The 46,547-nt window shown below is 61.2% G+C and carries 42 protein-coding genes and 1 pseudogene; 25 read left to right on the forward strand and 18 right to left on the reverse strand.

Annotated features, from left to right (window positions below; all coding sequences use genetic code 11):
• Positions 1 to 49: 49 nt before the first annotated feature.
• Entirely contained in the window at positions 50 to 946 is an 897-nt protein-coding gene (locus PMI32_RS15490) for a LysR family transcriptional regulator (RefSeq protein ID WP_008029078.1), read from the reverse strand.
• Between the two features lie 124 nt (positions 947 to 1,070).
• Between PMI32_RS15490 and PMI32_RS15485 the strand changes: the two genes are divergently transcribed.
• The 9 genes from PMI32_RS15485 to PMI32_RS15445 all read left to right on the forward strand — a co-directional run bounded on the left by PMI32_RS15485 (position 1,071) and on the right by PMI32_RS15445 (position 9,544).
• Positions 1,071 to 2,219: a muconate cycloisomerase family protein gene (locus PMI32_RS15485; RefSeq protein WP_008029080.1), complete on the forward strand. Its 1,149-nt coding sequence runs from the start codon at positions 1,071 to 1,073 to the stop codon at positions 2,217 to 2,219.
• Positions 2,220 to 2,229: 10 nt separating this feature from the next.
• Positions 2,230 to 2,520, forward strand: a complete 291-nt coding sequence (catC, locus tag PMI32_RS15480; protein WP_008029082.1) for a muconolactone Delta-isomerase — start codon at positions 2,230 to 2,232, stop codon at positions 2,518 to 2,520.
• Positions 2,521 to 2,574: 54 nt separating this feature from the next.
• The gene (gene catA / locus PMI32_RS15475) at positions 2,575 to 3,504 is read left to right on the forward strand and encodes a catechol 1,2-dioxygenase (protein ID WP_008029084.1); all 930 of its coding nucleotides are present in this window, start codon (positions 2,575 to 2,577) and stop codon (positions 3,502 to 3,504) included.
• Between the two features lie 269 nt (positions 3,505 to 3,773).
• Positions 3,774 to 4,733: an AraC family transcriptional regulator gene (locus PMI32_RS15470; protein WP_008029088.1), complete on the forward strand. Its 960-nt coding sequence runs from the start codon at positions 3,774 to 3,776 to the stop codon at positions 4,731 to 4,733.
• 273 nt (positions 4,734 to 5,006) lie between these two features.
• Complete coding sequence (gene benA, locus PMI32_RS15465; RefSeq protein ID WP_008029090.1) at positions 5,007 to 6,368, forward strand: benzoate 1,2-dioxygenase large subunit; 1,362 nt, start codon at positions 5,007 to 5,009, stop codon at positions 6,366 to 6,368.
• A complete protein-coding gene (benB, locus tag PMI32_RS15460) occupies positions 6,368 to 6,856 on the forward strand; it encodes a benzoate 1,2-dioxygenase small subunit (protein ID WP_008029093.1) in 489 nt (162 codons plus the stop codon). Before benA ends, benB begins: the two co-directional genes overlap by 1 nt.
• 10 nt (positions 6,857 to 6,866) lie before the next feature.
• On the forward strand, positions 6,867 to 7,880 hold the full coding sequence (benC, locus tag PMI32_RS15455) for a benzoate 1,2-dioxygenase electron transfer component BenC (protein ID WP_008029094.1): 1,014 nt from the start codon (positions 6,867 to 6,869) through the stop codon (positions 7,878 to 7,880).
• 152 nt (positions 7,881 to 8,032) lie between these two features.
• Positions 8,033 to 8,806, forward strand: a complete 774-nt coding sequence (locus PMI32_RS15450) for a 1,6-dihydroxycyclohexa-2,4-diene-1-carboxylate dehydrogenase (RefSeq protein WP_008029096.1) — start codon at positions 8,033 to 8,035, stop codon at positions 8,804 to 8,806.
• A gap of 39 nt (positions 8,807 to 8,845) precedes the next feature.
• Complete coding sequence (locus PMI32_RS15445) at positions 8,846 to 9,544, forward strand: alpha/beta hydrolase (protein WP_008029098.1); 699 nt, start codon at positions 8,846 to 8,848, stop codon at positions 9,542 to 9,544.
• A 6-nt stretch (positions 9,545 to 9,550) separates the two neighbouring features.
• Here PMI32_RS15445 and PMI32_RS15440 read toward each other — a convergent pair whose 3' ends face one another.
• Entirely contained in the window at positions 9,551 to 9,913 is a 363-nt protein-coding gene (locus tag PMI32_RS15440; protein WP_008029100.1) for an NUDIX hydrolase, read from the reverse strand.
• A gap of 222 nt (positions 9,914 to 10,135) precedes the next feature.
• Here PMI32_RS15440 and PMI32_RS15435 point away from each other — a divergent pair, with 222 nt between their 5' ends.
• Positions 10,136 to 10,339, forward strand: coding sequence for a hypothetical protein (locus PMI32_RS15435; protein ID WP_008029102.1), 204 nt, complete (start codon positions 10,136 to 10,138; stop codon positions 10,337 to 10,339).
• 43 nt (positions 10,340 to 10,382) lie between these two features.
• Here PMI32_RS15435 and osmE read toward each other — a convergent pair whose 3' ends face one another.
• Entirely contained in the window at positions 10,383 to 10,742 is a 360-nt protein-coding gene (gene osmE / locus PMI32_RS15430) for an osmotically-inducible lipoprotein OsmE (protein ID WP_008029104.1), read from the reverse strand.
• 14 nt (positions 10,743 to 10,756) lie between these two features.
• Positions 10,757 to 10,996, reverse strand: a complete 240-nt coding sequence (locus tag PMI32_RS15425; RefSeq protein WP_008029106.1) for a hypothetical protein — start codon at positions 10,994 to 10,996, stop codon at positions 10,757 to 10,759.
• Positions 10,997 to 11,166: 170 nt separating this feature from the next.
• Between PMI32_RS15425 and PMI32_RS15420 the strand changes: the two genes are divergently transcribed.
• Positions 11,167 to 11,385, forward strand: a complete 219-nt coding sequence (locus PMI32_RS15420; RefSeq protein WP_008029107.1) for a hypothetical protein — start codon at positions 11,167 to 11,169, stop codon at positions 11,383 to 11,385.
• Positions 11,386 to 11,455: 70 nt separating this feature from the next.
• On the forward strand, positions 11,456 to 11,791 hold the full coding sequence (locus tag PMI32_RS15415) for a hypothetical protein (protein WP_008029109.1): 336 nt from the start codon (positions 11,456 to 11,458) through the stop codon (positions 11,789 to 11,791).
• Positions 11,792 to 11,917: 126 nt separating this feature from the next.
• Here the strand turns inward: PMI32_RS15415 and PMI32_RS15410 are convergent, their stop codons facing one another.
• On the reverse strand, positions 11,918 to 12,475 hold the full coding sequence (locus PMI32_RS15410; RefSeq protein WP_008029111.1) for an RrF2 family transcriptional regulator: 558 nt from the start codon (positions 12,473 to 12,475) through the stop codon (positions 11,918 to 11,920).
• A 266-nt stretch (positions 12,476 to 12,741) separates the two neighbouring features.
• Between PMI32_RS15410 and PMI32_RS15405 the strand changes: the two genes are divergently transcribed.
• The 5 genes from PMI32_RS15405 (at position 12,742) to PMI32_RS29755 (ending at position 18,370) form a co-directional block, all read left to right on the forward strand.
• Positions 12,742 to 13,944 (forward strand): NAD(P)/FAD-dependent oxidoreductase, encoded by a 1,203-nt coding sequence (locus PMI32_RS15405; RefSeq protein WP_008029112.1) that lies wholly within the window; start codon positions 12,742 to 12,744, stop codon positions 13,942 to 13,944.
• A 182-nt stretch (positions 13,945 to 14,126) separates the two neighbouring features.
• Positions 14,127 to 15,416, forward strand: coding sequence for an NAD(P)/FAD-dependent oxidoreductase (locus PMI32_RS15400; RefSeq protein WP_008029114.1), 1,290 nt, complete (start codon positions 14,127 to 14,129; stop codon positions 15,414 to 15,416).
• Between the two features lie 26 nt (positions 15,417 to 15,442).
• Positions 15,443 to 15,997 carry a helix-turn-helix domain-containing protein gene (locus PMI32_RS15395; RefSeq protein ID WP_008029115.1) on the forward strand — a complete coding sequence of 185 codons (555 nt, stop codon included), beginning with the start codon at positions 15,443 to 15,445 and terminating at the stop codon, positions 15,995 to 15,997.
• A gap of 23 nt (positions 15,998 to 16,020) precedes the next feature.
• A complete protein-coding gene (locus PMI32_RS15390) occupies positions 16,021 to 17,367 on the forward strand; it encodes a glutamine synthetase family protein (RefSeq protein ID WP_032828749.1) in 1,347 nt (448 codons plus the stop codon).
• Positions 17,368 to 17,860: 493 nt separating this feature from the next.
• On the forward strand, positions 17,861 to 18,370 hold the full coding sequence (locus PMI32_RS29755; RefSeq protein ID WP_081500240.1) for a hypothetical protein: 510 nt from the start codon (positions 17,861 to 17,863) through the stop codon (positions 18,368 to 18,370).
• A 346-nt stretch (positions 18,371 to 18,716) separates the two neighbouring features.
• On the opposite strand, the gene PMI32_RS15380 is transcribed toward PMI32_RS29755, so the two are convergent.
• The 13 genes from PMI32_RS15380 to PMI32_RS15325 form a co-directional block, all read right to left on the reverse strand.
• Positions 18,717 to 19,307 carry a helix-turn-helix domain-containing protein gene (locus PMI32_RS15380; protein ID WP_162130711.1) on the reverse strand — a complete coding sequence of 197 codons (591 nt, stop codon included), beginning with the start codon at positions 19,305 to 19,307 and terminating at the stop codon, positions 18,717 to 18,719.
• Between the two features lie 53 nt (positions 19,308 to 19,360).
• Positions 19,361 to 19,522: a hypothetical protein gene (locus PMI32_RS30430; RefSeq protein WP_177318177.1), complete on the reverse strand. Its 162-nt coding sequence runs from the start codon at positions 19,520 to 19,522 to the stop codon at positions 19,361 to 19,363.
• A 342-nt stretch (positions 19,523 to 19,864) separates the two neighbouring features.
• Complete coding sequence (locus PMI32_RS15375; RefSeq protein WP_008029125.1) at positions 19,865 to 20,659, reverse strand: ABC transporter ATP-binding protein; 795 nt, start codon at positions 20,657 to 20,659, stop codon at positions 19,865 to 19,867.
• Positions 20,660 to 20,672: 13 nt separating this feature from the next.
• Positions 20,673 to 21,434 carry an ABC transporter permease gene (locus PMI32_RS15370; protein ID WP_008029127.1) on the reverse strand — a complete coding sequence of 254 codons (762 nt, stop codon included), beginning with the start codon at positions 21,432 to 21,434 and terminating at the stop codon, positions 20,673 to 20,675.
• 9 nt (positions 21,435 to 21,443) lie between these two features.
• Entirely contained in the window at positions 21,444 to 22,205 is a 762-nt protein-coding gene (locus PMI32_RS15365) for an ABC transporter permease (RefSeq protein WP_008029130.1), read from the reverse strand.
• A gap of 227 nt (positions 22,206 to 22,432) precedes the next feature.
• Positions 22,433 to 24,895, reverse strand: a complete 2,463-nt coding sequence (locus PMI32_RS15360; RefSeq protein WP_008029132.1) for a TonB-dependent receptor plug domain-containing protein — start codon at positions 24,893 to 24,895, stop codon at positions 22,433 to 22,435.
• 383 nt (positions 24,896 to 25,278) lie between these two features.
• Positions 25,279 to 27,549, reverse strand: a complete 2,271-nt coding sequence (locus PMI32_RS15355) for a TonB-dependent receptor (protein ID WP_008029134.1) — start codon at positions 27,547 to 27,549, stop codon at positions 25,279 to 25,281.
• Between the two features lie 490 nt (positions 27,550 to 28,039).
• Positions 28,040 to 29,098, reverse strand: coding sequence for an ABC transporter substrate-binding protein (locus PMI32_RS15350; RefSeq protein WP_008029136.1), 1,059 nt, complete (start codon positions 29,096 to 29,098; stop codon positions 28,040 to 28,042).
• Positions 29,099 to 29,134: 36 nt separating this feature from the next.
• On the reverse strand, positions 29,135 to 30,187 hold the full coding sequence (locus tag PMI32_RS15345; RefSeq protein WP_008029138.1) for an ABC transporter substrate-binding protein: 1,053 nt from the start codon (positions 30,185 to 30,187) through the stop codon (positions 29,135 to 29,137).
• Positions 30,188 to 30,207: 20 nt separating this feature from the next.
• Positions 30,208 to 31,368 carry an LLM class flavin-dependent oxidoreductase gene (locus PMI32_RS15340; protein WP_008029139.1) on the reverse strand — a complete coding sequence of 387 codons (1,161 nt, stop codon included), beginning with the start codon at positions 31,366 to 31,368 and terminating at the stop codon, positions 30,208 to 30,210.
• 306 nt (positions 31,369 to 31,674) lie between these two features.
• Positions 31,675 to 33,543: an ABC transporter ATP-binding protein gene (locus tag PMI32_RS15335; RefSeq protein ID WP_008029141.1), complete on the reverse strand. Its 1,869-nt coding sequence runs from the start codon at positions 33,541 to 33,543 to the stop codon at positions 31,675 to 31,677.
• Complete coding sequence (locus PMI32_RS15330; RefSeq protein ID WP_008029143.1) at positions 33,536 to 35,317, reverse strand: ABC transporter ATP-binding protein; 1,782 nt, start codon at positions 35,315 to 35,317, stop codon at positions 33,536 to 33,538. The genes PMI32_RS15335 and PMI32_RS15330 overlap by 8 nt, the downstream gene beginning before the upstream one ends.
• Positions 35,318 to 35,680: 363 nt before the next feature.
• Positions 35,681 to 36,949: an acyl-CoA dehydrogenase family protein gene (locus tag PMI32_RS15325; protein ID WP_008029144.1), complete on the reverse strand. Its 1,269-nt coding sequence runs from the start codon at positions 36,947 to 36,949 to the stop codon at positions 35,681 to 35,683.
• Between the two features lie 432 nt (positions 36,950 to 37,381).
• On the opposite strand from PMI32_RS15325, the gene PMI32_RS15320 reads away from it, so the two are divergent.
• From PMI32_RS15320 to PMI32_RS15290, 8 genes and pseudogenes are all read left to right on the forward strand, one after another.
• On the forward strand, positions 37,382 to 38,437 hold the full coding sequence (locus PMI32_RS15320) for an ABC transporter substrate-binding protein (RefSeq protein WP_008029146.1): 1,056 nt from the start codon (positions 37,382 to 37,384) through the stop codon (positions 38,435 to 38,437).
• Between the two features lie 15 nt (positions 38,438 to 38,452).
• On the forward strand, positions 38,453 to 39,184 hold the full coding sequence (locus tag PMI32_RS15315; protein WP_008029148.1) for a class II aldolase/adducin family protein: 732 nt from the start codon (positions 38,453 to 38,455) through the stop codon (positions 39,182 to 39,184).
• A gap of 159 nt (positions 39,185 to 39,343) precedes the next feature.
• A pseudogene (locus PMI32_RS0128840) lies at positions 39,344 to 40,543 on the forward strand (LLM class flavin-dependent oxidoreductase).
• 10 nt (positions 40,544 to 40,553) lie between these two features.
• Positions 40,554 to 42,122 (forward strand): ABC transporter substrate-binding protein, encoded by a 1,569-nt coding sequence (locus PMI32_RS15310; RefSeq protein ID WP_008029153.1) that lies wholly within the window; start codon positions 40,554 to 40,556, stop codon positions 42,120 to 42,122.
• A complete protein-coding gene (locus PMI32_RS15305) occupies positions 42,115 to 43,176 on the forward strand; it encodes an ABC transporter permease (protein ID WP_008029155.1) in 1,062 nt (353 codons plus the stop codon). The genes PMI32_RS15310 and PMI32_RS15305 overlap by 8 nt, the downstream gene beginning before the upstream one ends.
• 10 nt (positions 43,177 to 43,186) lie before the next feature.
• Positions 43,187 to 44,032 (forward strand): ABC transporter permease, encoded by an 846-nt coding sequence (locus PMI32_RS15300; protein ID WP_008029157.1) that lies wholly within the window; start codon positions 43,187 to 43,189, stop codon positions 44,030 to 44,032.
• Positions 44,029 to 45,843 carry a dipeptide ABC transporter ATP-binding protein gene (locus tag PMI32_RS15295; protein ID WP_008029159.1) on the forward strand — a complete coding sequence of 605 codons (1,815 nt, stop codon included), beginning with the start codon at positions 44,029 to 44,031 and terminating at the stop codon, positions 45,841 to 45,843. Before PMI32_RS15300 ends, PMI32_RS15295 begins: the two co-directional genes overlap by 4 nt.
• 203 nt (positions 45,844 to 46,046) lie before the next feature.
• Complete coding sequence (locus tag PMI32_RS15290; protein ID WP_008029160.1) at positions 46,047 to 46,505, forward strand: REP-associated tyrosine transposase; 459 nt, start codon at positions 46,047 to 46,049, stop codon at positions 46,503 to 46,505.
• Positions 46,506 to 46,547 lie beyond the last annotated feature (42 nt).

Raw genomic sequence — 46,547 nt, forward strand, 5'->3', positions numbered from 1 at the left:
TTGCCGGCGATGGCGATTTCACGGACGCCATCGCCAGCAAGCCGGGCTCCTACAAAGCGTTCAGCTGTTGCGGCGATAATTCATCAATCATCCGCAAGCAATGATTCAACCCTGGCGACACGTCGCCCACGCGTCGGCTGAGGATGATCGGCGAGGTCGCGTTGTCTTCCAGCAGCGGCGTGAAGCCGATGTCGTCGCGGTGCAGTAATTGCACCGACGCAGGCACCAGGGTTACGCCGATTCCTGCGCCCACCAAGCCGATGGCGGTTTGCAGTTCGTTGGTCCACTGCGCCACGTGAATGCTGACGCCATAGGACTCGAACAACCCGATCACATGGTCGGCGTAGCTGGGGCGCGGGTTGCCGGGGTACAGCACGAAAGGTTCCTTTGCCAGTTCGCGCAGGCTGATCGGCCCGGCCAGTAGCGGGTGACCGGCGGGCAGGGCGGCGACCAGCCGATCTTCGGTCAACACCGTCTGGATGATGGCCGGGTCGTCGATGCGGATGCGGCCGAAACCGATATCGATCCGACCGGCCTTGAGCGCCTGCACCTGTTGCAGCGTGGTCATTTCCGAGAGCCCCAGTTCCAGCTCCAGAGGCTCGCCGCTGCGCAAACGGCGGATCAGTTCCGGCAGCACGCCATAGAGTGTCGACGGCGCAAAACCAATCCCCAGCCAGGTTTTTTCCCCCAGGCCGATGCGTCGCGTGTTGTCGCAGACCTTGCCCAGTTGCTCCAGCAGGGCAGTGCTGTGTTCATGGAAAAACCGCCCGGCGTCGGTCAGCTTCAGCGGCCGTCCGCGATCCAGCAAAAGCACCCCAAGTTCATCCTCCAGTTGCTGAATCTGTCGGCTCAGCGGCGGCTGGGCAATGTGCAGCAGTTCGGCGGCGCGGGTGAAGTTGAGGGTTTGAGCCAACACCTGAAAATACCGCAGGTGACGCAGTTCCATGAGGCCTCCGTAAAGCAGTTTGCATACCTTAAAGGTATCAAGTCAGACCAATTCTATATTGGCTTCCCGAAAAAAGCCGTACCAGAATCGGTTCCAGAACTTTAAGAACCTGACGGGTATCGACATGCTTGCAACTGCCATTGAATCGATCGAGACGATCATCGTCGATCTGCCGACCATCCGCCCGCACAAGCTGGCGATGCACACCATGCAGAACCAGACGCTGGTGATCATTCGCGTGCGCTGCGCCGATGGCATTGAAGGCATTGGCGAATCCACCACCATCGGTGGCCTGGCGTATGGCAATGAAAGCCCGGACAGCATCAAGACCAACATCGACCGGCACTTCGCGCCGCTGCTGCTGGGTCAGGACAGCGCCAACGTCAACGCTGCGATGTTGCGCCTGGAGCGCAGCATCCGTGGCAACACCTTCGCCAAGTCAGGTATCGAAACCGCGTTGCTTGATGCCCAGGGCAAGCGCCTTGGCCTGCCGGTCAGCGAACTGCTGGGCGGCCGCGTTCGGGATGCGCTGCCAGTGGCCTGGACCCTGGCCAGCGGCGATACCGACAAGGACATCGCCGAAGCGGAAAAAATGCTCGACCTGCGCCGCCATCGCATCTTCAAACTGAAAATCGGTGCCGGCGAAGTCAATCGCGATCTGGCCCACGTCATCGCGATCAAGAAAGCCCTTGGCGATCGCGCCAGCGTGCGGGTCGATGTCAATCAGGCCTGGGATGAAGCCGTCGCGTTGCGCGCCTGCCGGATTCTCGGCAGCAACGGCATCGACCTGATCGAGCAGCCGATCTCGCGCAATAACCGCTCGGGCATGGCGCGCCTGAACGCCATCAGCCCGGCGCCAATCATGGCCGATGAATCCATCGAGTGCGTGGAAGATGCGTTCAACCTGGCCCGTGAAGGCGCGGCTTCGGTGTTCGCCCTGAAGATTGCCAAGAACGGTGGCCCACGCGCCGTGCTGCGAACCGCCGCGATTGCCGAAGCGGCGGGCATCGGCCTGTACGGCGGCACCATGCTTGAGGGTGGTCTGGGCACCATGGCGTCGGCCCATGCCTTCGTCACGCTGAACAAGCTGGCGTGGGACACCGAGCTGTTCGGCCCGCTGCTGTTGACCGAAGACATTCTCAGCGAGCCGCTGGTCTATCGCGATTTCGAGCTGCACGTGCCGAAAACCCCGGGATTGGGCCTGAACCTCGATGAAGAGCGCCTGGCGTTTTTCCGTCGAGACAAGACATCCACTGCCATTCATCAAGCCTGAGGAGAGCATTATGCTGTTCCACGTAAAGATGACCGTGAATTTGCCGGTCGACATGAACCCCGAACGCGCCGCGCAGCTCAAGGCTGACGAAAAAGCCCTGGCCCAGCGGCTGCAGGATCAAGGCAAGTGGCGTCACTTGTGGCGCATTGCCGGGCTCTATGCCAATTACAGCGTGTTCGATGTCGACAGCGTTCAAGAGCTGCACGACTTGCTCATGCAATTGCCGCTGTACCCGTACATGGCGATCGAAGTCACCGCGATGTGCCGGCATCCTTCTTCCATCCGCGAGGATGACCGCTGAACCTGGCCTGTTCAGTTCGCCACGCTAATAATTACAAGATGAGGAACCGATAAAATGAACGTAAAAATTTCCCACACTGCCAAAGCCCAGAAGTTTCTCGAAGAGGCCAGCGGCCTGCACAACGATGCCGGCAATCCACGCACCAAAGCCCTGATCTACCGCATCCTGCGTGACTCGGTGAACATCATCGAAGACCTCGCCGTGACCCCGGAAGAGTTCTGGAAAGCCGTCAACTACCTCAACGTGCTGGGTGCGCGCCAGGAGGCTGGACTAGTGGTGGCCGGGTTGGGCCTGGAACACTACCTCGACCTGCTGATGGACGCCGAAGACGAACAGGCCGGCAAGGCTGGCGGCACGCCGCGCACGATCGAAGGCCCGCTGTACGTGGCCGGTGCGCCATTGTCCCAAGGTGAAGCGCGTCTGGATGATGGCGTCGATCCGGGTGTGACGCTGTTCATGCAGGGCCGTGTGTTCAACACCGCCGGCGAACCGTTGGCCGGTGCGATTGTGGATGTCTGGCACGCCAATACCGGCGGCACTTATTCGTACTTCGATACCACGCAATCCGAATTCAACCTGCGTCGCCGCATCGTCACCGACGCCGAAGGTCGCTACCGCTTCCGCAGCATCGTGCCGTCGGGTTACGGCTGCCCGCCGGACGGTCCGACCCAGCAACTGCTCGATCAACTGGGTCGTCACGGCCAGCGTCCGGCGCACGTGCATTTCTTCATCTCGGCGCCGGATCATCGTCACCTGACCACACAGATCAACCTCGACGGCGATCAATACCTGCACGACGATTTCGCCTACGCCACCCGTGACGAGCTGATCGCGAAAATCACCTTCAGCGATGATCAACAACGCGCAGCGGCGCATGGCGTCAGCGGTCGTTTTGCCGAGATCGAATTCGATTTCACCTTGCAGTCGTCCGCCCAGCCGCAAGAGCAGCAGCGTCACGAGCGGGTTCGCGCGCTGGAGGACTGATCTCTATAACGGTGGGACCATTGTGGGAGCGAGCCTGCTCGCGAAAGCGGAGTGTCAGTCAACATTGATGTTGAAGCTGATGGCCCCTTCGCGAGCAAGCCCGCTCCCACAGTTGGTTGCTTTTCACCTGAAGAATCGCGATCGAATGTGGGAGCGGGCTTGCTCGCGAAGGGGCCCGGACATTCCACATGTCGATCAACTGACACACTGCTGCAAGCACTGCCTTAGAATGACCCGACGCACCCCATAAAAACAACGAGAGTGACCCGATGATGCAAGCGCAACTGTTGAGTCAGCGCAGCTCCGTATTCGACCATGCCGACCCGTACGCGGTGTCGGGCTACGTCAATCAGCATGTCGGTAATCATTGCATCCTGATGCCGCGCGCCGGGCAACCCCTGGCCAGTCTCAATCATCGCAAGTTTGCCAGCCTCGACCTGTGCCGCATCAGCTATGGCGGCAGCGTGCGGGTCACCTCGGGCGCACTGGAAAGCATCTACCACCTGCAAGTGTTGCTGCGTGGCAACTGCCTGTGGCGCGGGCACGGTCAGGAACATTACTTCGCGCCTGGCGAGTTGCTGCTGATCAATCCCGACGATCCGGTGGACCTGACGTACTCTGACGATTGCGAAAAATTCATCCTCAAAGTTCCCACGACGTTGCTTGAGTCCGTGTGCGACGAGCAGCGCTGGCGTTATCCGGGGCAGGGCGTGCGGTTTCTGGAGAACCGTTACCAACTCAATGAACTGGAAGGGTTTGTCGGACTGCTGGCGATGATTTGCCAGGAGGCCGAGGCCACCGAGCAGATTCCCAAGGTGCAGGAGCATTACGCACAGATCATCGTCAGCAAGATGCTCAGCCTGATGCAGACCAACGTCAGCCGCATCAACCTCGGCTCACAGACGGCCACGTTCGAGGTGATTGCCGACTACATCGCACGCCACCTCAAGCAGGACATCGACAGTGAAGAACTGGCGCGCCAGGCACGGATGAGCCTGCGTTCACTGTATGGCTTGTTCGAACGCAACGCCGGCACCACGCCGAAAAACTACATCCGGCAGAAACGTCTGGAGCGTATCAATGCTTGCCTGAGCGATCCGACCTGTAATGTGCGTAACGTTACGGAAGTGGCGATGGATTATGGGTTTCTGCATTTGGGGCGGTTTTCGGATAACTATCGCAAGCAGTTCGGCGAGTTACCGTCGGACACCCTCAAACGCCGCGACTGATCGCAGGTACACCACGAACTGTAGGAGCCGGCTTGCTGGCGATTCAAGCGACGCGGTCTATCTGACACGCCGCATCGCCTGAATCGCCAGCAAGCCGGCTCCTACAGAATGGTGGTGTGTCTGGCACACCGCGTTGCGTCGATCGCCGGCAAGCCGGCTCCTACATCGGTCTTTGCACTAAACGGATAAAGGTCTGCACCCAGCGGATAGTCCACCCTATTGCCCCGTCCTAGCATGAGCCTTGCCTGAACAATAACAATGGAGGCGGCGGCCATGACCCTGCGACCCGAATATCTTCAATCCTTGCTCGAGGACGATCCAGAACAAGGCATCTACCGCTGCAAGCGCGAGATGTTCACTGACCCGCGGCTGTTCGACCTTGAGATGGAACACATCTTCGAAGGCAACTGGCTGTACCTGGCGCACGAAAGCCAGATCCCCAACAAAAACGATTTCTACACCACCACCATGGGGCGCCAGTCGATCTTCATCGCGCGCAACAAGGACGGTGAGCTGAACGCCTTTATCAACGCCTGCAGTCACCGTGGCGCGATGCTTTGCCGACACAAGTCCGGCAACAAAAGCTCGTACACCTGCCCGTTCCACGGCTGGACCTTCAACAACTCCGGCAAACTGCTGAAGGTCAAAGACCCGGCAGCGGCGGGCTACCCGGCGAGCTTCAACTGCGAAGGCTCCCACGACCTGACCAAAGTCGCCCGCTTCGAATCCTATCGCGGCTTCCTGTTCGGCAGCCTCAAGGCTGACGTGGTGCCGCTGGTTGAGCATTTGGGCGAGTCGGCGAAGATCATCGACATGATCGTCGACCAGTCCGCCGACGGCCTGGAAGTGCTGCGCGGTTCGTCCAGCTACATCTACGAAGGCAACTGGAAACTCACCGCCGAAAACGGCGCCGACGGTTACCACGTCAGCTCGGTGCACTGGAACTACGCCGCCACCCAGAACCAGCGCAAACAGCGCGAGGCCGGCGACACCAACCCGACCATGAGCGCCGGCAGCTGGGCCAAGCAGGGCGGTGGTTTCTACTCGTTCGAAAAAGGCCACATGCTGCTCTGGACCCGTTGGGCCAACCCTGAGGATCGTCCGCTGTACGAACGTCGCGATGAGCTGGCCAAGGACTTCGGCAAGGCCCGCGCCGACTGGATGATCGAAAACTCGCGCAACCTGTGCCTGTACCCGAACGTGTACCTGATGGACCAGTTCAGCTCGCAGATCCGCATCGCCCGGCCGATTTCGGTCAACCGCACGGAAATCACCATTTACTGCATCGCCCCCAAAGGCGAAAGCGATCACGCCCGTTCGAGCCGGATTCGTCAGTACGAGGATTTCTTCAACGTCAGCGGCATGGCCACCCCGGACGATCTGGAAGAGTTTCGCTCCTGCCAGACCGGTTACCAGGGCAGCGTGACCGCCTGGAACGACATGTCCCGTGGCGCCGAGCACTGGGTCGAAGGCGCCGATGAGGCAGCGAAGGAAATTGACCTGCATCCGTTGCTCAGCGGTGTGCGCACCGAGGACGAAGGCCTGTTCGTGTTGCAGCACAAGTATTGGCAGCAAACCATGCTCAAGGCCCTGGCTGCCGAGCAATCGAAGCTGATTGCCGTGGAGACCGTGTAATGACCATCACCTATGAAACCGTGCGCGACTTCCTCTATCGCGAAGCGCGTTACCTCGATGACCGGCAATGGGACGAATGGCTGGAGTTGTACGCCACGGATGCGACGTTCTGGATGCCGTCCTGGGACGACAACGACGAACTGACTGAAGACCCGCAGCGGGAAATCTCGCTGATCTGGTACGGCAACCGCACGGGTCTGGAAGACCGCATCTTCCGCATCAAGACCGAGCGTTCCAGCGCCACGGTGCCGGACACCCGCACCTCGCACAACATCAGCAACATCGAGCTTCTGGAACAGGCGGACGGCCTGTGCAAGGTGCGCTTCAACTGGCACACCTTGAGCTTTCGCTACAAGACCGTCGACAGCTATTTCGGCAGCAGTTTCTACACCCTCGATATGCGCGGCGAAAACCCGCTGATCAAGGCCAAGAAAGTGATCCTGAAGAACGACTACGTTCGCCAGGTCATCGATGTTTACCACCTGTGAGGCGGCCGTCATGACTCATTCCATCGCATTTAATTTTGAAGACGGCGTCACCCGTTTCATCGACGCCAACGCCGGTGAAACCGTGGCCGACGCCGCGTACCGCCAAGGCATCAACATTCCGCTGGATTGCCGCGACGGCGCTTGCGGTACGTGCAAGTGTTTCGCCGAGGCCGGCAGTTACGACCTGGGCGAGGAATACATCGAAGACGCGCTCACGGCGGAGGAAGCCGAACAGGGTTTTGTCCTGACCTGCCAGATGCGCGCCCAGAGCGATTGCGTGGTTCGGGTGCCGGCCTCCTCGGAAGTCTGCCGCACCCAGCAGGCCAGTTTTGAAGCGACCATCAGCGCCGTGCGCCAGTTGTCCGACAGCACCATCGCACTGTCGATCAAGGGCGATGCGCTGAGCAAACTGGCGTTCCTGCCGGGGCAGTACGTGAACCTCGGGGTTCCCGGCAGCGAGCAGACCCGCGCCTATTCGTTCAGCTCGTTGCAGCGCGACGGCGAGGTCAGTTTCCTGATTCGCAATGTACCTGGCGGTTTGATGAGCAGCTTCCTCACCGGCATGGCCAAGGCCGGCGACAACATGAGCCTGGCCGGGCCGCTGGGCAGTTTTTATCTGCGCGACATCCGTCGGCCGTTGTTGCTGCTGGCCGGTGGTACGGGGCTTGCGCCATTCACCGCGATGCTGGAAAAAATCGCCGAGCAGGGCAGTGAACATCCGCTGCATCTGATCTACGGCGTGACCAACGATTTCGACCTGGTGGAAATGGATCGGCTGGAAGCCTTCGCCGCGCGAATCCCGAATTTCAGCTTTAGCGCCTGCGTGGCCAGCCCCGACAGCCAGCACCCGCTCAAGGGCTACGTGACCCAGCACATCGAGCCCAAACACTTGAACGAGGGCGACGTCGATGTCTACCTGTGCGGCCCGCCGCCGATGGTCGAGGCGGTCAGCCAGTACATTCGCGAGCAAGGCATTGCGCCGGTGAATTTCTACTACGAAAAATTCGCTGCCAGCGCGGCATAAAGCTGTGTGACCACGTCCCCCTGTAGGAGCTGGCTTGCCAGCGATGGACGTTAACGATAACGCGTTTTTACAGGACTAATGCGGTGCCTGTGCGTCCATCGCTGGCAAGCCAGCTCCTACAGGTCTAGAGCGATTTTAGATTCGAGGCAGGTATGAACAGATTTCACGAAAAAGTCGCGTTGATCACCGGTGCCGCCCAAGGTATCGGCCGGCGTGTTGCCGAGCGCATGGCGGCGGAAGGGGCGCGGTTGATTCTGGTTGACCGCTCCGAGCTGGTGTTTGAAGTGCAGCAGCAATTGGGGAAGGACAGCCAGGTGCTCGCGCTGACCGCCGATCTAGAGCAATACGGCGAATGCAACCGTGTGATGCAAACCGCCGTCGAACGCTTCGGTCGTCTCGACATCCTCATCAACAATGTCGGCGGGACGATCTGGGCCAAGCCGTTCGAACACTACGAAGCCGAGCAGATCGAGGCCGAAGTCCGCCGTTCGCTGTTCCCGACGTTATGGTGCTGTCATGCGGCGCTGCCGTTCATGCTGGAGCAGGGCAGCGGCGCCATCGTCAACGTCTCGTCCATCGCCACGCGCAGCATCAACCGTGTGCCGTACGGTGCGGCGAAGGGCGGGGTGAATGCGCTGACCGCGTGCCTGGCGTTCGAAACCGCCGGTCGTGGCGTGCGGGTCAATGCCACGGCACCCGGAGGCACCGAAGCGCCGCCGCGGGTGATTCCGCGTAACAGCGCCGAACAGAGCGCCGAAGAAAAAGTGTGGTACCAGCAGATCGTCGACCAGACGCTCGACAGCAGTTTGATGAAGCGCTATGGCACGCTGGATGAGCAGGCAGGCGCTATTCTGTTTCTGGCCAGCGACGAAGCGTCCTATATCACCGGCATGATCATGCCGGTGGGTGGTGGCGACCAGGGCTGACAGCGTTCGCCAACAACCCCATCAAACGGAGTCAACGTGATGAGTGAAAAAACCACGATCGTGCTGGTCCATGGTTTTTGGGGCGGTGCCGCCCACTGGAACAAGGTTATCGCCGAACTGCTGAAAAAGGGCTACACCCGCATCCGCGCGGTCGAGATGCCGCTCACGTCGCTGGCCGATGATGCCGAACGCACGCGCAAAATGGTCGCGCAAGTGGCGGGGCCGGTGCTGTTGGTGGGGCATTCCTATGGCGGTGCGGTCATCACTGAGGCCGGCGATCAAGCGAATGTCGTGGGTCTGGTGTACATCGCCGCGTTCGCGCCGGACGCGGGTGAAAGTCCCGGCGCCATCACTCAACGGCATCCACCCGCTGCCGCAGCGAACCTGGCCCCCGACAGTGATGGTTATTTGTGGGTCAAACCGGAGCTTTACCACGAAAGCTTCTGTCAGGACTTGCCCGCAGCCGAAGGATTGGTCATGGGCATCACCCAAAAAGCCCCCTTGGCCGGCACGTTTGGCGATGCGATCACTACGGTGGCGTGGAAGAACAAACCGTCGTGGTATCAGGTGTCGACCGACGACCGGATGATCGCGCCGCAAAACCAGCAGTGGATGGCGGGGCGGTTGAACGCCAAAGAGGTCCTGACGTTGCACGCCAGTCACGCGTCCCTTGCCTCGATGCCGGTCGAAGTGGCGGCGTTTATCGACAAGGCGGCAACGGCAGTGGCCAAGGCCTGACCCACCTTACAGGCGACGCTGAAACGCTCTGACGATTCGCAGCGTGGCGTCGCTGGTGTTCAGGTTCTGCACGGCGTCCAGCGGATACCACAGGCAGTCGAAAATTTCGTTTTGCGGCCGGGCCTCAGACGAGTTGAGCACCGACGCCTCGTAAACGTGGTGTCGGGTGCCGCCCGTTTCCAGTTGCATCAGGTACAGCATGTCGTCGACCCCAAGCCCGGTCTCCTCCTGAAGCTCACGCATGGCGGCGCCTGCCGCGGTTTCTCCGGGCTCGACCTTTCCGCCGGGCAACGTCCAGCGACACCTTGGCTTGCGCACCAGGAGAACGTGCCGGTCCTGCTCACAAATGACGGTTGCGCGTACTTTCATGTGTTACCTGAATGCCTGTTGTCATAAAACAGTAATAAAAATGCAATATTCAGGCCGCCCAAGGCTGCACGGGCCTCTTGGCTGGTTAGAGGTCTCACAGGGGCTGAAAGTGCAACCGAATGGCGGAATCCTGTCGCGACGTCTGGTCGGCACCTCGGCAAAGGGCGGGTGTAAGGTAGGCAGGTCAATCCTGGACATCAGTACCGAAAATGGAGGTGACTTATGAGCGTTCCGATGCTGAATAAGATGCACATGAACGGTTATGACGTACTTAGCGTGAGCAATGGCCCATGGCGGGTGTGCACCCAAGGTGACCAACTGGGCGCTTTTGCCAGCCGGGAAGAGGCACTGGCCTTTGCCGCGGCACTTCCCGGTTACAAATCCCGGGCCAAAAGGCCGGCAAGCAACCAGACGACGGTTAAGTAAAACGCTTCTAGCCCCGGTTTTTTCCGGGGCTTTTCATTTCGTCTCAGTAACCGCCGCCGCCCCCGCCAGCGCTATGGGAAGACTCCCTGGCTTTTGTTTGCAGGCGGCTCCATTCCGCACAGGTGATGAAGCTGGTGTGGTCGACCTTGCCCCGGTCATCGAAACTGACGTTGTACGCCTGTTGACGGCCGGCTTTCGTCAGCTTGTAGTCATAGCAAGTACCAGGCACAGCCGTGCGGTCGGTGATGGTTTGAGGCGGGCCGCCGATTTGCTCGACCTGATCCTTGCTCATTCCGGTCTCGACGTTGGCGACCAACGGGAGGTCGCCATAGAGGCGTGATTCAGTGCTGCAGCCCGCCAGCGCTGCCAGTACGACAACCAGCGCGAATAAAGGCTTGTTCATGGCCGCGCTCCTGTTCAGTGAGCTTTGTTGCGACTGATGGCCTTCGCTTTCACTTCTTCGGCATAGCCTGCCAATCGCTGTTCGTCGCCCTGAAACAGGTCGCACAGCCTCAGCACCGCCTGCGCATCGACATCATTGCCAGACAGCTTTAACTGGTCTGCCAGGCGCAAAAGCTCTACAGCCGACCACCTCAGGTCCGACGCAACGCTTTGCAGGTCACGTCGAAGTTCGTTTTCAGATTCGTTGAGCCACATGACGATCTCCAGAAAACCTCTGCTACGAAATTTTAGTCCCATTTCCCTGGACAGGGCGTTTTGTTCGTCCGAACTGCCAATGCTGCCTTTGGTCGGGAAGATGCACGCGAGCGAAAAGATTTGCTGTCGTATTGAAGTGGCGAATTTCCGCCGGGGCGAGGCAATTTCAAATGACGACGACCGATGACTTCAGGGTTCACGCGCATGAGCTGATGGTCGATCTGGACGCGGCGACCACGGAGATGATGAAGCTGATTTCCGCTCATCAACTCAGCGGCCCGGAATGGGAGCGGGTCATTCAATGGCAGCACGAAGCGTATGAACGATGGATGACTTTCCTGAACGAGCGGCCCGCTGCGCATCCCGGCCAGAACATCGACAAACATTGAGAAAGGCTCATTGAATGGATGTCTGCAAGACGACGCGCTACATTTCCTTTTTTTTGAATAGGGGGGCGTCATGCGGACGTTGATTGCGGGAGTCGTGGTGGCGTTACTGGCGGGGTGCTCCTTGCCTGCGTCACTGGTGCCGGGTGAGCCGAATTTCAGCAAATACAGTGAGAAGGCGCCGAAGGAGTATGCCGCCTGCGTATTGCCGGCGTGGCAGAAACAGATTTCCAATACGACTCAAACGCCGATTTCCAATGGCTACCGGATCAAGGCGCCGAGCATCATCACGGCCGACGAAATTCTGGATGTCGTGAAATCGAAAGAGGGCAGCCGGGTTTCGCTGTATCAAGGGCCGCCATGGGCCAAGTCAGGCGCACTGCGTCAGTCGGTTCGTGACTGTTTGTAAGACTTGGCCGCGAGTTATTGCGGCGTTTGATAGATTGCCATCGCCAGCAAGCCGGCTCCTACAAGGACACCGCAATTTCCTGTAGGAGCCGGCTTGCTGGCGATGGCGTCAGTCGCCAAACACATTTCAAATGTTGGTAACCGCAATGGTCTGTTCGTCAGCGACCGGGGCAGCGCTTTTCTTGTCCCGGCGATCACTCATCCAGTTATCAACCTGAGCACTGAACTCCGAGGGCGCCTTTCGTCCGACTTTCCTGGCGAGATCCAGGATGGTCTGCTGGGCGAGGGCATCTTCCATGCGTTTCTGCGCCGTCATCATGACCGCATGGACCGAGCAATGGCCTGACACCGCCCAATCCGGGGCGGAACCTTCGAACAGGGCGCAACGCGCGCGAATTTCCCGGCAATCGAAAATCAGCTTTTGGCCGTCGATGGCATTGACGATATCGAGCACGCTGATTTCGTCGGAGGGCCGGGCCAGCTTGAACCCGCCGCGCACGCCTTCAGTGGCGACCACCAGTTTTGCCTTGGCCAGTTTGGTGAAAATTTTCGCCAGATAGTCCAGTGGCACGCCTTGCAGCTCTGCGAGGTCACGCACGCTCGCCTCACGGGTGTCGCCGCAATTGCCCACCAGGAAAATCAGGCAATGAATGCCGTACTCAACGCCAGCGCTGTAAAGAGACATTTGGATCTCCGACTAATCTTGTCGCAAATGTTAGCAGCTGAAGGTTAGGCAGGCAACGAATCCCGTCGGCGCATCTCTCTGGGTATTACCCCTTGTGCGTGGGTAAAGGCTCTCTCGGTCGAGCCATCGAACCTTTCGATGGCAACCATCAGAAAAAACCGATTGCGTAAATTAACTAGGATCAATACAGTCGTAGTTATTCGGTCGGCACTGACAAGCACACGACCTCTACGAATTCATTGATCGGCCTTCTCACGGAGTTAAAGATGAAACAGCACATTCTGGTAATCGGCGCAGGTTTCGGTGGCATGTGGACGGCTTTGAGCGCCACACGCCTGTTCGACATTCATGGTCACAACGACGTAGAAGTCACCGTCCTGGCCCCGCAGGCCGAGCTGCGCGTGCGTCCGCGCTTCTATGAGCCGAACGCGCACCAACTGGCCGCGCCGATTGGCGAGCTGTTCGATGCGGTGGGCGTGAAGTTCATCAAGGGCGCTGCGCAAACCATCGACGTCGGGCAAAAACGCGTGGGTTATGTCGACGCCTCGGGTTCGAAACAGGTGTGCAGCTACGACAAACTCGTTCTGGCCACCGGCAGCCGCCTGGCGATTCCGGCGACCGCAGGCGTGGCTGAACATGCGTTCGATGTCGACCAAATCGAAGAAGCCGTGCGCCTGGAAAACCATCTGAAATCCCTGGCCAGCCTGCCGGAAAGCAAAGCCCGCAACACCGTGGTGGTGGCCGGCGGCGGCTTCACCGGGATTGAAACGGCGACCGAAATGACCGCACGTCTGCGTGCCATTTTGGGCGATCAGGCCGACGTCGAGGTGATCATTGTCGATCGTGGCGAGAGAATTGGCGGGTCGATGGGGGCTGAAATCGCCAAGTCGATCGAAGAGGCCAGTATTGAAACCGGTGTGAAATGGCACTTGAAGGCTTCGGTCCTTTCCGTCGATGCCAACGGTGTCACTTTGAGCGACGGCCAGCGTATCGAGGCCAAAACCGTGGTCTGGACCACCGGCGTGCGCGCCAGTTCGCTGACCGAGCAGATCCCTGCCGAACGCGATCACCTGGGCCGCCTGCACGTGGACAGCCACCTGAAAGTCATCGGTCAGGACGATATCTTTGCCACCGGCGATGTGGCTTATGCCGCGTCCGACGACATTGGCAACTACGCCTTGATGACCTGCCAACACGCCATCGTATTGGGGCGTCACGCCGGCAATAACGTTGCCGCGCAGATCCTGGGCGTGGACCCGACGCCGTACAGCCAACCCAAATACGTCACCTGCCTGGACCTGGGTGCCTGGGGCGCGGTGTACACCGAGGGCTGGGACCGTCAGGTCAAACTGGTGAAACAGGAAGGCAAGAACCTGAAAACGCAGATCAACACCGTGTGGATCTACCCGCCGGCAGCTGATCGTGCAACCGCATGGGCCGCAGCAGATCCGCTGATCCCGATCGCTTGAGTCGCTGAGCGGAAATCACCCGAATCCCTGTAGGAGCGAGCCTGCTCGCGATGGAGTGTCAGCCACATTGGGTTGACTGACACACCATCGCGAGCAGGCTCGCTCCTACAGGTTCTTGCGTTCGTGAAATAACGTGTGTATTTTTTCATGAAAATTAAATAATAAAATTTCATGAGGCCCACATGTTCCAGCAATCCACCCGCCACGTCGCCAGTTACTACGCTCACACTTGCGCAGATCGCTTGGTGGAACGTGCGGCGTTGGAGGGCGAGCACGACACCGACGTGTTGATCATCGGCGCCGGCTTCAGTGGTTTGCACACAGCATTGCGACTGGCCCTGGCGGGCAAGCGCGTGACGCTGCTGGAAGCCAGTCGAGTGGCCTGGGCGGCGTCGGGGCGCAATGGCGGTCAGGCCATTCTCGGTTGGTCGTGCGATATGCCGCCGCTGGAGGCCGCGCTGGGTTATGAGCGTGCGCGACGCCTGTGGGACGGCATGCGCTGGGCCGCGCAGGAATTGCGCGCGCTGCCTGCCCGGCATGAATTCGATTGTGATTATCGGCCAGGCCACCTCTGGACATCGGTGATGCCGCGACGGGTGAGCCTGCTGACCGAGTGGCAACACGAGGCGAGCCACAAATGGGGTCACGATGGATTGCAATTCATTCCCCGTGAGCAGTTGCCGCAATGGGTCGCCAGCGAGCGCTACCAGGCGGGCCTGTTTGATCCTGAAGGCGGACACCTGAACCCGTTGAAACTGGCACTCGGCCTGGCGGCTGCCATCGAGCGCGCCGGTGGTCGTATTCATGAACAAAGCAAGGCGCTGAATTACCGCGAGGAGGGTGGCCGGTACGTGGTCACCACTGAGCGCGGGCGCATCCGGGCCGATGTGCTGGTGCTGGCGTGCAATGCCTATCTGGACCGGCTCGATCCGCAGCTATCAAGTTGTGTGTTGCCGGTCGGCACCTATCAGGTGGCCACCGCGCCGCTCTCGCAAGCACAGGCGACCGCGCTCCTGCCGAGCAATGTCTGCGTCACCGACAATCAGTTCGTTCTCGATTATTTCCGTCGTACGCCGGATAACCGCTTGCTGTTCGGCGGCGGTTGCACCTACCTGGGGGGCATGCCGAAGGACATCGCCGCCGCGACCCGGCCGTTCCTGCAACGGGTATTTCCTCAGCTCAAGGGCGTCGAACTGGAATTCGCCTGGGGCGGCCATATCGACCTCACGCTCAATCGCACGCCTGACATTGGCCGACGCGGCGATCTCTATTGGCTGCAGGGTTATTCGGGCCACGGTGTGCTGCCGACCCTGGCCGGGGCTCGCGCCGTGTCCGACGCGATACTCGGTCAGGCAGACGAGCTGGGCTTGTATCAGGGCCTGGTCAACGGCAGTTTCCCCGGCGGCAAATACATGGCAGCGCCCCTGGAAGCCATCGGCAAGGCCTGGTATCGGTTGCGCGACAGCCTTTGAAACGCACATTTTCTGGAAGCTTTCAGATGGACATGCAAGAAGAGATTTCGGCGCTGGCGATCCTGATTCAGGACCTGCGCAAACACAAGAAATACACGCTCAAGGAACTGGCGGACAAGATCGGTCGCTCCGTCGGTTTTCTTTCGCAAGTCGAGCGTGGATTGTCACGTCCGACCGTGGCGGACTTGACCGCGATCAGCGAAACCCTCGGCGTGCCGACCACCTATTTCTACAGCTTGCCCAAACCCATGGCCTTGCCGTGGGTGACCCGTCCGGACGAGCGCCGCACGCTGTATTACGCCGACGGCATCACCGACATTCTGGTCTCGCCGAAAATGCGCGCCTCGTTCTCGATGCTCGAAAGCCGTCTCGAGCCCGGCGCCAGCAGTGGTGACCGGCACATGGATGACAGCTCGGAGCAGGGCGGTTACGTGCTCGAAGGGCAACTGACACTTTGGCTGGATGACAATCAACCGGTCACCCTGGGGGCCGGGGACAGCTTTCAACTCGCCAGCCATACCCATTGCCGCTACGGCAATCTCACCGATCAGCTCACCCGGGTGCTCTGGGTTTACACCTGATAAAAACAACAAGGAACAACATGATGGATGCTGTCTGCTCTGATCTGGTTGCTGAAGTGCGCGCATTTCGGCAGCGCTTTCCGGATGTGCGCTACGTCGACCTGATTTCCCTGGACATCCCGGGGCATTTCTACGGCAAGCGCTATCCGATCGAGATGCTCGAAAAGGTCGCCGCCGGCAGCGCGCTCAAGCTGCCGCAGAATTGTGTATTGCTCGGCACTCAAGGCGGGCTGTTCAAAATCGGCGACTACTGTTTCAACGACGGCGACCCGGATGCGCCCCGTCGGTTGGTGCCGGGTACGTTGAAAATTGTCGACTGGGAAAAACAGCCGCTGGGGCAGATGTTGATCACCTCCAGCGGCACTGAAAAACCGATCGTCTTCGAGCCTCGGGAAGTACTGGCGCAAGTGCTGGAACGCCTCGCTGGCAAAGGGATCTTCCCGGTGGTGGCTTTCGAATTGGAGTTCTACCTGTTCGATCGCCAGTTGCGTGACGGCTTGCCGCAGTTTGCGCGCGATCCGCTGACCGACGATGCGGACGATCAGCCGAACATGCACATCGAGCGGCTGTCGCGGTTTGCGCCGGTGCTCGATGAAATGGTCGAGACGGCGCGGGCGCAAGGCATCGACACCACGGTGATTACTGCCGAGCTGGGCCCGGGTCAGTTCGAAATCAACTTCGGCCACCTGGATGACGGCCTGCGGGCTGCCGACTGGGCGGCGCTGTTTTGCCGTAGCACCCGTGGCGTGGCGCTCAAGCACAACTACCGCGCCAGTTTCATGGCCAAGCCTTACTTGCAACACCCCGGCAGCGGCATGCATGTTCATGTGAGCCTGTACGACGAGGCGGGCAATAACCTTTTAGCGGCCAATGACCAACAGCCGCTGCGCCATGCCGTGGCCGGTTGCCTAGAACTGTTGCCGCATTGCATGCCGATCTTCGCGCCGAACCACAATGCGCTGCGTCGCTTGAGCGGCACCGTGAATGTCGCGACGCGTGCCAGTTGGGGTTTCGAAGATCGGGATGCCTGCCTGCGGGTTCCTGAGTCGGACGCGAGGAATCTGCGCATCGAACATCGCCTCGCCGGTGCCGATGCCAACCCGTATCTGGTGTTGGCGGCGATTCTGGTCGGGTTGGAACAAGGACTTGAAACCGGTCGTCAACCGATAGCACCGTTGAATGAAGATCGCAGCAGTGGCATCAACTTCCCGCTGGAGATGCTGGAGGCCGTTCAATCCATGCAACACAACGCGCAGTTGCGTGAAGGGTTGGGTGCGGAGTTTGTAAATGTCTACTGCGAAAACAAGCGTCAGGACCATTTGGCATTTATGCAGGACATCAATGCGCGTGAATATCGCTGGTACTTATAGTTGACCGCTTTTCGTTACTCGACCTTAAAAAAAGTGTGGATATTTAAGGACTTGGAAAGATTAGTAACCGGCTGGTGAGTCAAAATATCTTGTTACACGGTGAAATATTCCGTAATATCCGCACCGCGTTCACCACCACGGTTTATGCATTTTTAAATCCCAGGCGTCCATCAGCTGCCTGGGATTTTTTTTTGCCTGAAATAAGCTGTGCTTCAAAAAATATTCATTCAGTTAGAACGATTATTTCTTTCGGTTATTTAAATAGACCTCTTCTGCATATCCATAACCGTGAAATCCGCGTTGTGAATTGGGTTGTATCTGCAATCGAATCCGAATGGCGGTCATGGCAGAAATAGACGTTCCATCCACCTCGTTAAAGCTGCCCCAGCATCAAATTCCGCTGTTCGATGGTCATCTTGTTGCCCCCGACCCAATCCTTAGAATCGGCCCCATCAGCTTCGTCCAACTATTCAAACCTTTGGGGAACAACACCATGATGAACGCCATGCAGATGCAAATGCCGATGAACGCCAACATGCCGATGATGCCGATGATGGGCATGCCGATGATGATGGCGACCATGACGTGCGAAATGATGGACGACGGCATGATGTGCAAAATGATGCCGGCCGCGGGCATGGACATGGCGATGTTCAAGAACAGCGCGGAAATGATGCAGATGATGATGAACTGCGGCATGCCGATGATGATGCACTGCGGCAACATGAGCATGATGTGCATGTCCCAGGCGGCCATGGCCATGCCGATGATGAACATGATGATGCCAATGCCGATGATGGGCATGCCGATGCCGTCGATGAAGTGCGTGATGGAATGCACCATGATGGCTGACGGCATGATGTGCAAAATCATGCCGATGGCGGGCATGAACATGGACATGATGAAAAACTGCTGCACCCTGATGATGAAAATGATGAACGATTGCAGCATGCCGATGATGATGAGCTGCAATGGCATGCCGATGATGTGCTGCACCTGCTGATCCTGAGCGACAGCCATTAAAAAGCCCGGCCAATGCAGATTGGCCGGGCTTTTTTATGTCCTGCTTTTGTAGGAGCCAGGCTTGCCAGCGAAGGCGTACTTGAGATCGGCATCGCCGGCAAGCCGGCTCCTACAATGTCTGCGTCGTTCGATGAATTGGAGTTGACCACCCGCCCTGTAGGAGCCAGGCTTGCCGGCGAAGGCGTACTTGAGGGCGCCATCGCCAGCAAGCCGGCTCCTACAATGTTTGCGTCGTTCGATGAGTTGGAGTTGACCACCCGCCCTGTAGGAGCCGGCTTGCTGGCGATGGCGTCAGCAAAGCCACCATCACCCGCAAGCCGGTTTTGTCAGTCAAGGCGTTCCGGGTAAGTCACCACCAGATACGCCACCGCTTCACTGTCCGCCGGGTTGCGATAGCGGTGGGGCTGGTCGGCGTAAAACAGGATCGAATCGCCGGTGGAAAGCAGGTAGCGTTCGTCGTTGACGCTGATTTCCAGTACGCCCTGCGAAACCACCAGGTTCTCCTGGACGCCGGGGCCATGGCCCTCGGAGACGTCCTCTCCCAATGGGCTCAGGCGCAGTTCGTAAAACTCCGATTGGCGCGCCACGTCAAACGGGAACAGCGCTCGGCTGACAAAGGCGCCGCTGGCGCTGACCAGGCGTTTGCTCTGGCTCGCCGATAACACGGCCACCCCTTCAAAGGCCCGATGTTCAAGAAATGCGGCCACTGAAACCTTCAAGCCTTTGGCGATTTTGCACAGCACTTTGATCGACGGCACGCTGCGTCCGGATTCGATCTGCGCGAGCATCGCCCGGCTCACACCGCATTGTCGTGCGAGGGCGTCGAGGGAGAGGTGACGCTTGCCCCGCAGGCGCTGCAGGTTTTGCGCGACCCGCTCGCAGATCGGGTCCTCTTCCAGTGATTCGAGGTTGTTCAGGTCCAGCACGGGTTCGTCAGCGCTCGCCAGAAAGCGCGAGGGGTTTTGTGTATTCACGCCTGACGAGTCTCGGTCGAACGCGAAGCCTGAACCCACTGAAAGGCCTGCAGGCCAGCATTGCGTGCGTACATTTCCCACATGGCCCGTGCCCGTTGCTGCGCTTGTTTGCGTTTGCGGTAGCTGGCGAAGTCGATGATGTTGGCGGTCGGATTCATAGGGCTCTTCACTGTCGTGGTGAATGACGGGATGGTCTGAGACTACGCGGATATTTTTATAACGATAAATACTGTTTATGTATTTATTAATTCCTTTTGGTTCTTTTAAAAGCCAGCTATCAGAAGGACTCTGGATGCCCCCCTGATCCTGTAGGAGCCGGCTTGCTGGCGATCGGATCGATGCGGTGTATCAAGCCAGACGCCATCGCCGGCAAGCCAGCTCTTACAGGATTCTGTGTTTATCAAATGACCTTGTAGGAGCCGGCTTGCCGGCGATGGCGGCGCATCGGACACACCGCGTCGCTTCAATCGCCAGCAAGCCGGCTCCTACAGGTCCGACGTTTAATGCCCCACCAATTCCTCAAGCAGCTGTTCCTTGTACCCCTGCAACACCGTTGAAGCCCGGTCCCGAGGGTGGGGCAGGTCGACCTTGATTTCGTGCTTGATCCGGCCCGGGTGGGCGTCCATCACGATGACCCGGTCGCCCAGGTACAGCGCTTCTTCGATGTCGTGGGTGACCATGATCACCGTGCAGCGCTGTTGCACCCAGATCCTTTGCAACTCATGTTGCAGGCGTACCCGGGTCAAGGCGTCGAGGGCGCCGAGGGGTTCGTCGAGCAGCAGCACTTTCGGTTGGTTGATCAGTGCGCGGGCGATGGCCGCGCGCTGCGCCATGCCGCCGGACAACTGGTGAGGGTAGGCGTTTTCAAAACCTTCGAGGTTGACCAGCGCAATGTGCTCGGCCACCAAACGGTCCTTTTCTGCCTTGGACAACGGATGGTTTTTCAGCGCCAGGGCAATGTTCTGGTTCAGGGTCATCCACGGAAACAGTCGATGGTCCTGAAACACGATCCCGCGTTCCAGGCTCGTGCCGACCACCCGTTTGCCATCCAGCAGAATGTCGCCTTCATAGTCGTCCTCCAGCCCGACGACCAGCCGCAGCAGCGTCGACTTGCCGCAACCGCTGGCACCGACGATGCTGACGAACTCACCGGGACGAACGTCGAGATTGATCTGCTGCAGCACCGGCAAAGGCTGGCCTTCGATCCGGTAGGCCTTGCTCAGGCCGCGAATCTGCAGCGCACCAGTGTGTAATGAGGTGCTGTGTGGCACAGCGTGTTGGGCAATTGCGTTCATGGTTATCGGCCTTTCAGCGAATGTTGCGCCAGCGCAGCAGATGGCGGCTAAGAAGAGTGAACAGCAGGGTCATCAGGTAACCGCAGAGGCCGATGCACAGCACGCTGAGGACGATGACTTCCATGCGTGAGCCGGCTTCGGCGTTCATCATCAGGTTGCCCAGGCCGGCGCCCGAAGACAGGAACAGTTCGCTGCCCACCGCAGTGACCCAGGCAAACGCCAGCGCATGCAGCACGCCGGTGGCAATGCTCGGCAGCGCCGCCGGCAGCAGCACATGACGAAAGCGTTGCCAGCGGCTCAGCACCAGCACTTGGCCGACCTCGCGATAGCGCTTCTCGACATGGCTGAAACCCTGATACGTGTTGAGGACCATTGGATAGAACGCCGCGAGACTGACGATCAACACTTTGGAAAACTCGCCATTGCCAAACCACATGGCGATCAACGGAATCCAGCCGAGCATCGGCACCTGGCGGATCGAATGAAACAGCGGCCCGACCAGCCGATTGGCCACTGCCGACAGCGCCATCAGCACCCCCAGCAGCACGCCGAAGACAATGCCCAGTGCAAGGCCGGTGCTGGTGCGGGCCAGGCTGGCCAGCAGGTTCACCAGCAACTCGCCGTTGGCCAACAGTTCAAGCAACGCCGCGCCGATCGCCGACAACGGCACAAAGGCGTACGCGCCGGCGGCACCCTGGCGCGACAGGTATTCCCAGCCGCCGATCAACAGCAGCGGCAGCAGCAGGCCGCGGGATTTGGCAAGCAATCGAATCATCATCGGCTCCTAGCGGGTCTGCCAGCGGAACAACCGCTGTTCCAGTTGGCGAAAGGTGAAGTCCAGGGCGAAACCGATAACGCCGGTCACCACAATCCCGACCATCACCACATCAATGCGCAACATCTGCCGGCTCATTTCGATCATCTGCCCCAGACCGCTGTCGGCGGCCAGCAACTCGGTGGCCACCAACACCACCCAGGCGCGGGTCAGGCTGATGCGAAAACCGGTGATGATCGGCGGCGCGGCAGCGGGCAGGGCGATGGCGCGAACAAACGTCGGCCAGCGCAGGCGATACACATCGGCGACTTCGAAGTAGCTGCGCGGAATGGCCTTGACCCCTTCGCTGGCGGCCAGCGCCACCGGGAAGAACGCGGTCTTGGCGACGATGATGATCTTGAAGGTTTCATCGATGCCGAACAGCAGCACAAACATCGGGATCAGCGCGATGCTGGGGATCTGGCGCAGGGTGTGGAACAGCGGCGAGCAGTAGATCTCGACGTTCTTCGACAACGCCATCAGCACCCCGAACGCCAGGCCCAGCAGCGAGCCGATGCCGAAACCCAGCCCCAGTCGTGACAGGCTGTTGAGCAAGTGGTCGAGCAGCTCACCGCTGGCCGACAGTTCCTCGAAGGTCTGCCACACCTGAGCGGGCGGGACGAGCAGGTTGCGCGGGAAAATCCCGGCCTCGGCCACCACCGCCCAGAGCAACAGCAGGGCGGCAGGGGAGATGAGCCAGGTCAGTGAAAACAACAGACGTCGGGTACGCATGGCGGGTCTTATTTCGGCGAAGTACCGCAGGGGTATCGCAAGAGGTGTGCCATTCGCGATGCACCTGGCAACACACAGCCCCTGTAGGAGCCAGCTTGCTGGCGATGGCGGCATCATGCACACCCGAAATCGTGCAGACCGCATCGCCGGCAAGCCGGCTCCTACAAGAGCGGTGGTGCTTCACCAACACCCATTGCTGCCCCAGCAACACCCCATCAGCACCCGCGTCAGAACTCGTAACTGACGCTGGTGTAATAGAACGCACCTTGCGCACCTTCAGGGCTGGTGATCGAGTATTTCGGTACGCCGTACAACTGCGCGCCTTCCGCCTTGTCCGGGTGCGTGTCGAACAGGTTGATCGCGCCCACCGACAGCTTCAGCGCCTTGTTGAAGGTGTACGACACATCCAGGTCCGTAACCCATTGCGGGCTGTAGGTCTGATCCAGGGTCGGGTTGGTGGCGTTGAGGCTTTTCCATTCACCGTAACGACGCTGAGCCACGGTCACACCCCACTCATCAAACAGCCAGTTGGCGCTCAGCACCAGTTTGGTTTCCGGTGTGCCGTCCTCGATCAGGCCCTGAGTAGTACGGCCGACAATCTGCGAACCCTTGATGTTGCCGACATCGCGCAGGGCGGTGATTTTCGTGTTGTTCTGGCTGATGCCGCTGCTCAGGTTCAGGCGTCCCCATTGCTGCAGGTCCAGCTGATAGTTACCCATCAGCTCGATCCCGTCGGTGCGGGTGTCGGCAACGTTGGTGTAGAAGGCCGCGCTCTGGATATTCGCGTAGGGCGTGCCGGCGAAAATCGGCGACACCACCGCCGCCGGCAACTGATCGGAGAGGGTGATGCGGTTGTCGATGTCGATCCGGTAGGCGTCCAGCGTCACCGACGCATTGGCCAACGGACGCCAGACCAGGCCCAGGGAATAACTGGTGGACTCTTCCGGTTTCAGCGACTTGCCGCCCAGCAGCGCCGCTTCCGGGCTGTCGGCGCGCAATGTGCGTTGCTGCACTTCGACGAAGTTGCCGCTGCCGGGCGGCTGCTCGACCACCTGCACGCTGAACGAAGACAAGCCGCTCTGCACCAGCGACGGCGCGCGATAACCCGTGCTGGCCGTGGCCCGTGCGGCGATCTGCGGGGTGAAGTCATAACGCAGCGACAGTTTGCCGTTGGTGGTGTCGCCGAAGTCCGAATAGTGCTCGGTGCGCACCGCGACGCCGGCCTGGAATTTCTCGGTGATCTGCCCTTCGACGTCGATGTAGGCACCCAGCACGTTGCGGTCCAGTGAAGCCGCATCGACCTGGGTGATGCCCGAGTAGTAACCCGGGATGCGCCGGCCGGTAACCGGGTCGACGGTGTTGAACAACGGGCCGTTCTGCCAGCCTGCCGCTTCGCCGGCGCTCAGCTCGTAATTCTCCTGACGCCAGGCCAGGCCGGCCGAGAGTGTCAGCGGCTTGAACAGCAGGTCGGTGGGGAAATCCCGCACCCAGTCCAGCGTCACGTTGGTCTGATCGGCCTCCCGTTCGCCGGTGAAGATTTTTTCCGGGCTGGTGGCGCCCCAGCTGGGGTTGATCGCGTTACGGTCGGTGGACTTCAGGGTGTTGTTGCCATGGTTCACGGCGAAGTCGAATTTACCCAGAAGGTCGTCTTCGTAACGCAGGCCGCCGGTCAGCGCATAGTCTTCCAGCGAATAGCGCGTGATCGGCAGGCGCCCGTCCGGGAAGCGCTGCAACGCGGTGCTGCTGTAGTTGTTGCGCAGGGTGGTGGGCGGGTCGAAGAAGCCTTCGGCGTCGGTGTTTTTGTGCGAGTAGGTGGCGAAACCGTAGGCCGTCAGACCGTCGCCGATGCCGACTTCGCTGTTCGCGGCGAAGTTGTACTGGTCCGAGACATTGCCCGAGCCCCAGCGCCAGGTGCGGTAGCGGTTGTTCTGCTCGCGCGGCGTGTTGATGCTGGTGGAGCCGGGGTAGAAGATCCGGTTGTCAGGGTTGGTGTCGCTGGCCGGGTCCTGGCTGCCGGCGTCGAAACTCAGGGTCAGGAAGCCGTCGTTGGGCAGGGCGAAACCTTTCCAGCCGCTGAGTTTGCGCTGGATGCCGTCACCCTTGTCGTAGCCGCCGAAGCGGTAACCGAGGTTGCCGCCGTCGTCCTTTTCCTTGAGCACGATGTTGATCACCCCGGCGATGGCGTCGGAGCCGTATTGAGCGGCAGCACCGTCGCGCAGGATTTCGACGCGCTGGATCGAGCTCAAGGGGATCAGGCTCAGGTCGACCGCGGCGGCGCCACGGCCATTGACCAGGCTTTGCCGCGTGACGTTGGCGCTGGTGTGGCGGCGTTTGCCGTTGACCAGCACCAGCACCTGATCGGAGGCCAGGCCACGCAACGAGGCGCCCTGAGCGATGGAACCGGAGAACGCGCCCTGGGGCGATTGCGGATAGCTGAACGAAGGCGACAGGGCCGTGAGCGCGCCGGACAGGTCGCTCGCACCGGTCTGCTGCAATTGCTCGCCGGTCAAGACGTCTACCGGCGCGGCGCTTTCCAGTGCGGTGACATCACTGCGCCGGGTGCCGAGCACCACGACAGTGTCCAGGTGATCGCCGCTGGCGGTGGGTTGGGTTTCGGCAGCCGAAACAGGCACGGCAAGGCTGCCAATGACCAGCGCAATAGCGCCGGCCAACGGAGTGCGATGGAACATGAGCAGAGTCCTTAAAAGGTCCGCAGCCCCTGTAGGAGCCGGCTTGCCGGCGATGGCGACCGCATGAGCGATGCGCGCCTTGAGGCCCCATCGCCAGCAAGCCGGCTCCTACAGGGGAAGCGGTGTCACGGAAATTGAGAACAACACAATCCTTTGTAGGAGCCGGCTTGCTGGCGATAGCGTCCTCACTGGCGACGCATGGCTTGAAGGCCCCATCGCTGGCAAGCCAGCTCCTACAGGTTGAGCGGTATTACATAAATTGCGGACGACACGACCCTTGTAGGAGCCGGCTTGCCGGCGATAGCGTCCTCACTGGCGACGCAAGGCTTGAAGGCCTCATCGCCAGCAAGCCGGCTCCTACAGGAGGGGTGTGTGAACCGGGATCAGAAGCGGCTGGTCACGCTCAGGCCGACGGTGCGTGGGTCGCCGTAGGTGATGACGTACTGACCGAGGGTGCCGTTGGGCCGGCCATGGACCTGGTAGCGCCGGTCTGTGACGTTGTTGACGAAACCCGTGACGCTGAGTTTTTCATCCGGGCTGAACCAGGTCAGGCGGGTGTTGGCCAAGGTGTAATGGGGCTGGCTGAGCGTCTTGTCGACGCTGCTCTGGCGATCGGCGAGGAAGTATTCCTTGTCGCGAAAACTCACGTCACCGCCGGCCACCAGCTTGCCGCCGACTTCCAGCGGGAAGGTGTAATCGGCGCCGAGCGACACCACGTTGCGTGGCGAACGCACGAAGCTGTTGCCGCTGTAGTCACCGGTGACGGCGCCTGTGTTCGGGTTGGTGTTTTTGAAATCGGTGTACTCGGTGTCGAGGAACGACACCGCCGCCCGCAAGTGCAGGTAGTCAGTCGGCTGGCCTTCGAGCTCCAGCTCGGCGCCCTTGACCGTACCTTTGGCGCCGTTGGTCAGCGCGGTGGTCAACACGCCGTTGTTGACCGTCAGCAGGTTCACCTGAATGTCCGAATAGTCGTAGTAGAAGATGTTGGCGTTGGCCGTCAGGCGGTGGTCGAACCACTCGGACTTGAGGCCGATTTCGTAAGCGTCGAGTTGTTCCGGATCAACCGTGGTCAGTTGCGCAAGGCTGGTCGATAGCCCGGTGTTGAAGCCGCCGGAACGGAAACCGTGGGCATAACGGAAGAACACGCGCACGTTGTCGTTGATCCGGTATTCCGGCGTCAGGTCATACGTCCAGGCTTCCCAGGTCTTGTCTTCCTGACGATTGCCGTTGGTGCCAGCGCCGCCCAGCGGCACCAGCGGGCCGTTGGCGGTGGTGCGGGTCAGTTGGGTCAGGTTGAGGTCGATGTCTTTCTTTTCCTGGGTCCAGCGCAGGCCACCGGTGACGCTGAAATCGTCGGTGAAGTCGTAGGTCAGGTTACCGAACAGCGCATAGCTGTCGGTGGTGTGGTCGAAGTTGAGGTCACGAAAATCGGTGGCGCCGCCGGTCTGGTTCGAACCGGTACCGTTCGGTGTCGGGCCGGGCGTGATGATGCGCTGGGCCGAGCTGTCGAGGTCTTCGTGGAAGTAATGCGCACCGGCGAGCCAGCGCAGGGTTTCCTGCTGCGGCGAGGCCAGGCGGATTTCTTGCGAGTACTGGGTGTATTTGTTATCGGAAATCGCCGCGCCGTTCACCTCAAAAGGCGTGTAGTCGGCGTCGCTGGTGGACTGGCCGCGGATGTAGTCATAAGCGCTGATCGACGTCAGGGTGTAATCACCCAAATTCCAGTTCAGGGTCAGCGACGTGCCGTCGTGATCAAGCTTGGAATCCTCGTTGACGTTCAGCGCGGTGTCGCGCCCGTTGGGTCGTTGATAACCGACGTTGTAGTAACGCCCGACGGCCAGCGAGCCGTTGCTGCCATCGCCTTTGAATTCGCGGCTGTGGATCTTCAGCAGGGCCTCCAGGTCAGGGTTCAACTGGGCGAGGAATTGCAGGCGTACGGCTTTCTTGTTGACGTCGCCGTAGGTGTTGTCGTCGACGAGGTTCTTCTGGAAACCATCGCGCTCTTCGGAATACAACGCCACCCGTGCGGCGAGTTTTTCATCCACCAGCGCGCCGCCGAGGGCACCGCTGACGATGCGTTCGTTCTTGCTGCCGAAGCCAATGGTGCCGAAACCGTCAGTGTCGAAAGTCGGCTTTTTGGAAATGATGTTCACCGCGCCGGCAGTGGTGTTCTTGCCGTACAGCGTGCCTTGCGGACCGCGCAGAATCTCCACGCGTTCCAGGTCGAACAACGGCCCGCCACCGGCAATCGGCGCGTTCAGGTACACGTCATCGGCGTAGATCCCAACCGGGAACACCGTGGCCGCGCCCGTATCACCGGTGCCGAGGCCGCGAATGTACCAACGCGGCCGGCCATCGCCGTCGGGGTTCTTCGCCGCTACGTTGGGAACGAATGTGGTGATGTCGCCGATATTGCGCACGCCATCGGCTATCAGGCTGGTGCCCTGTACCGCCGACACGGCCACCGGAACCTCTTGCAGGGTTTCTTCCCGGTGTTGAGCGGTGACGGTGACCGTCTTGAGTGAAGGCTCCGTGGTGGTCTTGTCGCTGTCTGCGTCCTTGGATTGCGCCGCCAGCAGCCCCTCGCTGACAGTCCCCCCGGACAGCAGCAAGGTTAACCAGATACTCTTGGTGATTGGATTAAGTTTATGCATGTGAATCTCCCCCGTTAAAGTTTCGCTAATAGGGGTAGAGCAGAGATCGTGCCAGATTATTTTTTAGGGTTTTTAGTTTTGTTAAATGATTGAAATATAACGATTAAATAGTTTCTTTAAGTTGCCGTTAAAGACGATTTTTAATAAGTGAGTTAGTTGGATCCAGTCTGGCGCTAAGTGCCTGTCGGGGATTCAGCAGAAAGTTGCTTGGCGGGTGTTGCTGGAGCAGCAGGAGTGGGGCGGGGGTTTGTTGCTGGGCGAGCAATGCGGTGATGTTGAATACGCCATCGTCGGAACGCCGCCCGCAGCAAGCCGGCTCCTACACGGGATCGCGGCACACGCAGATCAACGGTTGGAATCGTGAGACGCCTTCGCGGGCAAGCCTCGCTCCTACAGGCGATGTGTGTCGGTCACAATAAATTTGAACGACACACAACCCCTGTAGGAGCGAGGCTTGCCGGCGATGGGGCCCTCACAAACGAAAAAAACCTCAAACCGCCAATCGTGACGTCGAACCAATCACCTTTTCCAGCACGCTGAAATCAATCCACTCACGCACATCAAAACGGCGTGGAATGAAATCCCAGCGATGCAGGAAATCGGTGAAATCCTGCAACGCTTCAATCGAGCGCGCATCCAGGGTTGTGCGCAAACGCCGATGCGCATCTTCACCATACGCAGCGGCCACCCAGTACTCGCTGGTATTGAGTTCCCGCGCCAAAAAGCGTCGGGTTTCTTCCGGATTGGCCCACGCCCATTGCTCGGTGCGCAGCACGGTGTCGACGATTTTCACACTGGCATCGAAATGTTCGTGCAGCAGGTGCGTGTCCACGGTCAGGGTCCTTGGTGTGCCGTTGTTCGAGCGGATCAGCGGGTCAGGGTGCGAGCCGGTATCGACCACCACCTGCAAGCCGAATTCGTTCGCCAGGTGCACGGCGTGCGCACCCTTGAGGAAAATCGCGTCGATGTCGCCGCGCAGCAGTCCGATCAGTTCGTTGTTGCGCTTGCTGAAGCGCGTGACACCGAGGCTGACTTCCGAGCCGAAGACATGCTGTTTTTGATCGTCGCTGTAAGTACCGCCGTAGGGGTAATCCACCAGCTCGACGTCGGACACCTCCAGGCCTTCAAGCTTGAGGGCGTTTTCCAGTCCGCGCAGGGCCTGGGCACGGGTGAAATCGATCTGCACGTTGGCCCATTTCGGCAGACCAAAACGGCGGTTCTTCAGGTCGCGAATGCTCTTCACGCCGCTTTCCGCCGTGGTCAGGATCAACTGCACCTCGTCGCTCCAGGACAACCCCAGTACGCGGGTTTGCACGCCGCTGGCGTAGGCCCAGATCGCTGGAATATTGCCGCCGTGACGCACCGAATTTTTCAGGTGATGGTCGTAATGAGCTTCGCGAACTTCCCGTTCACTGGACTCGCGCAAGGACTGGATGTTGGTGCCGAACGGCAGAAAGGCTTCCGCCAGTCGCCCGGACTGCACGGCGATGCCAAGCCCGGTGGGCACCGGGCTGTGGGTGTACCAAAGGGTATCGAGTGGTTTGCTCATAAGGGTCTTCAGTTCCAATCCATGAAATCCGGCGGGTTAGCCAGCCAGTGCGGTGGGTGTTGCCAGCAGCGCTTGCAGCGGCCGTGGATCGATCCAGTCGCGCACGTCGAAGCTTTTCGGGATGAAGCGCCAGCGATGCAGGAAGTGGGTGAAATCCTGCAACGCGGCGATGGCCTGTTCGTCGAGTTCGGTGCGCAGGCGCAGGTGCGCGTCGTCGCCGTACGCGGCGCTGACCCAGTACTCGCTGCTGTTGGTTTCCCGAGCCAGGTAGCGACGGGTTTCTTCCGGGTGGGTGTGCGCCCATTGTTCGGCGCGCAGCACCGAATCAAGAATGCCGGTGGCCACATCGAAATGCTGGTCCAGCAGGTTCAGGTCCACGGCCAGTGTGCGCGGGGTGCCGTTGTTGCTGCGAATCAGCGGTTCCGGGTGCGAACCGGTGTCGATCACCGTGTGCAAGCCAAACTCGTGGGCCTGCCGTGCGGCACTCGCGCCCTTGAGGAAAATCGCATCGACCTCACCGCGCAGCAGGCCCACCAGTTCCAGGTTGCGCCCCTCGACCCGCTGCGCGCTGACCGGTGTGCCGTTGACGGTTTGCACCTGCGGGTCGCTGAACGTGCCGTCATAACGGAAATTCACCAGTTGCACGTCACCGACTTGCAGGCCTTCGAGTTTCAGGGCGTTTTCCAGGCCGCGCAGGGCCTGGGCGCGGGTGAAATCGATCTGCGCGCCGGCCCAGTCCGGCAGGCCGAAACGACGGTCCTTGAGGTCCTTGACGGTTTTGATGCCACTGTCGGCGCGGGTCAGGATCAGTTGCACTTCATCAGCCCAGGACAGGCCGATGACCCGGGTTTCCCGGCCCTGCGCACGGGCCCAGATCGCCGGGATGTTGCCGCCGTGGCGTACCGAGTTACGCAAGGTGTGATCGAAGTGCGATTCGCGAACCGCTTTGTCAGTGGACTCGCGCAGCGATTGAACCTCGGTGCCGAGCGCGCCGACGGTGTCTTGCAGCCAGCCTTTTTGCACGGCGATACCGAGCCCGGTCGGGACCGGGCAGCGGGTGTACCAGAGGGTGTCGAGGGCTTGCGTCATGAATGATTCTCCCGCCGCGCTCAGGCGCTGGCCTTCAAGTGAGTTTGCGGTTGGGCGACAGGGCGCTGGTGCACCAGCGGCAGCACTTCCTGCCCGATGCGCAGGGCTTCTTCCAGGTGCGGATTGCCGGCGAGGATGAAGGTCGAGAAACCGGCATCGCGGTATTCCGACAGGCGTTCGGCGATGTTCTGGTGACTGCCCACCAGGCCCACGGTCGGCCCGGGTTTGGCCTTGGCGAAACCGGCCCACAGGTTCGGGCCAATGATCAGGTCATCAAAGCGATCGACGTTCTGGTGGTAAGCCGTTTGCCGTGCGCCGCCGACCGAATCGGAACCGCTGGTAAAGCCTTTGGCGACCACGCTGCTCTTGCCGTCGAGCTTGTCGAACTGGCGGCGCAGATCTTTCCAGGCCTGTTCTTCGGTTTCGCGGGCGAACAGGTCGACGCGCAGTCCGAAGCGCACGCTGCGACCTTGTTTGTCCGCCAGTTCGCGGACGCGCTCGATGTGCGGCTTGAGCTTGTCGATCGGCTCGGCCCAGTTCAGATAAACGTCGGCGTGTTTGGCGGCGACATCCAGCGCGGCATCGGAAAAACCGGAGAAATACACGCCGGGTTTGCGTTCGTTTTGCAAACCATGGGGCAGGGCGCCGTTCTCCAGTTGGTAGATATCGCCGTCGTAGGAGAAGCGTTCGTTCTGCCAAAGACCCTGGATGATGTCGAGGAATTCACCGGTGCGCTTGTAGCGCAGGTCGTGTTCGAGGAAGTCACCGTTGGCCCGCTGACTGGCCGGGTTGCCGCCGGTGATGATGTTCCACTCCAGGCGGCCGCGACTGAGGTTTTGCAGGATGGCCGCTTGTTGCGCGGCATAGGCCGGCAAGGTCCAGGTGCCCTGGAAGGCGATCAGGAATTTGATCCGGCGGGTTTCCCGGGCCAGGGCCGCTGCGGCAATCCACGGCTCCGGGCCGGTGGGCAGCAGGGCGCCTTCGAACCCGGCCAGTTCCGCCGCTTTCGCGACCTGGGCGATGTAGTCGATGTAAGTGAAGTCATCCGGTTCGCCGTTGGGCAAGCGCCCCGGTGCGATGTTGCCCGGTCGATAGTCCGGATTGCCACGATTGTGTTTGTCGGTGGTCAGTTGCGGACCATCGGTGCCCAGCGGCAGACGCCAGAAAAATTCAGTGCTCATGGGATGCTCCTGATTCAAGTACGCGTTGCGTCGCGCAGGTGCGAGGACGCCTTGGCAGGGGTGGTTGCAACGGACATGCCATGGTCGGCGGGGTGGGTTTGGGGCCGAAGGGCCAGGGGTTTGACGGGGGGAGAAACGGTATTGGCGGTGGGAGGTGCTGCTGTAGCAGCAGTCTGTCAGCAATGGTTGTTCGGGGTGCAGCAGAGGGGTTTGTGGTGTTTTGCAGATTGCTATCGCCGGCAAGCCGGCTCCTACAGGTTATCGGTGACCTTGTAGGAGCCGGCTTGCCGGCGATGGCGGTCTTGATCATGCCGGCGATGTGGCGACGATGTCGTCGATCGATGCACCCGCTTCGGCGCTGCGCAGATAGGTCTGGTACAACGCCGCATAGGCGCCGCCCTGATCGATCAATTGGCTGTGCGGCCCTTGTTCGACCAGGCGGCCATGACGGATCACTGCAATGCGGTCGGCATCGCGAATGGTCGCCAGGCGGTGGGCGATGATGATCGCGGTGCGGCCCTCGCACAGTCGGCGGAACGCGCGCTGAATGCGTCGCTCGGTGTGGATGTCGACCGCCGAAGTCGCTTCGTCCAGCACCAGCACCGCGGGGTCCGCGAGGTAGGCGCGCACCAGGCACACCAGTTGCCGCTGGCCATGGCTCAAGTGCCCGCCCAGCGGCCCGACTTCGGTCTGGTACTGATGTGGCAGGCGTTCCAGCACTTCATCCGCTCCCAGCTCCCGGGCAGCAGCAATCAGCCGGGCATCGTCCGCCAGGGGCGCGGCGAGGCGCAGGTTGTCGAGGATGCTGCCGCTGAACAGCACGTTGTCCTGCAGCACCACGCCAACGTTGCGCCGCAGTTCATGCTGGGTGAGGTCGCGGATATCAACGCCATCGAGCTTCACCGCCCCCGACTGCACCTCGTAAAAACGCGTCAGCAACTGCACCAGCGTGCTTTTGCCATGGCCCGAGGGGCCGACGATCGCCAACACTTCGCCGGCCGGAATCTGCAGGTCGAGGTCATTGATCACCGGTGAAGAACTGCCGGCATCGTAGGCAAACCGCACCCGTTCAAAACTGACTTCGCCGCGGGCCTTGTCCAAGTGTTGCGGGGTGGTGCTGTCGCTGATCTCCGGGCGCGTGTCGAGCAGCAAAAAGATCCGCTGCGCCGAGGCCGATCCGGTGGCGTAACGCTCGAACAGGTCCGACAGTTCCTGCAACGGCCCGAGAAACAGGAACACATAAAACAGGCTTTCCGCGACCTGGCCCACGGTGACATCCGCCTGCGCCAGACCATAGGCGCCCACCAGCAACAGCACCGCCATGCCGGCGGAGCTGAGCAGCGCGGTGAACGGCGCAAACCAGCTGGATCGCAGGCTGCCGCGAATCAGCGCCTGATTGAAATCATCCAGCAAGCCGCGATAGCGCCGCAGGTTGGGCGCTTGCTGGGCGCATTGTTGCAACATGCGTGCGCCGCTGACGCTCTCCACCAGATGCGCGGTGAAACGGCTGCGGTTTTCCGCGACTTTGGCCCAGTTGCGCTGGGAAATGCGTTTGAAACTCCAGGTCGCCAACACCAGCAACGGCACCGTGGCGGCGAGGCTGAGAAAGAATCGCGGGTCGATCCGCCACAACATCACCGAAGCCAGGCCACAGCGCAGCAGCGCGCCCAGCAGTTCGGGCGGGCCCTGAATCAGCAGCGGTTCGAGGGCGTCGACATCGCGGTCGGCGCGAGAAATGATCCGCCCGGCCTTGGTCCGGTCGAAGTAGCTGACACTCAAGCTCTGCACATGGGCAAATACGCGCACCCGCAAGTCATTGAGCACGCGGATCGCCGCGCTGCCCGCGACAAACTGCGAGACACCGGCGAGCAGGAAACGCCCGAGCCAACTGGCCGCCAATCCGAGGCCGAGCCACAGCACCAGGCGTTCGTCGAGCAGCCAGTGATCGTTCTGTTGAATCAGCCCACGGTCGAGCAATTCGCGGACAAACCACGGCCGCAGAAACACCGTGAACACCAGCAGCAGTTCAATGCCGATGACGCCGACAATGTGCCGGCGAATCGGTTTCAGCAGCGGCAAAAGCCGACTGAACATGCTGCGGTCGAGGGCCTTGCGGGCGAGCATTTCTTCGATTTCGATATCGCTCAAGGCCTTGCCGGCGATTGGGTTAGCCATGGTCGATCCCTAGCAGGTCGCGGTAGTCCGGACGGGTTTTGAGTAAGGCTTCGTGGGTGCCGTTGGCGGCGATTTTGCCGTCCTGCAGCATCAGCACGCGGTCCGCGAGGAGGATGGTCGAGAGCTTGCTGGAGATCACCAGCAACGTGGTGGCCCGGCCCTGATCGCGGCGCAACTGGCGAATGTTGTTCAGCACCTGGCGTTCACTGATCGCATCCAGTGCGCTGGTGGCGTCGTCCAGGCACAGAATGTCCGGCTCGCCAAGCAGTGCGCGGGCCAGGCTCAGACGCTGGCGCTGGCCCCCGGACAAGGTCACGCCGCGATCCCCCAGTGGCGTGGCCAGGCCGTGCGGCAGGCGTTCCAGCACGTCTTCGGCGGCGGCCAGGCGCAAACCGTGACGCAGTTGTTGATCGCTAGCGTCGGGTGCGGTCAGGCGCAGGTTGGCCGCGAGGGTGTCGGAAAACAGGAAGCTTTCTTGCGGCACCACGTGCACCCGGCGCCGCAATTCGTCGAGGTTCAACTGGCGAATGTCTTGCCAGCCGGCGCTGTCCGAACCGATCAGCAGACGCCCGGAACTGATGTCGCTGAGGCGTGGCAGCAGGCTCGCCAACAGGCTCTTGCCGGTGCCGGTGGCGCCGACGAGCGCGACGATTTCGCCGGGCTGCACGGTCAGCGAGCAGTCATGAAGAATGTCCAGGCCACCACCCGGTGCGCTGACGTTGACGTGTTCCAGTTTCAGCCCCAGTGGCGTGTCGGGCAGGGTCGCGTTGCCGCTGCGGATCGCCGCGGGCTCGTCCAGCAGTTGCCAGATCCGTTCGGCGCTGGAGCGTGCGTCGGCGAAGGTCTGCATCACCCGGCCAATGCCTTCGATGCGAAACACCAGGGTGGTGGCGATCAGCAGCGAGGTCACCAGTTCACCGATACCCAATTGCGCGGTGGCCACCAGGTGCGCGCCGTACACCAGAATCCACACATGCCCCAGCGCGACGACCGCTTGAGGCAGCGGAATCCGCGAACTGGAATAGGCGAGGGCCTGGCGGGCGTGCTCGGCGAACACCGCCACCTGCCCGGAGAAACGCTGGATGCGGCTGTGTTCCAGGCCAAACGATTTGATCACCCGCACGCCGCCTATACCTTCGCTGAGGTCCTGATTGACCCGGTCGTAGGCCTCGCCGACGGCGCGGTCGAGGCTGACCAGACGCTCGGTCTGACGCACGAAAATCCACAGGCCGAACACCGTCAGCAGCAGCGGCACCAACCCCAGCAGCGGGTTGTACCAGCTCAGCAGGCCGACGGTGGCCAGCACCACCAGCGGGGTTTCCACCACCTGGCGCCAGAAGCTGATCAGCGCATCGCGCACCTTGTCGGCATCGCGGGTGGTGCGGGTGATCATTTCGCCCATGCCGTGCTGCCAGTGATAACCCAGGTGCAGGGTTTGCACCTGCTGCAGGATGCGCTCGCGCAGGCGCGTCAGCAGTTCCTGGCTGAGCACCAGCGACAGCACGCTGGCGGCGTATTGCAACACGCCACGGCCGAACGCCACGGCGAGCATCAGCCACAACCAGTACCAGGCGAGGCTGGCGTCGAGACTGCCATCGGCTTGCCGAACGACCGCGCGGCCGGCGCTGACGTCGTTGACGGCGTGGCCGATCAGCCATTGCTGCCAGACCAGCCCGAGGTTCACCGCGATGTACAACGCCGCCACCAGGGCGAAGCGCCAGGGCATCTCCCGGTAAATCGCCAGGCTGCGCAAGAGAGGATGTTTTTCGATCATGAAAAAGCTCTGTGTGGTGTGCGGACACGATCAGGTTGCCGGCGATGGGGCCTTTGGATTTGCATCGATTTCGAGGACGCCATCGCCGGCAAGCCAGCTCCTACAAGGTTTTGTATATGTTCAGGTGGAACGCCGTCCCTGTAGGAGCCAGCTTGCTGGCGATAGGGCCTTTGGATTTGCATCACTTTCGAGGACGCCATCGCTGGCAAGCCAGCTCCTACAGGGTTTTGCATTTGTTCAGGTGGAACGCCGAACCTGTAGGAGCCGGCTTGCTGGCGATGGGGCCTTTGGGTTTTGCATAGGGCTTTAGGGCGCCTTCGCGGGCAAGCCTCGCTCCTACAAGGGGAGGCGGTGCCTGGGGGATCACCGTCCGGGGCTGGTCGCGCCCTGTTTTTCCTTGGCGTTGAGGATCGCGGTGTATTCGCCGGGGTCGACGCCGTTGAGGTAGTAGTTGCCGACGTGGTGCAGGCGCCAGCGGATCGGGTCGTGGGTGGTGTGGACCCTTGCGTTGCGCCAGAAGCGGTCGAGGTTCCATTTGCTCAGTGAGGAACTGGCGCCGAGCAGGGAGAAAATGTCGCTGGAGATTTTCAGCGACGCCGCGTCGGAGTGGGCGCGGGCGGTCGCCACCGACAGAATCAGCTCGTCCTGCAGCTCTTTGTTGTCCGGGTCCAGTTCGTGCTGATCGAATACCCGCGCCGCGTCGCGCAGCAACGATTGCGCGCCGCGCAGGGCCACGGCGTATTCGCCGATTTGCTTGATGATGTGCGGCTCCTGATTGGCGTGATCGACGCCGCTTTCCACCCACGGCCGCGCATTGTGATTCAGGTAGTCCACCGCAGCCGACAGCGCGCCTTCGGCAATGCCGGTATCGATGGCCGCATGAAGGATCTGCGGGAAGGTCAACCCGGTGCGTTTCATCGGCCCTTTGCGCTGGGAGACGAAACCTTCATCGAGTTCGATGTTGTCGAAAATCACTGTGCCGCTGACCGAGTTTTTCTGGCCGAACGCTTCCCAGTCATCCACCAGCGTCAGGCCCGGTGTGTTGCGATTGAGCAGCACCCCGGCACCGCCGTCATCGCTGGCGGCGGTCAGGGAAATCCACTCGGCCAGGTAGGAACCGGTGGAGTAGAACTTGCTGCCATTGAGGATCAACTTGCCGTCGGCGCGGCGTTCGACGCGGGTCTTGAGGGCGAATTTGTTCTTGCCGCCGACTTCCGCCAGGGCATTGCCAAAACGCTTGCCGGCCAATACATCGCGAACCAGTCGGTCGCGAATCTCGTCGGAGTACCCGGTAAAAATCCCTCGCAGCATGACGTTGTGGATTTGCAGCAACTGACCGACGCCGCCGTCGGCGACTGAAATGATTCGCACGGTTTCGACGATGGTTTCCACCGAAGCGCCGAGGCCGCCAAACGCCTTGGGCACGCCAATGGCGGTCAAGCCGCTCTCCGACAACAGCTGCGCCTGACGCCGTGGCAGTTGGCCGTTTTGACTGGCGTCGGCGGCGATCTCGGCAATCTCCCGGGCGATGTCCCTGGCCACGGCGATGGCTTGAGCCTCGCTGTCCAGCAGGCGGATAGGCGCCTGTTCTTGTATCAGTTGTCCGGCGGGGTTGTGTTCGACCTTGCTCATTGCTGTACCTCTGATCATTGATCTGATGATGGCCGTGAAACCTGCGCAACCCCTTTGTAGGAGCCGGCTTGCCGGCGATGGCGTCCTTGAAATTCATGCAAGGCTTGAGGGCCAATCGCCGGCAAGCCGGCTCCTACAAGGGGGATCGGTGTTTCACGGGCGTTGAAGGGCCTTGAGCAAGTTCTGCGCCAAGGGCTGGAACGCCCGCCCGGCAAGGGGTTTGGCGGGGTAGTGTTGCTGGGGAAGCAATGCTGGGGAGGCGACTGCTCGGCCAGCAGCAGTCGCCGCGCAATGCTGCTGGCAGGCCAGCAACCAGCGTCGGTTGTTTGCTCGGTGTCAGGCGCAAAGCCCCGTAAACCGGGCGTTTCAGCTCTTGGCACGGGCGCTGCAATAGCTCCGGCAACAGACACTTGCCCAACCACGGAGCTGCCCATGACGCTTGCTGCCAAACAATCCCGACCCGCTACCCCGGCTGAACTGGAGCAGATCTGGTTCACCCGTTGCCCGGTGCCGACAGCTTCCGGCATCGCCTACAAACTCGGTTGGCTCAGCGAAGAATTCGCCGCTGACGGCCTGCCGGTTTCGACCTTGCAGGAGGCCCGGCAACTGGGGCATCACCACTACGATCACGAGTTGCCGGGCCTGTTTCGCGAAGGCGGCAACGTACCGGCCCTGGCGGCACGCGCCGCTGGTGCGCCGAGTCGCCTGATCGGCCTGACCTGGATCGAAGAGTGGCAAACCATCCTGGTTCGCCCGGACTCCGGCATTCGGCGTCCGCAAGACCTCAAAGGCAAGCGTCTGGCACTGCCGGCCTGGGGTGAAACCCGCCCCGGCAGCATCGCTCGGGCCATGAGCCTGCACGGCTACAAAGGTACGTTGAGCCTGGCGGGGCTGGGCTTCGATGACGTCGAACTGGTGGAAGTGGCGCTGCAAAACCAGGAGCAGGCGGCGAATCCTCAGGAAGGTTTACAGCGCCTGTGGTCGGGCCTCGATTACCTGGTGCGCGGTGAAGTCGACGCGGTGTACGTCAAAGGCGCGTCCGCCGCCGATGCCGCGCGGCGTCTCGGGCTGGTGGTGGGGATCGACCTCGACCTGATCGCCGAGCCGCGCTATCGCATCAACAATGGCACGCCGCGCCCGATCACGGTCCACCAGAGCCTGCTGGACAACCATTTCGACCTGGTCGTGCGCTTCCTCGCGCAAACCCTCAGCGCCGCCGATTGGGCAGCGAATAATCGCGAGGCGTTGAACGCGATTCTCGAAGAAGAAACCCGCGCCGGCAGTGCCGGTGTCGCCGAAGCCTATCGCGGTGAATTCCACACCACGCTGGCGCCGGACCTGTCGGCACAGCGTCTGGAATTTCTCGATACCCAGAAAGATTTCCTTTACCTGCACGGCTTCCTCGAACGCGATTTTTCCATCGCCGACTGGGTCGATCCGCGCCCGTTGCAAGCCGCCCATGAACTGTTGGCCAAGCGCCGCGCCTGACTCTGGAGAATTGCCATGACCGTACTCATCAACGAACAACTGATCAGCGAAGAACTGAAGAACTTCATCGACAAGGTGCTGATCGAGGCTGAAGAAGCCTTCACCGTGTTCCGTGAAACCAACACCATCACCGCCAACGGCACCGTTGGTTTCATCGAACGCGTACCGGGCCAGGAGCTGCTGGTGTCGGTGAACTACGGTGGCCCGTGGAATTACGGCAAGCCGCTGCAAGCCACGGTCACCGACTTCGACGGCAAGGTGATCTTCGGCAAAGGCAAGGGCGGGTTGGGGCGCTACACCAAACTGTTCCAGCAACATGCCGATGTGACCACCGTGTCCCATGTGCACTCGCCATACCTTGGCGCCTGGGCGCAAACCCATCGCACGCTGCCGTTCCACTACGTGCCGGTGCAGCGTTATCAGCTCGCCCGGGAGTTGCCGGTGTACATCGACCGCCGTCAGCCGGAAGTCGATTTCATCCTCGACAAGATTGCCGAAAACCCCTTCAACCTGGCGATTCTCGAAGCCAACGGCGGCTCCACCGTGTGGGGCAAACAGGGCCTGCGCGCCACCGCCGAATTCATCCTGTTGCTGGAGGAGGGCGCGCAACTGCAACTGCTCGCCGACGCCCTCGGCGGCTCCCGTGCCTATGGCCCTGGCGTGTTGACCCAGCAATGGAAAATGAGCGGCCTGTACGACAAAGCCACCGAGCTGGGCCTGGTGCCGGCCATCGACCGGCGCAGCTAACAATCTCCAGGCCACCACCATCCCCTGTAGGAGCCGGCTTGCTGGCGATGGTGCCCGAAAGATCGACGCAAGGTTCAAGGGCCTCATCGCCAGCAAGCCGGCTCCTACAAGGATCGGGTTCGCCCGGAAGGTTGCTACACACATTCAAGGAACACACCCATGGCTGTAAAAATCCTCTGGTACCTCACCACCCCCGACGGGCCTTATCCGTGGGAACCCGAAGGCCGCTGGACAACCGATTTCGAACATTTGAAACAACTTGCCGTGGCCAGCGACCGTCTTGGTTACTACGGTTCGCTGCTGGGCTCCAGTCCCAACGAAAGCCTCGCTGTCTCGGCCGCGCTGATCGACGCCACGAAACGCCTGCGCTTCCTGGTCGCGCAACACCCCGGTGAACTGTCGCCAGCCGTGTTGGCCAAGTGGGCGCTGACCTTCGATCAATTCTCCAACGGCCGCCTGCTGTTCAACGTGGTCAACGGCAATGACGCCGGCCTGGCCACCCTCGGCGTGCATTACCCCCACGACGAACGTTATGACTTCAGCCTCGAATACTGGCGTGCGTTCCAGAGCTTCTACGCCGGGGACACTTCGGGGTTCGACGGCCAGTACGTCAAACTCGCCCCCCGTTCACCGGCTGCCGCGAGTCATCCGTTGGGTGGCTGGCATCCGCCGAAGCAAAAGCCTGGCATCCCACTGTGGGGCGCGGGCACGTCGGGGCCGGGTGTCGCACATTCGGTGCAACTGCTCGACGTCTACTTGAGCTTCGCCAACACCCCGCCGAAACTCGGTGAGAAATTCCGCAAGGTCGCAGCAGAAGCCGCGAAAATCGGCCGAGAACTGACCTTCGGCACGCGCCTGCAAATCATCGTTCGCGAAACCGAGGACGAGGCTTGGGCCCACGCCGAGAAACTCTTGCAACGTACCTCGCTGCAAACCGCGCGCACGGCCATCGAACGTCAATTGCCGCCCGGCGAAACCCTGGAGACCTTCCACAGCGACGATGCGCAGATCCAGCGCAACGTCGAGGCCATTCGCGCCGGCCGTTTGCCCAAGGCCCGGGACCTGGAGATCTACCCGAATGTCTAGCTCGGCCCGAGCCTGTTCGGCTTCAACATCCTCGGCCCGGCAGCCGGCACTTACCTGGTAGGCAGCGCCGAGCAGGTCGCGGAGCGAATTCGCGAATACGAAGCGCAGGGCACATCGGCATTCATTCTGTCCGGTTTCCCGCTGATCGATGAAGCGCACCGGGTGGCCGACCTGCTGTTTCCGTTGCTCGATCTGGATCACGGTTTCGACGTGCCGAAACTGGGTGTCAGCACACCGGCACCACGGCGTGTAGCAGCGACCGAGCGAGTCTGAGGAGACAGCGATGAACGAATTTTCCCGTCGCCGGTTTCTCGGCAATGGCCTGGCGGTCAGTGGCGGCCTGTTGCTCGGCAGCAGCCTGCTCAGCGGATGCGACAGCGGGGCGCAGGTCAGCGGTGCGGCCGCGTTGTCCAGCACCCCGGTGCGCGGCGGTCGCTTGCGGGTCGGCATCATCGATGGCGATCAGTCGGGCAACCTCGACGCGCACAAACCGGTTGGCGGCGGGATCATTCGCGGCTGGGCGCTGTACAGCAAGTTCTGGGAATGGAACACCGACGTCAGCACGCGCCTGGCCCTGGCCGAGTTTGCCGAACCCAACGCCGACGCCAGTGCGTGGACCATTCGCATCAAACCGGGCCTGGAGTTCCATCACGGCAAGAGCATCGGCGCCGATGACATGCTGTTCTCGATCCTGCGCCTGACCGACCCGAAACTGGCGTCGCCATTCGCCGGTCTGGTGGGCGCGATCGACCGCAATGCTTTGCGCAAACTGGATGCGCGCACCATCGAAATCCGCTTCAAGGAAGGCCAGAGCTTTTACCCGCTGGATGAAACCCTGATCAGTTTCGGCGGCATCGTCCCCACCGATTATGACCCCGTCAGCAACCCGGTCGGCGCCGGCCCTTACAAGCTCAAGAGTTTCATTCCCGGCCAGCGCTCGCTTTATCAACGCTTCGAGAATTACTACAAACCCGGCCAACCCTATGCCGATGAACTGGAGATCATCGAGTTCAAGGACCAGGTGTCCCGCGCCGCCGCCCTGCGCGCCGGGCAGATTGACGTGGCCAGCGGCGTGCAAGCCGAACACAGCGCACTGCTCAAGGCCGACTCGCGGCTGAGGTTGTACGCGTCGCCGAGCACTTCGTTCACCGGGTTCAATCTGAATCTGGCGAAGCAACCGTTTCAGGATCAGCGGGTGCGCCAGGCGTTCCGCCTGTTGGCCGACCGTCGCGAGTTGGTGGACCGCGGCCTCAACGGTTTCGGGCGCATCGCCAACGACCTGTATTCGCCCCACGACCCCACCTACAACCACAGCATTGCCCAGCGTCCCTACGACCTGGAACAGGCGCGTTCGCTGTTGCGCCAGGCCGGGCAGGCCGACTTGCGGGTGGAGCTGACCACCACGCCGGGGCCGGGCGTCAACGCGGCGCTGGTGTTTGCGCAACAGGCGAAAAAAGCCGGGGTCGAGATCAAGGTCACTCAGGTCGATGGCTCGGTGTTCAACGGTCCGCAACGGGAAAACTGGCTGCTGTCGCCGGGCTCCACACCGGCCCGGGGCTTTCTCGCGTCGGCGCTGCACAACGATGCGCCACAGGCCATCTACAACCGCAGCAACTTCCACGATGAACGCTTCAGCGCGCTGTACCGCCAGGCGCTGGCGCAACCCGACCTTGAGCAACGCAAAGTGCTGGTGCACGAAGCGCAAGGCATTCAACACGAACGCGGTGGCTTGTTGATCTGGGGCTTCAACGATGTGCTGGATGCAGCATCGGTGCGGGTCGGCGGTTTGCAGCCTGAACAGACCACGTTTGCCTCTTGGCGTTTTGATGAATTGTGGGTGAACCATGCCTGAGCCTTCTTGCAAAGAACCCCGCACGCCAGCCTGGCTGTCGTGGTTTATCGGGCGCCTGGCTTACGGATTGCTGACGGCGTGGGTCATCAGCCTGGTGGTGTTCATCGCCACGCAGGCGTTGCCCTCGGACCCGGCCCGGGTGATTCTCGGCCCCGACGCGCCACTGGAAAGCATCCTCACCTTGCAACGCCAGTTGGGTCTGGACCGGCCGATTCTCGAACAGTACCTGCGCTGGCTCGGGCATGCCCTGAGCGGCGAGCTCGGTGTGTCGCTCGACTCCAACGCGCCGGTCGGCAGCATTCTGTTCGGCCGTTTCGGCTATACCCTGGCGCTGCTCGCCGGGGTCATTGCGGTGGTGGTGCCAGCGGCGTTGTTGCTCGGCGTTTCCCTGGCGTTGCGCCGTGACAGTCGGCTGGATCGCTGGAGCCTGTCGCTGCTGATCTTCCTTAAAGCCACGCCGGGGTTTCTGTTGGCCATCGGTCTGGTGCTGCTGTTTTCCATGCCGCACATGGACCTGCTGCCGGCGGTGTCGATCCTCGATCCGGACAAGTCGTTGCTGCGCCAATTGCAGTTCCTGGTGTTGCCGGTGTTGGCCCTGAGCCTGTCGGCATTGCCGTACCTGACGCGCATGGTGCGGGCCTCGATGATCGAGGCGCTGGAGTCCGATTACGTGATCGCTGCGCGCCTGCGCGGCATTCCAGAGTGGCGCATTGTCTGGCGCCACACGCTGCCCAACGCACTGATCCCGGCGATTCAAGGCGTGGCGTTGACGCTGAGAACGCTGATCGGCGGCGCGCTGTTGGCCGAGGTGATTTTCAGTTACCCCGGCATCGGTACTTCGCTGAATTCGGCGATCCAGATGCGCGACTTGCCGATGGTCCAGGCCATCGTGCTGGTGATCACCCTTGGCGTGGTGTTGATCAACCTGCTCGCCGATCTGCTGACCGTGCTGCTTACGCCGAAACTGCGCACCGCCCGCCGCGTGACCATGATTCAGCGTAACCGCCGGGGCATTCAGCCGTGGTGGCGACGTTCCCCATCCAAGGCGCCTTGAGAGGTAAAACATGACTGACTCCCGACGTTCGCGCTGGCAGGTATGGCTGGCAGAACCGCAAACCTGCAAGGGCGCGCTGATCACTGCCATGGTGGTGACACTGGCCTTGTCTGGCCCGTGGCTGGCGCCGCACAGCCCGACGGAAATGCTCGGCTCGGTATACGGCGCCCCGGTTGGCGCGGCGTTGCTGGGCTATGACTTTCTCGGGCACGACGTGGTGTCGCGCTTGCTCAGTGGCGGCCTCTCGGTGTTGTGGATGTCCGTGGCGGCGGCCTCGATTGCGCTGTTGACCGGTAGCACCCTGGGGTTGCTGGCGGGTTTTTCCCGGCGCCGGCTCGACCAGTTGATTACCTGGCTGGCGGACGTGTCGCTGGCCTTTCCCGACCTGATTCTGGTGTTGTTGATCGTCTCCATGCTCGGCCGCGCGCCGTGGCTGATCGTGTTGACCGTGGCCATCGCTTTCACGCCCGGTGTGATCCGTCTGGCCCGTGGCAGTGCGGTGGCGGTGGCGGGGCAGGAGTTTGTCGAGGCCGCGCAGATGATGGGCTACTCGCGGCGGCGGATTCTGTTCAGGGAAATCCTGCCGAACATCCTCACGCCGCTGCTGGTGCATTTCGGCAACATGCTGACCTGGGGCGTCGGCATGCTCTCGGGCCTGAGTTTTCTCGGCTACGGCGTGGCACCGCCGACCGCCGATTGGGGGCTGATGATCAATGAAAACCAGGCCGGTTTGCTGGTGCAGCCGTGGGCGGTGCTGGCCCCGGCGATCCTGATCGGCATCTTCGCCTATGGCACCAATATCCTCGCTGAAGGCATCGGCCGCAGTAGTTCACGGATCGGAGAAAAACAGCCATGAATGCGATTGCCGGGATCGAGTCCCGCCCGCCGGTGACCACTGCCGGGGTGCTGCAGGTGCGGGATTTGCGGGTCGAGTTGGCGGGACAGATTGACGTGCTGTCCGGGGTTTCGTTCAGCCTTGAGGCGGGCGAGATTCTGGGACTGGTCGGTGAGTCCGGCTCTGGCAAAACGACCCTGGCCACCGCGTTGCTCGCCCATGCCCGACGCGGGGCGCGGATTGTCGGCGGGCAGGTCGAGGTGTCCGGCCATTCGCTGCTGACCCTGGAGGGCGAAGCGTTGCGCCGGGCCCGTGGCAGCCTGATCGGCTACGTCGCGCAGGACCCGGCGACGGCGCTGAATCCGGCGCTGCGCATTGGCAGTCTGCTGCGCGAAACCCTCGGTGCGCATCAGATTGAACTGGATCGTGCGGCGCAACAGCAGCGCATCGTCGATACCTTGCGTGATGTCGGTCTGCCGGACGACGCGGCGTTTTTGCGGCGCTTCCCCCATCAGCTCTCCGGTGGGCAGCAGCAACGGGTGATGCTGGCGCTGGCGTTTGTCCTGCGTCCGCAGTTGATCGTCCTCGATGAACCGACCACGGCGCTGGACGTCACCACTCAGGCGCACATCCTCGCGACCTTGCGCCGCTTGTGCAAAAGCCTCGGCGTGGCGGCGGTCTATGTGTCCCACGACCTTGCGGTGATCAAGGACCTGGTCGACCGGGTGATGGTGATGTACGCCGGGCGCATCGTTGAAGTCGCCGACCGTGAAGCGTTGTTCACGCGGCCGGCTCATCCGTACACCCGAGGCCTGCTGGCGGCGATTCCCGATGTGGCGCAACGTCGCGATTTGCAGGCGATCCCGGGGCATGCCCCGGCACCGGGGCAGCGGCCGCACGGCTGTGCTTTCGCGCCTCGGTGTTCGCGTCGCGCCGCCGAGTGCTCGCAGGCTGAACCGGCCTTGCACGACCTGTCTTCAGCGCAGCGAGTGGCGTGTCTCGATCCGCATCTTCAGGCCTTGCGGTTAGTTGCCCAGGCACCGGTGTCGGCTGTCGATGTGCCGGTGGAGCGGGCGCCGCTGCTGGAGATCAAAGACTTGAACGTGGCCTACGATCGACAGGTGTTGTTCGACGTTTCTCTGCGGGTGGCCGCCGGGGAATGCCTGGCGCTGGTGGGCGAATCCGGTTCCGGCAAGACCAGCCTGGCCCGGGCCATCGCCGGGCTCGGGGAAAACGCCGAGGGCGACTTGCATTACGCGGGTGTGCCGCTGAGCTTGTCGGCCCGCCGACGTGACGGGCGGCAACGGCACCAGATTCAGTACATTTTTCAGAACCCGTACCGGGCGCTGAACCCGCGACAAACCGTTTACCAGACCCTGAGTGCGCCACTGGAACACTTCTTCGGCATCAAGGGCAGCGTTGCTCGCCAGCGCGTGGATGCGGTGCTCAAGCGGGTGTCGCTGCCGGCGTCGGTGGCCGATCTGTATCCGCACAGCCTGTCCGGCGGCGAGCGCCAGCGTGTGGCCATTGCCCGGGCGCTGGTGTGTGAGCCGAAACTGCTGATCTGCGATGAAATTACCTCGGCGCTGGACGTGTCGGTGCAGGCTTCGATCCTGGCGCTGTTGCGGCAATTGCAACTCGAAGGATTGACCCTGCTGTTCGTCACCCACGACCTCGGCGTGGTTCGCGCGATTGCCGACCGGGTATTGGTGCTGAAGCTGGGAAGGGTGGTGGAGCAGGGGGCGGTGGATGATGTGCTGGATCAGCCGCAGGCGGCGTATACGCGTACGTTGCTGGAGAATTCGCCGACGTTGGGCGATGGATCTTTGTAGGCAGCTACCATCGCCATCGCCAGCAAGCCGGCTCCTACAGAGTATGTGTGTGTACGCAGAAATGTGGCGCGACACAAACCTGTAGGAGCCGGCTTGCTGGCGATGGCGATCGTCCAGACACATTCAGAACTGAACTTTGGCATCGATCATGACTTCCGCGCACTAGCCTTGTGTTTCTCCCAAAAACACAGGAGGGCAATGGAATGCCCGATCTTCCCCATGCCAACCACCTGCGCGCCGGGCGCTATTCCGAATCCGGCCAAATCTACCTGCTCACTGCCGTCACCCATAACCGTGATTCCGTCTTCGCCAACTGGCGGGTGGGACGTCTGATCGTGGACCAATTCCGCCAGTCCCAGACAGAAGAATGGGCCGACTCCCTGGCCTGGGTGGTGATGCCGGATCACTTCCATTGGCTGGTCGAATTGAAGAACAGCACATTGCTGGCGTTGATGCTGGCGACCAAATCGCGCAGTGCCAGGGCGGTGAATGCACGTCTGCAACGCAGGGGGGCGCTTTGGCAAAGAGGCTTTCACGATCGGGCGATTCGGCGGGAGGAGGATTTGTTGGCGGTGGCCCGGTACATCGTTGCCAATCCATTGCGCGCGGGATTGGTGAGGCGCGTACACGATTATCCTTTGTGGGATGCCAAGTGGCTGTAGCCGGGATAGTCGGTGGCGGCTGTCAGGCCGCCATCGCCAGCA

It is taken from the genome of Pseudomonas sp. GM60 (assembly GCF_000282415.1).
Classification (GTDB): Bacteria; Pseudomonadota; Gammaproteobacteria; order Pseudomonadales; family Pseudomonadaceae; genus Aquipseudomonas; species Aquipseudomonas migulae.

Bases quoted from the DNA above. Each gene is read 5' to 3' on its own strand.
- PMI32_RS15490 (WP_008029078.1), bottom strand. From the start codon at position 946: ATGGAACTGCGTCACCTGCGGTATTTTCAGGTGTTGGCTCAAACCCTC.
- PMI32_RS15485 (WP_008029080.1), top strand. From the start codon at position 1,071: ATGCTTGCAACTGCCATTGAATCGATCGAGACGATCATCGTCGATCTG.
- catC (WP_008029082.1), top strand. From the start codon at position 2,230: ATGCTGTTCCACGTAAAGATGACCGTGAATTTGCCGGTCGACATGAAC.
- catA (WP_008029084.1), top strand. From the start codon at position 2,575: ATGAACGTAAAAATTTCCCACACTGCCAAAGCCCAGAAGTTTCTCGAA.
- PMI32_RS15470 (WP_008029088.1), top strand. From the start codon at position 3,774: ATGATGCAAGCGCAACTGTTGAGTCAGCGCAGCTCCGTATTCGACCAT.
- benA (WP_008029090.1), top strand. From the start codon at position 5,007: ATGACCCTGCGACCCGAATATCTTCAATCCTTGCTCGAGGACGATCCA.
- benB (WP_008029093.1), top strand. From the start codon at position 6,368: ATGACCATCACCTATGAAACCGTGCGCGACTTCCTCTATCGCGAAGCG.
- benC (WP_008029094.1), top strand. From the start codon at position 6,867: ATGACTCATTCCATCGCATTTAATTTTGAAGACGGCGTCACCCGTTTC.
- PMI32_RS15450 (WP_008029096.1), top strand. From the start codon at position 8,033: ATGAACAGATTTCACGAAAAAGTCGCGTTGATCACCGGTGCCGCCCAA.
- PMI32_RS15445 (WP_008029098.1), top strand. From the start codon at position 8,846: ATGAGTGAAAAAACCACGATCGTGCTGGTCCATGGTTTTTGGGGCGGT.
- PMI32_RS15440 (WP_008029100.1), bottom strand. From the start codon at position 9,913: ATGAAAGTACGCGCAACCGTCATTTGTGAGCAGGACCGGCACGTTCTC.
- PMI32_RS15435 (WP_008029102.1), top strand. From the start codon at position 10,136: ATGAGCGTTCCGATGCTGAATAAGATGCACATGAACGGTTATGACGTA.
- osmE (WP_008029104.1), bottom strand. From the start codon at position 10,742: ATGAACAAGCCTTTATTCGCGCTGGTTGTCGTACTGGCAGCGCTGGCG.
- PMI32_RS15425 (WP_008029106.1), bottom strand. From the start codon at position 10,996: ATGTGGCTCAACGAATCTGAAAACGAACTTCGACGTGACCTGCAAAGC.
- PMI32_RS15420 (WP_008029107.1), top strand. From the start codon at position 11,167: ATGACGACGACCGATGACTTCAGGGTTCACGCGCATGAGCTGATGGTC.
- PMI32_RS15415 (WP_008029109.1), top strand. From the start codon at position 11,456: ATGCGGACGTTGATTGCGGGAGTCGTGGTGGCGTTACTGGCGGGGTGC.
- PMI32_RS15410 (WP_008029111.1), bottom strand. From the start codon at position 12,475: ATGTCTCTTTACAGCGCTGGCGTTGAGTACGGCATTCATTGCCTGATT.
- PMI32_RS15405 (WP_008029112.1), top strand. From the start codon at position 12,742: ATGAAACAGCACATTCTGGTAATCGGCGCAGGTTTCGGTGGCATGTGG.
- PMI32_RS15400 (WP_008029114.1), top strand. From the start codon at position 14,127: ATGTTCCAGCAATCCACCCGCCACGTCGCCAGTTACTACGCTCACACT.
- PMI32_RS15395 (WP_008029115.1), top strand. From the start codon at position 15,443: ATGGACATGCAAGAAGAGATTTCGGCGCTGGCGATCCTGATTCAGGAC.
- PMI32_RS15390 (WP_032828749.1), top strand. From the start codon at position 16,021: ATGGATGCTGTCTGCTCTGATCTGGTTGCTGAAGTGCGCGCATTTCGG.
- PMI32_RS29755 (WP_081500240.1), top strand. From the start codon at position 17,861: ATGATGAACGCCATGCAGATGCAAATGCCGATGAACGCCAACATGCCG.
- PMI32_RS30430 (WP_177318177.1), bottom strand. From the start codon at position 19,522: ATGAATCCGACCGCCAACATCATCGACTTCGCCAGCTACCGCAAACGC.
- PMI32_RS15375 (WP_008029125.1), bottom strand. From the start codon at position 20,659: ATGAACGCAATTGCCCAACACGCTGTGCCACACAGCACCTCATTACAC.
- PMI32_RS15370 (WP_008029127.1), bottom strand. From the start codon at position 21,434: ATGATTCGATTGCTTGCCAAATCCCGCGGCCTGCTGCTGCCGCTGCTG.
- PMI32_RS15365 (WP_008029130.1), bottom strand. From the start codon at position 22,205: ATGCGTACCCGACGTCTGTTGTTTTCACTGACCTGGCTCATCTCCCCT.
- PMI32_RS15360 (WP_008029132.1), bottom strand. From the start codon at position 24,895: ATGTTCCATCGCACTCCGTTGGCCGGCGCTATTGCGCTGGTCATTGGC.
- PMI32_RS15355 (WP_008029134.1), bottom strand. From the start codon at position 27,549: ATGCATAAACTTAATCCAATCACCAAGAGTATCTGGTTAACCTTGCTG.
- PMI32_RS15350 (WP_008029136.1), bottom strand. From the start codon at position 29,098: ATGAGCAAACCACTCGATACCCTTTGGTACACCCACAGCCCGGTGCCC.
- PMI32_RS15345 (WP_008029138.1), bottom strand. From the start codon at position 30,187: ATGACGCAAGCCCTCGACACCCTCTGGTACACCCGCTGCCCGGTCCCG.
- PMI32_RS15340 (WP_008029139.1), bottom strand. From the start codon at position 31,368: ATGAGCACTGAATTTTTCTGGCGTCTGCCGCTGGGCACCGATGGTCCG.
- PMI32_RS15335 (WP_008029141.1), bottom strand. From the start codon at position 33,543: ATGGCTAACCCAATCGCCGGCAAGGCCTTGAGCGATATCGAAATCGAA.
- PMI32_RS15330 (WP_008029143.1), bottom strand. From the start codon at position 35,317: ATGATCGAAAAACATCCTCTCTTGCGCAGCCTGGCGATTTACCGGGAG.
- PMI32_RS15325 (WP_008029144.1), bottom strand. From the start codon at position 36,949: ATGAGCAAGGTCGAACACAACCCCGCCGGACAACTGATACAAGAACAG.
- PMI32_RS15320 (WP_008029146.1), top strand. From the start codon at position 37,382: ATGACGCTTGCTGCCAAACAATCCCGACCCGCTACCCCGGCTGAACTG.
- PMI32_RS15315 (WP_008029148.1), top strand. From the start codon at position 38,453: ATGACCGTACTCATCAACGAACAACTGATCAGCGAAGAACTGAAGAAC.
- PMI32_RS15310 (WP_008029153.1), top strand. From the start codon at position 40,554: ATGAACGAATTTTCCCGTCGCCGGTTTCTCGGCAATGGCCTGGCGGTC.
- PMI32_RS15305 (WP_008029155.1), top strand. From the start codon at position 42,115: ATGCCTGAGCCTTCTTGCAAAGAACCCCGCACGCCAGCCTGGCTGTCG.
- PMI32_RS15300 (WP_008029157.1), top strand. From the start codon at position 43,187: ATGACTGACTCCCGACGTTCGCGCTGGCAGGTATGGCTGGCAGAACCG.
- PMI32_RS15295 (WP_008029159.1), top strand. From the start codon at position 44,029: ATGAATGCGATTGCCGGGATCGAGTCCCGCCCGCCGGTGACCACTGCC.
- PMI32_RS15290 (WP_008029160.1), top strand. From the start codon at position 46,047: ATGCCCGATCTTCCCCATGCCAACCACCTGCGCGCCGGGCGCTATTCC.